Source organism: Serratia sp. CY29653, assembly GCF_052169255.1.
In the GTDB taxonomy this organism is placed as follows: domain Bacteria; phylum Pseudomonadota; class Gammaproteobacteria; order Enterobacterales; family Enterobacteriaceae; genus Serratia; species Serratia sarumanii.
Genome location: NZ_JBJNLC010000001.1, coordinates 2,304,582 through 2,358,851, shown reverse-complemented (window position 1 = coordinate 2,358,851; position 54,270 = coordinate 2,304,582). Strand labels below are relative to the sequence as shown.

At 61.8% G+C, this 54,270-nt stretch carries 58 protein-coding genes (2 of these 58 running past the window's edge); 27 read left to right on the top strand and 31 right to left on the bottom strand.

The window, feature by feature from the left end; genetic code table 11:
* The 8 genes from ACJ8HN_RS11375 to ACJ8HN_RS11340 all read right to left on the bottom strand — a co-directional run.
* A protein-coding gene (locus ACJ8HN_RS11375; protein ID WP_033637517.1) for a hypothetical protein crosses the window boundary here: on the bottom strand, positions 1–112 show its beginning. 155 nt of this gene lie to the left of the window's left edge; the window shows 112 of its 267 coding nt (coding positions 1–112); it begins with the start codon at positions 110–112; its stop codon lies beyond the left edge, outside the window.
* Between the two features lie 246 nt (positions 113–358).
* Complete coding sequence (fbpC, locus tag ACJ8HN_RS11370; protein ID WP_033653496.1) at positions 359–1,405, bottom strand: ferric ABC transporter ATP-binding protein; 1,047 nt, start codon at positions 1,403–1,405, stop codon at positions 359–361.
* 11 nt (positions 1,406–1,416) lie between these two features.
* Positions 1,417–3,495 carry an ABC transporter permease gene (locus tag ACJ8HN_RS11365; protein WP_442523433.1) on the bottom strand — a complete coding sequence of 693 codons (2,079 nt, stop codon included), beginning with the start codon at positions 3,493–3,495 and terminating at the stop codon, positions 1,417–1,419.
* A 67-nt stretch (positions 3,496–3,562) separates the two neighbouring features.
* Positions 3,563–4,594, bottom strand: coding sequence for an ABC transporter substrate-binding protein (locus ACJ8HN_RS11360; protein WP_033647097.1), 1,032 nt, complete (start codon positions 4,592–4,594; stop codon positions 3,563–3,565).
* On the bottom strand, positions 4,591–5,919 hold the full coding sequence (gene uhpC / locus ACJ8HN_RS11355) for an MFS transporter family glucose-6-phosphate receptor UhpC (RefSeq protein WP_228657724.1): 1,329 nt from the start codon (positions 5,917–5,919) through the stop codon (positions 4,591–4,593). Before uhpC ends, ACJ8HN_RS11360 begins: the two co-directional genes overlap by 4 nt.
* 60 nt (positions 5,920–5,979) lie before the next feature.
* Positions 5,980–7,521 (bottom strand): MASE1 domain-containing sensor histidine kinase, encoded by a 1,542-nt coding sequence (locus ACJ8HN_RS11350; RefSeq protein WP_432503322.1) that lies wholly within the window; start codon positions 7,519–7,521, stop codon positions 5,980–5,982.
* Positions 7,521–8,150: a response regulator transcription factor gene (locus ACJ8HN_RS11345; RefSeq protein ID WP_033647090.1), complete on the bottom strand. Its 630-nt coding sequence runs from the start codon at positions 8,148–8,150 to the stop codon at positions 7,521–7,523. The genes ACJ8HN_RS11350 and ACJ8HN_RS11345 overlap by 1 nt, the downstream gene beginning before the upstream one ends.
* Before the next feature lie 123 nt (positions 8,151–8,273).
* The gene (locus tag ACJ8HN_RS11340; protein ID WP_432503326.1) at positions 8,274–9,038 is read right to left on the bottom strand and encodes an arylamine N-acetyltransferase family protein; all 765 of its coding nucleotides are present in this window, start codon (positions 9,036–9,038) and stop codon (positions 8,274–8,276) included.
* Between the two features lie 151 nt (positions 9,039–9,189).
* Here ACJ8HN_RS11340 and ACJ8HN_RS11335 point away from each other — a divergent pair, with 151 nt between their 5' ends.
* Positions 9,190–9,942: an SDR family NAD(P)-dependent oxidoreductase gene (locus ACJ8HN_RS11335; protein WP_308414975.1), complete on the top strand. Its 753-nt coding sequence runs from the start codon at positions 9,190–9,192 to the stop codon at positions 9,940–9,942.
* On the opposite strand, the gene ACJ8HN_RS11330 is transcribed toward ACJ8HN_RS11335, so the two are convergent.
* Positions 9,927–10,823, bottom strand: a complete 897-nt coding sequence (locus tag ACJ8HN_RS11330; RefSeq protein ID WP_308414974.1) for a LysR substrate-binding domain-containing protein — start codon at positions 10,821–10,823, stop codon at positions 9,927–9,929. The two genes, ACJ8HN_RS11335 and ACJ8HN_RS11330, sit on opposite strands and share 16 nt — an antisense overlap.
* Positions 10,824–10,939: 116 nt before the next feature.
* Here ACJ8HN_RS11330 and ACJ8HN_RS11325 point away from each other — a divergent pair, with 116 nt between their 5' ends.
* Entirely contained in the window at positions 10,940–11,719 is a 780-nt protein-coding gene (locus ACJ8HN_RS11325) for a HalD/BesD family halogenase (RefSeq protein WP_060420961.1), read from the top strand.
* Between the two features lie 37 nt (positions 11,720–11,756).
* On the opposite strand, the gene ansP is transcribed toward ACJ8HN_RS11325, so the two are convergent.
* Entirely contained in the window at positions 11,757–13,223 is a 1,467-nt protein-coding gene (gene ansP, locus ACJ8HN_RS11320; protein WP_033637529.1) for an L-asparagine permease, read from the bottom strand.
* 436 nt (positions 13,224–13,659) lie between these two features.
* Positions 13,660–14,097, bottom strand: coding sequence for a PACE efflux transporter (locus ACJ8HN_RS11315; protein ID WP_060425504.1), 438 nt, complete (start codon positions 14,095–14,097; stop codon positions 13,660–13,662).
* A 112-nt stretch (positions 14,098–14,209) separates the two neighbouring features.
* Here ACJ8HN_RS11315 and ACJ8HN_RS11310 point away from each other — a divergent pair, with 112 nt between their 5' ends.
* Positions 14,210–15,103 carry a LysR family transcriptional regulator gene (locus ACJ8HN_RS11310; RefSeq protein ID WP_033647076.1) on the top strand — a complete coding sequence of 298 codons (894 nt, stop codon included), beginning with the start codon at positions 14,210–14,212 and terminating at the stop codon, positions 15,101–15,103.
* A gap of 16 nt (positions 15,104–15,119) precedes the next feature.
* Here the strand turns inward: ACJ8HN_RS11310 and ACJ8HN_RS11305 are convergent, their stop codons facing one another.
* A complete protein-coding gene (locus tag ACJ8HN_RS11305; protein ID WP_033647075.1) occupies positions 15,120–15,683 on the bottom strand; it encodes a DedA family protein in 564 nt (187 codons plus the stop codon).
* Positions 15,684–15,733: 50 nt separating this feature from the next.
* On the bottom strand, positions 15,734–16,411 hold the full coding sequence (locus ACJ8HN_RS11300) for a DJ-1/PfpI family protein (protein WP_047568783.1): 678 nt from the start codon (positions 16,409–16,411) through the stop codon (positions 15,734–15,736).
* A 91-nt stretch (positions 16,412–16,502) separates the two neighbouring features.
* Between ACJ8HN_RS11300 and ACJ8HN_RS11295 the strand changes: the two genes are divergently transcribed.
* The 3 genes from ACJ8HN_RS11295 (at position 16,503) to pbpG (ending at position 19,677) form a co-directional block, all read left to right on the top strand.
* Positions 16,503–17,447, top strand: coding sequence for a GlxA family transcriptional regulator (locus ACJ8HN_RS11295; RefSeq protein ID WP_033653487.1), 945 nt, complete (start codon positions 16,503–16,505; stop codon positions 17,445–17,447).
* A gap of 45 nt (positions 17,448–17,492) precedes the next feature.
* A complete protein-coding gene (locus ACJ8HN_RS11290; RefSeq protein ID WP_060425506.1) occupies positions 17,493–18,596 on the top strand; it encodes an adenosylhomocysteinase in 1,104 nt (367 codons plus the stop codon).
* A 151-nt stretch (positions 18,597–18,747) separates the two neighbouring features.
* Entirely contained in the window at positions 18,748–19,677 is a 930-nt protein-coding gene (gene pbpG, locus ACJ8HN_RS11285) for a D-alanyl-D-alanine endopeptidase (protein ID WP_041033978.1), read from the top strand.
* Positions 19,678–19,711: 34 nt separating this feature from the next.
* On the opposite strand, the gene ACJ8HN_RS11280 is transcribed toward pbpG, so the two are convergent.
* A complete protein-coding gene (locus tag ACJ8HN_RS11280; RefSeq protein WP_442523432.1) occupies positions 19,712–20,119 on the bottom strand; it encodes a GNAT family N-acetyltransferase in 408 nt (135 codons plus the stop codon).
* Positions 20,120–20,243: 124 nt separating this feature from the next.
* On the opposite strand from ACJ8HN_RS11280, the gene ACJ8HN_RS11275 reads away from it, so the two are divergent.
* The 3 genes from ACJ8HN_RS11275 to ACJ8HN_RS11265 all read left to right on the top strand — a co-directional run bounded on the left by ACJ8HN_RS11275 (position 20,244) and on the right by ACJ8HN_RS11265 (position 22,716).
* Positions 20,244–20,648, top strand: coding sequence for a VOC family protein (locus ACJ8HN_RS11275; protein ID WP_342133897.1), 405 nt, complete (start codon positions 20,244–20,246; stop codon positions 20,646–20,648).
* Positions 20,649–20,727: 79 nt separating this feature from the next.
* Positions 20,728–21,693 (top strand): alpha/beta fold hydrolase, encoded by a 966-nt coding sequence (locus tag ACJ8HN_RS11270; RefSeq protein WP_442523431.1) that lies wholly within the window; start codon positions 20,728–20,730, stop codon positions 21,691–21,693.
* A gap of 102 nt (positions 21,694–21,795) precedes the next feature.
* The gene (locus tag ACJ8HN_RS11265; protein WP_033653484.1) at positions 21,796–22,716 is read left to right on the top strand and encodes a DUF808 domain-containing protein; all 921 of its coding nucleotides are present in this window, start codon (positions 21,796–21,798) and stop codon (positions 22,714–22,716) included.
* Between the two features lie 42 nt (positions 22,717–22,758).
* On the opposite strand, the gene ACJ8HN_RS11260 is transcribed toward ACJ8HN_RS11265, so the two are convergent.
* From ACJ8HN_RS11260 to ACJ8HN_RS11235, 6 genes are all read right to left on the bottom strand, one after another.
* Positions 22,759–22,842 carry a membrane protein gene (locus ACJ8HN_RS11260; RefSeq protein ID WP_016928643.1) on the bottom strand — a complete coding sequence of 28 codons (84 nt, stop codon included), beginning with the start codon at positions 22,840–22,842 and terminating at the stop codon, positions 22,759–22,761.
* A 103-nt stretch (positions 22,843–22,945) separates the two neighbouring features.
* The gene (locus ACJ8HN_RS11255) at positions 22,946–23,485 is read right to left on the bottom strand and encodes a GNAT family N-acetyltransferase (RefSeq protein ID WP_033637541.1); all 540 of its coding nucleotides are present in this window, start codon (positions 23,483–23,485) and stop codon (positions 22,946–22,948) included.
* A gap of 159 nt (positions 23,486–23,644) precedes the next feature.
* Complete coding sequence (locus tag ACJ8HN_RS11250; RefSeq protein ID WP_033653481.1) at positions 23,645–24,457, bottom strand: MetQ/NlpA family lipoprotein; 813 nt, start codon at positions 24,455–24,457, stop codon at positions 23,645–23,647.
* A gap of 130 nt (positions 24,458–24,587) precedes the next feature.
* A complete protein-coding gene (locus ACJ8HN_RS11245; protein WP_442523430.1) occupies positions 24,588–25,439 on the bottom strand; it encodes a DUF1460 domain-containing protein in 852 nt (283 codons plus the stop codon).
* Positions 25,440–25,543: 104 nt separating this feature from the next.
* On the bottom strand, positions 25,544–26,086 hold the full coding sequence (locus tag ACJ8HN_RS11240; protein WP_442523429.1) for a GNAT family N-acetyltransferase: 543 nt from the start codon (positions 26,084–26,086) through the stop codon (positions 25,544–25,546).
* Positions 26,086–26,553 carry an acyltransferase gene (locus ACJ8HN_RS11235; RefSeq protein ID WP_033637546.1) on the bottom strand — a complete coding sequence of 156 codons (468 nt, stop codon included), beginning with the start codon at positions 26,551–26,553 and terminating at the stop codon, positions 26,086–26,088. The genes ACJ8HN_RS11240 and ACJ8HN_RS11235 overlap by 1 nt, the downstream gene beginning before the upstream one ends.
* A 205-nt stretch (positions 26,554–26,758) precedes the next feature.
* Here ACJ8HN_RS11235 and ACJ8HN_RS11230 point away from each other — a divergent pair, with 205 nt between their 5' ends.
* Positions 26,759–27,349, top strand: a complete 591-nt coding sequence (locus tag ACJ8HN_RS11230; protein ID WP_033637547.1) for a Yip1 family protein — start codon at positions 26,759–26,761, stop codon at positions 27,347–27,349.
* Between the two features lie 57 nt (positions 27,350–27,406).
* Here ACJ8HN_RS11230 and ACJ8HN_RS11225 read toward each other — a convergent pair whose 3' ends face one another.
* A complete protein-coding gene (locus ACJ8HN_RS11225; RefSeq protein ID WP_430969376.1) occupies positions 27,407–28,258 on the bottom strand; it encodes a DMT family transporter in 852 nt (283 codons plus the stop codon).
* A gap of 598 nt (positions 28,259–28,856) precedes the next feature.
* On the opposite strand from ACJ8HN_RS11225, the gene ACJ8HN_RS11220 reads away from it, so the two are divergent.
* From ACJ8HN_RS11220 to ACJ8HN_RS11210, 3 genes are read left to right on the top strand one after another with little or no spacing between them, the layout of a single operon-like run.
* Positions 28,857–29,573, top strand: coding sequence for an ABC transporter ATP-binding protein (locus tag ACJ8HN_RS11220; RefSeq protein ID WP_033653477.1), 717 nt, complete (start codon positions 28,857–28,859; stop codon positions 29,571–29,573).
* Between the two features lie 16 nt (positions 29,574–29,589).
* Entirely contained in the window at positions 29,590–30,546 is a 957-nt protein-coding gene (locus ACJ8HN_RS11215) for an ABC transporter substrate-binding protein (protein WP_442523428.1), read from the top strand.
* Positions 30,543–31,550 carry a FecCD family ABC transporter permease gene (locus tag ACJ8HN_RS11210; RefSeq protein ID WP_060420046.1) on the top strand — a complete coding sequence of 336 codons (1,008 nt, stop codon included), beginning with the start codon at positions 30,543–30,545 and terminating at the stop codon, positions 31,548–31,550. Before ACJ8HN_RS11215 ends, ACJ8HN_RS11210 begins: the two co-directional genes overlap by 4 nt.
* Positions 31,551–31,563: 13 nt before the next feature.
* Here ACJ8HN_RS11210 and ACJ8HN_RS11205 read toward each other — a convergent pair whose 3' ends face one another.
* The 5 genes from ACJ8HN_RS11205 to ACJ8HN_RS11185 all read right to left on the bottom strand — a co-directional run bounded on the left by ACJ8HN_RS11205 (position 31,564) and on the right by ACJ8HN_RS11185 (position 36,567).
* Positions 31,564–33,087, bottom strand: coding sequence for a flavodoxin domain-containing protein (locus ACJ8HN_RS11205; RefSeq protein WP_442523427.1), 1,524 nt, complete (start codon positions 33,085–33,087; stop codon positions 31,564–31,566).
* A 5-nt stretch (positions 33,088–33,092) separates the two neighbouring features.
* Positions 33,093–33,518: a PAS domain-containing protein gene (locus ACJ8HN_RS11200; RefSeq protein ID WP_033647052.1), complete on the bottom strand. Its 426-nt coding sequence runs from the start codon at positions 33,516–33,518 to the stop codon at positions 33,093–33,095.
* Between the two features lie 222 nt (positions 33,519–33,740).
* Complete coding sequence (dld, locus tag ACJ8HN_RS11195; protein ID WP_442523426.1) at positions 33,741–35,447, bottom strand: D-lactate dehydrogenase; 1,707 nt, start codon at positions 35,445–35,447, stop codon at positions 33,741–33,743.
* A 125-nt stretch (positions 35,448–35,572) separates the two neighbouring features.
* On the bottom strand, positions 35,573–36,367 hold the full coding sequence (gene map, locus ACJ8HN_RS11190; protein WP_033653472.1) for a type I methionyl aminopeptidase: 795 nt from the start codon (positions 36,365–36,367) through the stop codon (positions 35,573–35,575).
* A complete protein-coding gene (locus tag ACJ8HN_RS11185) occupies positions 36,364–36,567 on the bottom strand; it encodes a ParD-like family protein (protein ID WP_006324220.1) in 204 nt (67 codons plus the stop codon). The genes map and ACJ8HN_RS11185 overlap by 4 nt, the downstream gene beginning before the upstream one ends.
* A gap of 168 nt (positions 36,568–36,735) precedes the next feature.
* Between ACJ8HN_RS11185 and ddlA the strand changes: the two genes are divergently transcribed.
* On the top strand, positions 36,736–37,839 hold the full coding sequence (gene ddlA / locus ACJ8HN_RS11180; protein ID WP_049195873.1) for a D-alanine--D-alanine ligase: 1,104 nt from the start codon (positions 36,736–36,738) through the stop codon (positions 37,837–37,839).
* 34 nt (positions 37,840–37,873) lie between these two features.
* On the opposite strand, the gene ACJ8HN_RS11175 is transcribed toward ddlA, so the two are convergent.
* Together ACJ8HN_RS11175 and ACJ8HN_RS11170 are read right to left on the bottom strand one after the other, a co-directional pair.
* On the bottom strand, positions 37,874–38,653 hold the full coding sequence (locus ACJ8HN_RS11175; RefSeq protein ID WP_033647048.1) for an ABC transporter substrate-binding protein: 780 nt from the start codon (positions 38,651–38,653) through the stop codon (positions 37,874–37,876).
* 34 nt (positions 38,654–38,687) lie between these two features.
* Entirely contained in the window at positions 38,688–39,842 is a 1,155-nt protein-coding gene (locus tag ACJ8HN_RS11170; RefSeq protein WP_047568751.1) for a pyridoxal phosphate-dependent aminotransferase, read from the bottom strand.
* Positions 39,843–39,960: 118 nt separating this feature from the next.
* Between ACJ8HN_RS11170 and ACJ8HN_RS11165 the strand changes: the two genes are divergently transcribed.
* From ACJ8HN_RS11165 to ACJ8HN_RS11155, 3 genes are all read left to right on the top strand, one after another.
* Complete coding sequence (locus ACJ8HN_RS11165; RefSeq protein WP_049233799.1) at positions 39,961–40,881, top strand: LysR substrate-binding domain-containing protein; 921 nt, start codon at positions 39,961–39,963, stop codon at positions 40,879–40,881.
* Between the two features lie 112 nt (positions 40,882–40,993).
* On the top strand, positions 40,994–43,291 hold the full coding sequence (gene bglX / locus ACJ8HN_RS11160; protein WP_049233802.1) for a beta-glucosidase BglX: 2,298 nt from the start codon (positions 40,994–40,996) through the stop codon (positions 43,289–43,291).
* 75 nt (positions 43,292–43,366) lie between these two features.
* Positions 43,367–44,290, top strand: coding sequence for a DUF7916 family protein (locus tag ACJ8HN_RS11155; RefSeq protein ID WP_041033990.1), 924 nt, complete (start codon positions 43,367–43,369; stop codon positions 44,288–44,290).
* On the opposite strand, the gene ACJ8HN_RS11150 is transcribed toward ACJ8HN_RS11155, so the two are convergent.
* The gene (locus ACJ8HN_RS11150) at positions 44,287–44,424 is read right to left on the bottom strand and encodes a hypothetical protein (protein WP_223182132.1); all 138 of its coding nucleotides are present in this window, start codon (positions 44,422–44,424) and stop codon (positions 44,287–44,289) included. The genes ACJ8HN_RS11155 and ACJ8HN_RS11150 overlap by 4 nt on opposite strands.
* Positions 44,425–44,464: 40 nt before the next feature.
* Positions 44,465–44,599, bottom strand: coding sequence for a hypothetical protein (locus ACJ8HN_RS11145; protein ID WP_262926962.1), 135 nt, complete (start codon positions 44,597–44,599; stop codon positions 44,465–44,467).
* A 546-nt stretch (positions 44,600–45,145) separates the two neighbouring features.
* Here ACJ8HN_RS11145 and ACJ8HN_RS11140 point away from each other — a divergent pair.
* The 5 genes from ACJ8HN_RS11140 to ACJ8HN_RS11120 all read left to right on the top strand — a co-directional run bounded on the left by ACJ8HN_RS11140 (position 45,146) and on the right by ACJ8HN_RS11120 (position 49,262).
* Positions 45,146–45,538, top strand: a complete 393-nt coding sequence (locus ACJ8HN_RS11140) for a hypothetical protein (RefSeq protein WP_038879962.1) — start codon at positions 45,146–45,148, stop codon at positions 45,536–45,538.
* A gap of 186 nt (positions 45,539–45,724) precedes the next feature.
* Positions 45,725–46,774 carry an ABC transporter substrate-binding protein gene (locus ACJ8HN_RS11135; RefSeq protein WP_442523425.1) on the top strand — a complete coding sequence of 350 codons (1,050 nt, stop codon included), beginning with the start codon at positions 45,725–45,727 and terminating at the stop codon, positions 46,772–46,774.
* Positions 46,771–47,772, top strand: a complete 1,002-nt coding sequence (locus tag ACJ8HN_RS11130; RefSeq protein ID WP_047568744.1) for a FecCD family ABC transporter permease — start codon at positions 46,771–46,773, stop codon at positions 47,770–47,772. The genes ACJ8HN_RS11135 and ACJ8HN_RS11130 overlap by 4 nt, the downstream gene beginning before the upstream one ends.
* A complete protein-coding gene (locus tag ACJ8HN_RS11125) occupies positions 47,765–48,544 on the top strand; it encodes an ABC transporter ATP-binding protein (RefSeq protein ID WP_174158682.1) in 780 nt (259 codons plus the stop codon). Before ACJ8HN_RS11130 ends, ACJ8HN_RS11125 begins: the two co-directional genes overlap by 8 nt.
* A complete protein-coding gene (locus ACJ8HN_RS11120) occupies positions 48,537–49,262 on the top strand; it encodes a substrate-binding domain-containing protein (protein ID WP_442523564.1) in 726 nt (241 codons plus the stop codon). The genes ACJ8HN_RS11125 and ACJ8HN_RS11120 overlap by 8 nt, the downstream gene beginning before the upstream one ends.
* Before the next feature lie 28 nt (positions 49,263–49,290).
* Here the strand turns inward: ACJ8HN_RS11120 and ACJ8HN_RS11115 are convergent, their stop codons facing one another.
* The gene (locus ACJ8HN_RS11115) at positions 49,291–50,091 is read right to left on the bottom strand and encodes an alpha/beta fold hydrolase (RefSeq protein WP_080335407.1); all 801 of its coding nucleotides are present in this window, start codon (positions 50,089–50,091) and stop codon (positions 49,291–49,293) included.
* Positions 50,092–50,328: 237 nt separating this feature from the next.
* Here ACJ8HN_RS11115 and ACJ8HN_RS11110 point away from each other — a divergent pair, with 237 nt between their 5' ends.
* The 5 genes from ACJ8HN_RS11110 to ACJ8HN_RS11090 all read left to right on the top strand — a co-directional run.
* Positions 50,329–51,084 carry a CDP-diacylglycerol diphosphatase gene (locus tag ACJ8HN_RS11110; RefSeq protein ID WP_442523424.1) on the top strand — a complete coding sequence of 252 codons (756 nt, stop codon included), beginning with the start codon at positions 50,329–50,331 and terminating at the stop codon, positions 51,082–51,084.
* Positions 51,085–51,254: 170 nt separating this feature from the next.
* Positions 51,255–51,779: a MarR family winged helix-turn-helix transcriptional regulator gene (locus ACJ8HN_RS11105; RefSeq protein WP_049212833.1), complete on the top strand. Its 525-nt coding sequence runs from the start codon at positions 51,255–51,257 to the stop codon at positions 51,777–51,779.
* A complete protein-coding gene (locus tag ACJ8HN_RS11100; RefSeq protein ID WP_060429719.1) occupies positions 51,776–53,107 on the top strand; it encodes a c-type cytochrome in 1,332 nt (443 codons plus the stop codon). The genes ACJ8HN_RS11105 and ACJ8HN_RS11100 overlap by 4 nt, the downstream gene beginning before the upstream one ends.
* Positions 53,108–53,123: 16 nt before the next feature.
* On the top strand, positions 53,124–53,576 hold the full coding sequence (locus ACJ8HN_RS11095; protein WP_033653460.1) for a (2Fe-2S)-binding protein: 453 nt from the start codon (positions 53,124–53,126) through the stop codon (positions 53,574–53,576).
* Between the two features lie 2 nt (positions 53,577–53,578).
* On the top strand, positions 53,579–54,270 hold the 5' end (the start) of the coding sequence (locus tag ACJ8HN_RS11090) for a molybdopterin cofactor-binding domain-containing protein (protein WP_442523423.1). It continues 1,552 nt past the right edge of the window; the window shows 692 of its 2,244 coding nt (coding positions 1–692); it begins with the start codon at positions 53,579–53,581; the stop codon falls past the right edge of the window.

Genomic DNA, 54,270 nt, shown 5'->3' with positions numbered 1-54,270 from the left:
GTGCGGAGAGCGTCTCGGTATTCGACTGCGCATAGTGGCGCATTTCCTTCAGCTGGGAAGCGACGTTGCGTAAATTATCCAGCTGCGCCTGTGCGTTTGCATTGTTGCTCATGAATTTCTCCTTGAGTTGGCCGTTAAATAATTTCGACTGCGGGATAAAGCTTACCCTATCTAAATAAAAATATCACCCTTATCGGCCCTGGCGGTTATTTTTTAATGAATGCGGATATATTTATTTTTCGATTGAACAAGGACTTGGGTGGAATTGTAAAAATAGATAAATACGGTTTTTGAGACGGTTATTTCCGGCCATTCCATGCGGAATGGCCGTTATTCTAACGCTTAAGAGTGATGCTTATTATGCCGCGTCCGCCAGCATAAACATGCCGTAGGGGTGAATTTCCAGATAATAATGTTCGCCGACGTTCGGCTGCAGGCGAGTGGCGTTAACCTGCAGCAAAATTTGCTGCCCATGCCACGCCACCGTCACTTCATACTGCGGCCCCATGTAGGCGACATGCTGGATCACGCAGCGCTGGCTTTCCTCGCCGTGCTCGCTCAGCGTGATCGCTTCCGGCCGCACGCCCACCGTGCCGGCGCCTTCGGTGGCAAAGTGCGCGGGGCGCGGCAGGCGATAGCCGCTGATATCGACATAGTCCGCGCTGAAGCCGGCCGGGAACAGGTTGGCGTCCCCCATGAAACTCGCCATAAAGCGCGACGCCGGCTGCCGATAGAGATCCTGCGGCGAGCCTATCTGCATGATATGCCCCTTGTTCATCACCAGCACGGTGTCTGAGACCGCGAAAGCCTCGCTCTGATCGTGGGTGACGTACAGCGACGTGATATCAAACTGCTTTTGCAGCTCGCGGATCTTTTCGCGCATGCTGCGGCGCAGGTTGGCGTCGAGGTTGCTCAACGGCTCGTCGAACAGCAGCACTTTCGGCTTGAGGATCAGCGCGCGCGCCAGCGCCACGCGCTGCTGTTGGCCGCCGGAGATCTGATCGACATAGCGATCGTCGAACCCCGCCAGATCCACCATCGCCAGCGCTTCCTGCACGCGCGCTTTCACTTCGGCGCGCGGAATGCCGAGCATCTTCAGGCCATAGCCGACGTTTTCCCCCAGCGACATGTGCGGGAACAGGGCATAAGACTGGAACACCATGCAGATGTCACGCTGCTGGATGGAACGATGGGTGACGTCTTCGCCATCAATGAATATCTGCCCGTCGCTCGGTTTCTCCAGCCCGGCGACCAGGCGCAAAATGGTGGTCTTGCCGCAGCCGGAAGGGCCGAGCAGCGTCACCATCTGCCCCCGAGGGATGGTGAGCGCGATGTTATCGATCACCGTGTTGCTGCCGAACCGTTTGGAGACGTTGCGCAGTTCAACGAAATTTTTCTGGCTCATCATGGGCTCCATTACGCCTGGTTTTTGGCTTTTGAACGGGAGATGCGAGCCTCGCCGATCAGCCAGTCAAAGAGGAAAATAATCGCCAGCATCACCACGATCAGAATTGAACCGTAGGCGATCGCCACCCCGTATTCGCCGTCTTCCACGCGGTTGAGGATGTAGGCGGTGGCCACCCGGGTATCGGGGGTGACCAGGAAGACGATGGCGCTGACGGTGGTGATGGCGCGCACGAAGCTGTAGATCAGCGCCGACAGGATCGCCGGGCGCAGCAGCGGCAGCAGGATGTGCGTGATGGTGCGCAGCGAGCCGGCGCGCAGGCTGAGCGAGGCTTCGTCCAGCGATTTGTCTATCTGGCCCAGCCCGGCGATCCCGGCGCGAATGCCCACCGGCACGTTGCGCATCACCATCGAGATAATCACGATGGCGGCCGTCCCGGTGAGGTACACCGGCGCGCTGTTGAAGGCTAGAATGTAAGAGACGCCGGCCACGGTGCCCGGCACCGCAAAGCACAGCATGGTGGTGAACTCGATGGTCTTTTTGCCCCTGAACTGCTGGCGCACCACGATCCAGGCGATCAGCAGGCCGAACGCGGCGGTGATCGGCGCGGCGATCCCGGCGTACAGCAGCGTGTCGAGCAGCGAAGGCCACGCGCCGTCGCTCATGCCCTGGCCGAACAGCTTGATGAAGTTATCCAGCGTCAGCGTGTAATCCACCCCCCAGTTGACGGTGAAGCTGCCGTAGAAAATGCTGCCGTAGAGCAGGGCGTTAAAGGCTATCCACACCGCCAGCAGCGCGATCACGCCCCACACCAGCGTGACCGGCAGCGGCTGTACGTCACCGCGGTAGGATTTGCCGGACACGGTGACGTAGGAACGCTTGCCGATCCACAGGTACTGAATGCAGAACACCAGCAGCGAGAACAGCAGCAGGAAGGCGCCGAGGGTGCTGGCGGCCTGATAGTCGAGCTGTGAGCCGGTGATGTAGAAATAGATTTGCGTCGCCAGCACGTCGAAGTTGCCGCCGAGCACCAGCGGGTTGCTGAAGTCGGCCAGCGATTGCACCACCACGATCAGAAACGCGTTGGCCAGCGCCGGTTTCAGCAGCGGCACGAACACGCCGTTAAAGGTTTGCCAGCGGCTGGCGCGCAGGGTGTAGGAGGCTTCTTCCAGCGAAGGATGAATGGTCTTGATCGCGCCGTCGAGGATCATGAACGCCATCGGCGTGAACGCCAGCACCTGCGCCAGCCAGATGCCGGTAAAGCCGTACAGCCAGTTGGTGTTGGTCAGGCCGAACCAGGCCACCATCCACTCGGTGACGTAGCCGGAGCGCCCCATCATCAGCGTGACGCCCAGGCCGACGACGAACGGCGGCGTGACGATGGGCAGGATGGAGAAGATGCGGCCGATAATGGCGCTGCGCCTGGCGATGCGGGTGGTGTAAATCGCCAGCACCAGGCCGAAGAAGGTGCAGCCGGCGCCCACCGCGATCGACAGGGCGATGGAGTTGAGGATCACCTGAACGATATGCGCCTGCGACAGCACGTTCATAAACGTCAGCGGCGCGAACGCACCCGTCTGGTCGGTGAACATCGGAATGAAAATTGCGATGCTCGGCCAGACGATGAAGACGCCGATCAGCGCCACGATGGTGACCAGCGCACCGATAACGAAACGGTCGCCGCCCAGCCATTCGAGGCGGGTCAGCGCCAGCGTCATGATGGCGCCCAGCGCGGTCAATTGCACCAGGGTGGCGTAGCCTAAACCGCGCCCCGCCACCGTGGCGCTGACGACGATAAAGGCCATGCACAGCAGCGCCCAACCGGCATCGAACGCGTGGCGCCGCCGCCGTTCACCGCCCGCCGGGGCGTAGGGGCGAAGCAGCAGCAGGCTCGGCAACAGGCACCATAGCCAGCTGACATTGCGGTGTGACCAGCCGTAGGCCGCGAGGATTTCATCGCCGGTGGACTCCAGCAGGCCGTAATCCAGGCTCCAGCTCGGCAGCAGGGCGAACGCCAGCCAGCCAAGCAAGACCCAAAGGAATATCGCATCTCGTTTTTTCACGAGATGGAGAGCATGTGTATGTGACATAAGTTTCCCGGATGTTCAGGCCGGGTAAGGCGTGAGGCTTACCCGGCAACAGGCGCAGAATGCGGGCTTATTTACCCATCTTGACTTCGCTGACCCATTTATTGATCAGCGCCTTGCGGACCTCGGTCGAGCCGTATTTGTCCATGTCGTAGTTGATCAGTTTCAGATCGTCGAGCTTCAGCGAGTTCGGCGAGGTAGCGGCGGTGGTATTGGTCAGGATCTGATAGGACTTGCCTTTCTGCCATGCCAGTTCCTGCGCCTCTTTCGACAGCACCCAATCCACGAACAGCTTGGCGTTGTCGAGGTTGCGCGCGCCTTTGAGGATGCTGACGCCGCCGATTTCGTAGCCGGTGCCTTCACAAGGCGAGATCAGCTCAAGCGGCGCGCCCTGTTCCTTTTCGAGCGAGTAGTCATGCAGGAAACCGATGCCGATCGCCGTTTCACCGCGGGCGGCGTTGCGCGCCGGGGCAATGCCGGATTTGGTGTACTGTGAGACGTTGGCGTTCAGCTGCTTGAGATAATCGAACGCCTGATCGTCTCCCCACAGCTGGGCAAAGGTCGCCAGCGCGGTGTAGGCGGTGCCGGAGCTCTGCGGATCGGCGATTTGAATCTCGCCTTTGTATTCCGGCTTGGTCAGGTCTTTCCAGCACTTGGGCACCGGCAGGTTTTTCTCTTTCAGGCGCTGGGTATTGACGCCAAAGCCGAGAATGCCGACGTAGACCGCCGAGGAGTAGTTGCCTTTCAGCTTCGCCGGATCGCGGAATTGTGGCATCACCTGTTCGAGGTTCGGCGATTTGTACGGCTGCAGCAGCCCCATTTCACCGGCCTGGGATTGCGGATCGAGCGTGCCGCCGTACCAGACGTCCGCCTGCGGGTTTTTCTTCTCGGCGTCCACTTTCGCCAGTGTGCTGCCGGAGCCGTTGCGGATGAACGAGGTTTTCACGTCATATTTCTCGCCGAAGGCTTTGGTTTCCGCTTCGCACATTTCATTGGTGGCGCTGCAGTAGACCACCAGGCGGCCCTTGGCGTGCGCGGCGCCGCTCAGCGTGGCCAGCGCGATGCCGGAAGCTATCAGGGTAGTGACTAAGGTTTTTTTCATTGTTTTATCCTTCTCTCGGTAGAGGTGGTAACGCTCGCCATCAGCAGCGGCATCAGCAATAAACCCATAAGAACGGCGGCGATCGACAGCAAACTGAACATGCCTGACCAGCCGTAGCCTTCGATGATCTGCGACAGCGGCCAGCCCGCCAGCGCGGCCCCCAGGTAAGCGAACAGGCCGAGAAAACCGGTGATGGAGCCCGCTGCGCCTTTGTGCCCGCATTCCACGGCGGCGAGGCCAATCAGCATCTGTGGGCCGAAGACAAAAAAGCCCACCGCAAAGAAACAGCCCGCCAGCAGCGCGTAGTGATGCACCGGCGCCAGCCACAGCGCGGCGACGGAAACCATCAGCCCGAGCGTGAACAGCAAAATCATCGGCGCGCGCTGCCCGCCGAACAGCAAATCCGAGCCCCAGCCGGCGAACAGCGCGCCGAGCAGGCCGCCTACCTCGAACAGCATCACCGTGGCGTTGGCGCTGAGCAGGTTGACGCCGTGGCTTTCCGTCAGCCAGAGATTGCCCCAGTCGTTCAACGCGATGCGGATCAGATAGACCAGTACGTAAGAGACGCCGAGCAGCCAGATCATCGGGTTCTTCAGCATCGTGGTGCGCAACATCTGCCACAGCCCCATCGGCGGGCTTTGCTGTTCCTGGCGCAGCTCCAGCGGATCGTGGCGCCACCGGCCGACCGACGGCAGGCCTTCTTCCTGCGGCGTGCCCGTCAGCCGCCGCGTGAGCCAGATGCCCAACACCATGCTGACGGCGCCCGGGATCAGCATCGCCGCCTGCCAGCCCCAGCGCTGGGCGGCGAAGGCGCTGATCAGCGGCACGATCGCGCCGCCGAGGTTGATCGACATATTCCAGCAGCCCCACCAGAAGCCGCGCTCGTTGCGCGAATACCAGTGGGTCAGCAGCCGCGCGCAGGGCGGCCAGCCCCAGCCCTGAAAGAAGCCGTTCAGCGCCCAGACCGCCAGCAGCAGCGTCAGCGATTCGCCGAAGGCGAACGCCACGTTCAGCAAGCCGGTGGCGAACAGGCCGATCCCCATAAACCTGCGCTGCCCGTGGCCGTCGTGCCACAGTCCGGCGGCGAATTTCGACAGGCCGTAGCTCAGGTAAAACAGCGAGCCGAGCAGGCCGATGTCCCCTTTATCCAGCCCCAAATCCGTTTGCAGCGCCGGCAGCACGTAGTTCACGCTTTTGCGCGTCAGGTAAAAGGCGGCGTACCCGATGACCATGTACAGCAGCAGTCGCGGGCGCAGCGCGCGGTAACGATGATCGATTTCAGATGCCGAGCGTGCCTGCATAGCCGCCTCCCTGGTGCTGACTATAAGAAGGTGAAAGGGAAAGGGGATGAGAGAAAGTCCGGAGTGGCTAAGACTTTTTCCTAGTTAGTCGATGATTTGTTGCAAATTTGTGGGCAGGTTAACAATTACCCGCGTGCCGCAATGCGTTTCCAGCGTCAGCTCGCCGCCCAGCGCGCTGACCCGCTCGCGCATCCCCTGAATGCCGAGGCCGGGCGCCTTGTCCGCGCGGATGCCGACGCCGTTGTCCCGCACCTCGAGGTGCAAAAGCGTGCCCTGTTGATACAAGACGATGGCGACCTCGCTGGCTTCGGCGTGTTTGCACACGTTGTTGAGCAGCTCTTGCAGCAGCCGGTAGAGGGTGAAGCGCACCGTTTCGCCGGCGGGCGTGTCTATGAGTCGGTAGTCGAAACGGCAGCGGATGCCCCGTTCGGCAAAGGCGAATTCGCTCAGCAGGTGGTGAAGCGCCTCTTTGAACGCCAGCTCGTCCAGCGCGGGCGGGCGAAGCTGGCGCAGCAGCTGGCGCGTGGAGTGATGAATGCGCCGGGCGAGCTCGCTTATCTGGTGCGCGGCGGCCTGGGTTTGCGCCGGATCGCGCGCCCGTTTGACCAGCTGCGACTGGATTTGAATCGCGGTGATGTTCTGGCCGATTTCATCGTGCAGCTCGCGCGCCAGATTTTTCCGCGTGTCTTCTTCGGTGTGGATCAGTTTTTCGGTCAGCGCTCGCCGCGCCGCCAGCTCTTCTTCCAGGCGACGCTGATAGTGGTGCAGGTTTTGCGCCAGGTGCTGCTGGCGGCTGATGGCGATGCCCAAGCCGATGCCGAGCAGCGCCTGCGTCGCCAGAAAGATTTCCAGCTCGACCAGATTGCCGAACCCCACGCCGACCTGCCGGGCGAGGGTGATCATCATGCTGCCGAGCAGGCCGGACAGCACGCCGCCCTGCCAGCCGAACTTCCACGCCATCACCACGTTCGGCAGAAACACCACGATCAGCAGCAGGCGTTCGATTTCCGGCGACAGCACCATCTGCGTGCCGATGCCGATAACGAAAAACAGGCTGCACCAGATGATTAAGGACGCGCGCAGCGGCGGGTTGGGGGTGTCCAGCCCCAGCAGGTGGTAACGGTGCTGCTGGCGCAGAAATTCAAAGATCAGGTAGACGAACGGGGCCAGCAAGACGCCGCCGGTAAACGACGCCAGGCCAAGCAGCATCGCCGGGCTTGGCACAAACGGCGAAAGCAGGGTGGTATTGAGCAGCGAGGCGGCGGTCACCGCAGCCAGCAGCAGCGTCAGCCGCTGCCAGTAGAGCGGAAAACGGTGCCAGAGTCGTTGCGCGACCGCGGCCGGAAGCAGGGTGATAAACGGCGCGGCCAGCAGGCCGTAGCCGCTCAGCAGGCGTTCGCCGTGCAGCCAGAACAGCAACAGCACCGGCGGAATTATCAGGGCGGGCCAATAGCGGCGCGCCAGCAGGATCAGCAGTGCGAGATAGACGCCGTGCGGCAGAAACAGCGCCGCCTGGTTGCCGTTGTGGGTCAGATAGAAGCCGAGCGTCCACAGCATCAGCCAGCCGCTGCCCCAGGCCAACAGGATAAATAGCGAGATAACCCAGGGCCGGAGTTTGGGCGACATCAATGCCCCGCCAGCAACTGATGGTCGAGGGCGAAATGCACCAGCTCGATGGTGCTGTTGCACTGCAACTTGCCCAGGACGTTGGCGCGATGCACGTGCACCGTTTTATGGCTGAGCGCGAGCTTGAAAGCGATCTCCTTTACGCTGTCGCCTTTGACCAGCAGATCGAAGATTTCACGCTCGCGTGGGGTCAGCGCTTCCAGCGCCGTGGCCGGCTGCTCGCCGCCGCGCAGCGCCCGCAGCGCGTCGGCGCACAGGTAATGGCCGCCCATATCGACGGAACGCACCGCCTGCACCAGCTCTTCCGGCCCGCAGCGTTTGGTCAGATAGCCGCTGGCGCCGGCGTCCAGCGCGCTTTGCACGAAGGTGGGGGAGTCATAGATGCTGAGGATGATCGCGCGGAACTGCGGCTTCTGCGCCCGCAGGCGCTTCAACAGGCTGAGGCCGTTTTCATCCGGCATGGCGATGTCCATCAACGCGACGCTGACGTCGTCGCGCAGCAATGCCGGCCAGGCCGCCGCCGCGCTGCTGTATTGCCCCACCACGTCGAGATCGTCCTCGAGGCTGAGCAATTGCGCAAAGCCGGAGCGCACCACCACATGGTCATCCACCAGTATCACACGGATCATTTTTCGCACTCTGTTGCCGAATCATGGCCCTATGATGCCTGCCGCCGCGGTGCTGGCAATCAGCCAAGCGCGGTTATGCAATCGGTGTAACAGAATCGTAATAAAAGGGCGCCGCCTGCGCCGTCAACGATCCAAATCGATGGCGAAATGCTGCCACAGCGCGGCGCGCCGCTCCTCTTCCGAATGCAGCGTCGTTTCGTGGCGCTGATGATCTTCGGTCACGATCAGCTTCATGTCGCTGAGGGTCACCCGGCCGTGGTCCGTCGGCCGTGAACACACCAGGCGCTGGGTGAAGTGCGACTGCGGCGAGGTGCTGTGGAAGCGGCACATCTCGTCGAACTTATGCAGTTCGCGTGGTTGAACGGTAAAGCGATACAGGGTTTTGGCATGCGAACGTTGGTCGCCGTTGCGGCGCTCCAGCAGGTAATACTCGCCTTCCCGCTCCAGGTGGAAGGTGCCGCTGGCCTGCGGTTGCGGCTCGGCGGCGACGATCTTCAGCGGGGTCAGGAAGGAATCGCCGAAACCGACGTCCACCAGCCAGGCCTGGCCCGCCAGATCCACCCGCAGCGCCAGATGGTCGTAGGGCGGGCCGAAATGGCCGTCGCGCGCGCGGATCTCGCCGGAGATGAAGCTCACCTTGAAACCGATCTCCCGCAGCAGCAGGGCGAACAGCGCGTTCAGCTCATAACAGAAACCGCCGCGGTTGCGCTCGACCACCTTGCTGAACAGCGCCTCCGGCGCCAGCTGAATACCCTGATGATAAATAATGCTCAGGTTCTCGAACGGGACGCTCAGCATGTGGCGATGGTGCAGCTGTTGCAACGTGGGGAGGTCTGGGCGGGCGGCGCCGGTAAAGCCGATATGCTGCAGGTAGCGTTGGGTATCCACAGGGAGTCTCGCATGAGAAAAAGTAGGCATAAAATAGCGGGCTTTGCGGCTTTTGTGAGCGCATTACGTGCTGCGCTGTCGCTGCTGCCGCAAACTGTCACTGGCCGGCGCTAGCCTGTTCCCCTGAGTTCAATCTGGCAGGAGAACGGCTATGCAAGATTTCAAACATCGGGTGGCGCTGGTGACCGGCGCTTCCACCGGCATCGGCGAAGCGATCGCCGCCGAACTGTTTCGGCGCGGCGCCACGGTGGTGATGACCGGCCGCCACGAAGCGCCTCTCGCAGCCGCCGCAGCGCGGCTCGATCCCGACGGTCGACGGGTGATGACGTTGCGGATGGACGTGCGCGATGCGCCGTCGGTGCAGCAGGGCATTGAAGAGACGGTGCGGCGCTGCGGCGCGCTGCATCTGCTGGTCAACAATGCCGGGATCACCGGCCCGCACGAGGTAGACATCGATCGGTACGCGGTCGAAGACTGGCATGAGGTGATCGCCACCTGCCTGAGCGGCACGTTTTTCGGCATGAAGTACGGCCTGCCGGCGATCGTCGCCGGCGGCGGTGGGGCGGTGGTGAACCTCTCTTCTGCCAACGGCGTGGTGGGGATTGCCGGGATTGCGCCTTATACCGCCGCCAAGCATGGCGTGCTGGGGCTGACGCGCTCGGCGGCGCTGGAATTCGCCACGCGCGGCGTGCGCATCAACGCCGTCGGGCCGGGCTATGTGGAGACGCCGGCGATGGGGACGCTGCCGGCGCCGGTGCGGGCGCAGATGGCCGCTTCGCACCCGATGGGGAGAATGGCGACGCGGGAAGAAGTGGCGAAAACGGTGGCTTTCCTGCTCTCGGACGGCAGCAGTTTCACCACCGGCGCGTTTTACAGCATCGACGGTGGTTATACCGCGCGCTGAGCCAGCGCCTGCAGCCAACGTAGAAACGCCGCTGCGCCAGGTTTTTCCAGCGTGCGCGGCGGGTAAACCACGTAGTAGGGCTTGCTGAGCGGCAGCGCCGGTTCGGCCAGGGTGACCAGCTGGCCTGCCGCCAGTTCACGGCCGATCAGCCTCCGCTGGCCGAGCAGCACCCCGCGCCCTTGCACGGCGGCGTCGATGGCCAGTGAAGTCAGGTTATAGGTCAACCCGCGCCGCGCCGGCGGCATTCGATCGGCGGCGGTAAACCACTCGTGCCAGCCCGGCAGAAACTGGCTCTCTTTGCCCCAGTCGACGTGGATCAGCGGGAGCTGCGCCCAGTCGCCGCGATCGCGCAGCGCCGGGCTGCACACCGGCTGCACCCGATCCTGAAACAGCCGCACCTTTTCCAGCAGCGGATAGTCCTGATCGCCAAAGCACAGGGCGAAGTCCGCCGCCGAATGGGCGAAATCGACCGCCGCATGGGTGGCGTGCAGCCGCAGATCGCCGTCGGGGCACTGCGCCAACCAGTCGCCCAGCGCCGGGTTCAGCCACTTGGAGGCCAACGCCGGCAGGGCGAACACCGTCAGTGTCTGTTTGCCGCGCTGGCGCTCGACGTGCTGCTGCGCCACGCGCAGCGTTTCGAACGCCTCCTGCACGTAGGCCAGGTAGTCCGCGCCCTGTTCGGTCAGCGTGACGCCGCTTTTGGCGCGAATGAACAGCGTGATGCCCAGATGCTGTTCGAGCTGGCGGATCTGCTGGCTGACGGCGGCGGCGGTCAGCGCCAGCGCATCCGCCGCACGGGCCAGGCTGCCGGTACGGGCGGCGGTTTCGAACGCCAGAATGGCGCTCAGCTTGGGCAAGCGCGCGCGGGACGGTGAGTGCATGGGCAGGGCTATCGCTAAGAATTGGTTAGCTTATCCATAACGTATTTTTGTTATGGCGGCAATGCGCCATTCGCTACAGTGAGAGGCATCCGGCTATCGCACACGAGGGGAACGCCATGCCGCAACTTGCCGATATTATCGATCTGTCCGCCCATCCCATCGACGACGCCGAGTTCCGCGCCCGTTGCCGGCAAACGCTGGAGCGCAGCGGTGCGTTAGTACTGCCGGGATTTCTGCGCGCCGCCGCGCTGGCGACGGTGCGGCTGGAAGGCGCCGAACAGCACCACGCGGCGTTTTACGCCACCAGCAAACACAACGTGTATCTGCGGCCGCAGGACGACGCGCTGCCGGCCGATCACGCGCGCAACCGGCTGGTGGTGTCGTCCAAGGGCTGCATTACCGACGAAGATATTCCGCCGCAGTCGCCGCTGCGTGCGCTGTACGACGCTCCGGCGTTTCGCGCGTTTCTCTGCGCGGTGCTGGATGAGGCGCAGCTGTATCCCTACGCCGATCGGCTGTCGTCGATCAACCTGCATTACGCCCACACCGGCCAGGAGCTGGGCTGGCACTTCGACAACTCGTCGTTCGCCATCACGCTGCTGATCCAGAAACCGGCGGCAGGCGGGCGTTTCGAGTACGTGGAGAACCTGCGCGACGCCGATCGCGGCGAGATGAACTATGCCGGGGTCACGCAGGTGCTGGACGGCGAGCGGGCGGCCAAACGGCTGGCGATGGAGGAGGGGGATTTGGTGCTGTTTCGCGGGCGCAACGCCATGCACCGGGTGACGCCGACCGAAGGCGACATCACGCGCATGCTGGTGGTGCTGGCCTACAATGCGCAGCCGGACGTGATGCTGTCGGAAAGCGCCAGAATGACATTCTACGGCCGCTTATAGCGGATAAAAAAACCGCCCCGGAGGGCGGTTTGTCGATTCAGTGCGGGTTCTGCTCTTCGTGAGCCTGCTGCTCCCGCTTCACTTCCTGCGCGCGCTTGCGCAGGCCGAACCAGCCCAGCGTCAGCAGCACCGCCAGCACCGGAATGGTGGCGATGGTCCAGGTGCCGTTCGGGTAGTCGAACGCCATCATCACCACCACGATCAGCAGGAACGCCAGCGTCAGCCAGGAGGTGAACGGCGCGCCCGGCATTTTGAACGATACCGGCTGCGCGCGGCCTTCGCGCACGGCTTTGCGCAGGCGCATCTGGCAGACGATGATAAACGCCCAGGAGGCGATGATGCCCAGCGAGGCGATGTTCAGCACGATCTCGAATACCTGCGAAGGCACCAGGTAGTTGAGCACCACGCCGATCACGTAGATGCCGCAGGTGACCAGGATGCCGGCATAAGGCACCTGCTGGCTGCTCATTTTGGCCATCAGCTTCGGCGCCGAGCCGCCCATCGCCAGCGAACGCAGGATGCGGCCGGTGGAGTAGAGGCCGGAGTTGAGGCTGGACAGCGCGGCGGTCAACACCACGATGTTCATGATGGTGCCGATGTAAGGCACGCCCAGCTTGCTGAAGAAGGTGACGAACGGGCTTTGGCCGGCCTGGTAGGCGTTCCACGGCAGCAGCAGCACCAACAGCACCACGGAGCCGACGTAGAACAGGCCGATACGCCAGATCACGCTGTTGATCGCTTTGGGCATCATTTTGGCCGGATCTTTACACTCGCCGGCGGCGGTGCCGATCAGCTCGATGCCGGCGAAGGCGAAGATCACCCCTTGCACCAGTACCAGCGCCGGCAGCAGGCCGTGCGGGAACATGCCGCCGTTTTCGGTGATCAGGTGCATGCCGGTGGTGTGGCCGGCGACCGGGGTGCCGGTGCCGAGGAACACCACGCCGACAATCAGGAACAGCGCGATGGCGACCACCTTGATCAGCGCGAACCAGAACTCCATCTCGGCGAACCACTTCACGCCGATCATGTTCATGGTGGCGACGATGCCGAGCGCGCCGAGGGCGAACAGCCACTGCGGCACGTCGGCGAAGGTGCCCCAGTAGTGCATGTACAGCGCCACCGCGGTGATGTCGACGATGCCGGTCATCGCCCAGTTGAGGAAATACATCCAGCCGGCGACGTAAGAGGCTTTCTCACCGAGAAATTCGCGGGCGTAAGAAACGAAGCTGCCGCTGGAAGGGCGATGCAGCACCAGCTCGCCCAGCGCGCGCAGGATGAAGAAAGAGAAGATCCCGCACACCAGATAGACCAGCGCCAGCGCCGGCCCGGCCAGTTCGAGACGGCCGCCGGTACCGAGGAACAAGCCGGTGCCGATCGAACCGCCGATGGCGATCATTTGGATCTGCCGGTTGCCCATGCTTTTGTGATAACCGGATTCATGAGAGTCTAGCCAGCGTCTTCTGGCGGCGTGTTTATCGTCCGCCGACTTTTTTTGTGAGTGCATTATCCGTCCTGTTTACCTGTCTATGATGAACGCCGCCCTGAGCTGCAGGGCAAACGATTGCCATCAGCAATCGTAATGAGAATGAGGTCGTGGCATCATTCCGCTGTTTATTGTGTATACAGCCGCCGTTAAATAACGGCGTGGCATGCTACCGTTTCCCGATAAAGCTGGCAAAAAAACCTGCGTACAAAGCGTGAACAATTGTGTGTATTTTTTAAACTGAAAACAAAAGCGCATATTATTCAGTAAGATGAGTCTCATTATCAACACGGAAATATCGAACGATAAAAGTGATTGAAATCACAGAATAATAATTACCGCGCAAATTAAAGGGATTTGGACGTTATTTTGCGTGAGGGGGAAGGCGGGCGGAAAATAAAGCGATGGCGCCTGCGCAGTAATTAGCGTGCGCAGGCGAATCGGACGCGGGGGCTTTTTAGGCGGATTCACCGGCCGGCAGAGCCGAAGCCGGCAGGCCGAACAGCTTGTCGAACGCCCAGTTAAACAGGAAGGTGTAGCAAGGAATGATGACGATCAGCGCCATATCCAGCAGCAGCGCCTGCCACAGCGTGATGCCCATCCACCAGGCGATCAGCGGGATCAGATACACCACCAGCGTCAGCTGAAAGCCGACGGCGTGCAAAATGCGGCGCTTGAGCGTGCGGGTGCGCGACGCCTGGCGGCTTTCCCACCACTCGAATAAAGAGTTGTAAATGAAGTTCCAGCTGACCGCGATGGTGGTGATCACCACCGCCAGCGGCCCGGTGCTGCTCGGCGCATGGCCCGACAGCAGCGCCAGCCCCAGCGCCGAGATCGCCATGCCGATGATTTCATAAGCGGTGACATACACCAGTTTGCGTTTGACGCCTTGCATTGTTTTCTCCCGATCTGTTTTTAGTTGCCTCTGCGGCGACGGCGGCTAAGATAACGTCAATCACATTGATAGAAAAAGTCAGGAGCTGTCAGTTTAACTGACAGGTTAAACGATGAACTTTTCCAGCGACAATATCGAACTGTTTCTGGCGGTGCTCGATCGTGGTTCGTTTTCCGCCGCCGCCCGCGCGCTGCGGCGCGTACCGTCCGCCGTCAGCATGGGCATCGCCAACATGGAGGCGGAACTCGGTTTCGCGCTGTTCGATCGCTCGCACCGTGAACCGACGCCGACCGCGCTGGCGTTGGCCCTGGCGCCGCACGCCCGCCTGATCGCCGGGCAGCTCAAGCAGCTGCAGGTGCACGCTATCGAACTGTCTCAGGGGCTGGAGAGCCGGCTTTCGATCGGCGTGGCGTCGGACATTAACGGCGCCAGCCTGCTGGCGGCGGTGAAGACGCTGTCGCAGCGTTATCCGTTGCTCAACATCGAAGTGCTCAGCGCGCCGCAGGACGACGTGCTGCACATGCTGCACCAGGAGCGCATTGGCGTTTGCCTGGCGTTCGGCGGGCTAAACATCAACAGCGCGGAGCAGTTCCACTCCGTCGGCGCGGAATCGCTGGTGGCGATGGTCTCGCCGCAGCACCCGGCGCTGGACGGCGCGGCGGGCGAGCTGTTTCTCGAGGATCTGGTCAACGTGCGGCAGATCATGGTGGCCAGCCGCGATCTGCCGATCGGCGATCTGCGCCCGCAGGTGGCGGAGGCCTACTGGCGCACCGACAGCCTGCCGATGGCGCTGAACATGGTGGAAGCGGGCCTGGGGTGGGGCAATTTCCCGCTGTCGCTGGCCGAGCCGCTGCTGGCGCAGGGGCGGCTGGTACGGCTGAAATTCAAAAACACCAAGAACGAGCTGCGCTTGCCGATGCATTTGATCTGGCTGAAGAGCCGCCCGCTGGATAAGGCGGCGCGCGAGCTGGTCGAGCTGATGCGCGCGGCACTGCAGGAAAGCTGACGCCAGGTGCGCTGGCTTATTCCGCGTGGCGTTTGCGCCACCAGAAGCGCACCAGCAGGATGGCGGCGATCGCCAGGGCGACAAACAGCAGGCTGGAGAGTTTTTTGTCGAAGCCGGTAACGAAGCGTTCGATCGCCTGGCCGCCAAAATAGCCGAGCATGACGAAGATCGTCGCCCACAGAATGGCGCCGAGGATATTGAGCGGCACGAAGCGCGACGGCGGCAGGCGGCTGGCGCCGATCAGCACCGGGCCGATGATGCGGAAACCGTACATAAAGCGCACCCCGATAACGAACAGCATTGGGTGGCGGGCGATCAGCTTTCTGGCGCGCGCGATGCGCTTTTCCTGCCCCTTGAGCCGCGAGATGACCCGGCCTTCGAACCGGCGGCCGGCGAAGTACAGCAGCTGATCCCCCAGCGTACCGCCCAGCGCCACCACCGCGATCACCCACGGCCAGTGCAGCAAGCCTTCATGGGCGGCGATGCCGCCCAGCAGCGTGATGGTTTCTCCCTCAGCCAGGCAGCCGATAAACAACGCCCAGTAGCCGTAGTCCGTAATGTAGTGGGCCAAATCGGTCATTCCTTACTCCTTATGTGACTGACGCATAAGGGCAAGTATACGCCCGATCGCTAGCCTTGGGCGATCTGGGCCACCAACGCTCTGCGCCGCGCCAGGCTTTCCGCCATCTGCGCCTGTACCCTGGCGTAAATGTGCGGCGGGGCCAGTTCCGGCGTGCCGCCCGTGAACGGCGGGGCCGGGGCGTATTCCAGATAGAGTTGGATCGTTTGGGCAGTGTCTTCGCCGTGCAGTTCGGCGATCAGCGCCAGCGCGAAATCGATGCCGGCGGTGACGCCGCCGCCGCTGATCACGTTGCCGTCGCGCTCTACGCGTGCAGCGCTGGGGATGGCGCCGAACAGCTTCAGGCTGTCGCGCATCGACCAGTGGCAGGCGGCGCGTTTGCCCGCCAGCAGGCCGGCCGCGGCCAGGATCAGCGAACCGGTGCACACCGAGGTCAGGTAGCGGGCATCGGCGCCCAGCCGCCGGATTTGCTGCATGAACGCTTTATCCTGCAGCGCCTGGGTGCAGCCGCTGCCGCCCGGCACGCACAGCACGTCGCAGCGCGCGATCTCCGGCAGCGGGCGCAGCTGGGTGAAGTGCAAGCCTTCCGATTCGACATCCGCGCCGTCTACCGAAGCGACGATGATTTCCGCGCCCGGCATGTGGCGCAGAAACTGCAGCGGGCCGGTGAAGTCGAGCTGGGTGACGCCTTGATAGATGGGAAATACAATCACGAGTGGTTCAGACATGACATTCGCCTCATTTTTATCGTTGGACCTGGGCCATAATAGCCGCCCTGTTTTTGGCTGGTATGACAGATAACCCTCAAAAAGCGCCATCATGAAAACGATCGGTTTTGTGGTTTTTCCCGGTTTCAACCTGCTGGACTTTGCCGGCCCGCTGGCGGCGTTCGATAACGTCAGCCAGTTTACCGATCCGCCGGCCTACCGTTGCGTGGCGATCTCGCCGCAGGGCGGGATGGTCGCCAGCTCGGCCGGGGTGGAGATCGCCACGCAGCCGTGCGGCGACGAGCGTTTCGATACGCTGGTGGTGGCCGGCGGCAGCGGCAACGTGATGGCGGCGCAGTCGCCGGCGCTGGTGGCGTTTCTGACCACCCACAGCCGGCGGGCGCGGCGCATCGCCAGCGTGTGCACCGGCGCGTTTATTCTGGCGGCCTGCGGTTTGCTGGACGGCAAGCGCGCCACCACCCACTGGTATCACGCGGCGCGGCTGCAGCAGAGTTATCCGCGCATCCGCGTCGACAGCAACCGCATTTTCATTCGCGACGGCGATATCTGGACTTCGGCCGGCATCAGCGCCGGTATCGATCTGGCGCTGGCGTTGATAGAAGACGACCTTGGCGCCACCCTGGCGGCGGCCGTGGCGCGGCAGCTGGTGGTCTATCATCGGCGCCCCGGCGGGCAGTCGCAGTATTCGCTGCTGCTGGCGTTGAACCCGTCGTCGGATCGCATGCGCGCCGCGCTGTCGTTCGCGCGCGAGCACTTGCACCTGCCGCTGTCGGTGGCGGATCTGGCCGACGCCGCCTGCCTGAGCGAGCGCCAGTTCGGCCGGCTGTTCCGCGCCGAAACCGGGCAGACACCGGCCAAGGTGATCGAACAGCTGCGGGTGGAGGCGGCCAGGGTGCGCATCGAAGAGAGCGCCGAGCCGCTGGAGGCGATCGCCCGTTCGGTGGGGTTCAGCGATCCGGAGCGCATGAGGCGGGCGTTTATCCGCGTATTTGGCCTGTCGCCGCAGGCGATCCGCCGGCTCGGCCGCGCGGGATAACTTTTTTGCCACGCCTGGCGGCGGGGCACACCAGAGGAGCAACGGATGTATCAGGATTTCGAGAGCGAATTGAACTGGGCGATGCGCCATATGCCGCGCACCCGGGCGGCGGTGGCGGCGTTGCCGGACCTGCACGGGGTGCGGCTGGCGTGCAATATGCACCTGGATCTGAAAATGGCGCCGCTGGTGGCCGGCCTGCTGGATAAGGGCGCGGCGATCTTCCTGACCACCTGCAATCCCACCACGGTGCAGAACGACGTGGTGGCCTGGCTGGAACGGCGGGGCGCGCAGGCCTATGCCTGGCGCGACATGAACGCCGGCGAATGGTCGGAGTCCTTCGACCGCGCGCTGGCCTGGCAGCCGACCCACCTGTGCGAAATGGGGGCAGATCTGACCACCCGTTTACACCAATCGCCGAGCGGCCCGCGGATCGTCGCCGGGCTGGAAGCCACCGGCTCGGGCATCAGCCGGTTAAACGGCGTGGCGCCGCGCTACCCGATCTTCAACTGGGACGATCTGCCGGTGAAAGAGGGGCTGCACAATCGGCATATGGTTGGGCTGACCGCCTGGCACACCTTCTTCCAGACCACCCACTTGACGCTGCACGAAAAGCGCGTGCTGGTGATCGGCTACGGCCTGGTCGGGCAGGGGACAGCGGCGGCGGCCAGGGCTTACGGCGGCCAGGTGATGGTGGCGGAAATCGATCCGGCGCGCGCGCTGCAGGCGCGTTATGACGGCTGGCAGGTGGTGGATCTGGCGAGCGCCGTCGCGCAGGCGGACGTGATCGCTACCGCAACCGGCGCGAAAAACGTGCTCTCGGCGCAGCATTTGCAACAGGCGCAGGACGGCGTGTTTATCCTCAACGTCGGCCACGTGGCGGAAGAGATCGACGTCGGCTTCCTGCAAGGCCTGCCGCACCACGAGCCGATGCCTTATGTGAACGCTTACCAACTTAATGAGAAGACGGTGTATTTGCTGGCCAACGGCTCGATGTTCAACCTGACCGCCGGCTATGGCGACAGCCTTAACGCCTTCGATGTGACGCTGGCGGTGATGGCGGCCGGCATCGGCCATATCGTCGGCGCCGGGGCGCGGCAAACGCCGGGGCTGTACCTGTTGCCGCAGTCGGCCTGGCAGCCGGCGCTGTAACTTTTTCCACGCGGGCGTTCATCCCAGAGCGCCCGCGGGCTGCGTCGTTTTTCAGCGGACAGAATTTGTCACAAATCCGCCATACAATCCCAGTGCCAAGCGCTGAACCCTCACATATAATTCGCTGAATTCAAGCCCCCATTTCAGAGTAATGCCTGTGAAAATACGTGTTTTGGTTCTGACCCTGCTCGCTTTGCAGGCGGGCGCAGGCTTTGCGCCGCGCGCGTTGGCCAGCGACAACGCCGCCGCCCTGCACGCCACCCAACCGGAGCTGGCCTCCGGCAGCGCGATGGTCGTCGATATGCAAACCCATAAGGTGATGTATGCGCGCAACCCGGATGAAGTGGTGCCGATCGCCTCGATCACCAAGCTGATGACCGCCATGGTCACGCTCGACGCGCACCTGCCGCTCGACGAGATGCTGGCGGTGGACATCCGCCAGACGCCGGAGATGAAAGGGGTGTATTCACGGGTGCGGCTGAACAGCGAAATCAGCCGTAAGGATATGCTGCTGCTGGCGCTGATGTCGTCGGAAAACCGCGCCGCCGCCAGCCTGGCGCACCACTATCCGGGGGGCTACAACGCCTTCATCAAAGCGATGAACGCCAAGGCCAGGGCGCTGGGCATGACCAATACCCATTATGTGGAACCGACCGGGCTGTCTATTCATAACGTGTCGACGGCGCGCGATCTGACCAAGCTGCTGATCGCCACCAAGCAATACCCGTTGATCGGCCAGCTCAGCACCACCACCGAACGCATGGCCAGCTTCAAGGATCCGAACTACACGCTGCCGTTCCGCAACACCAACCATCTGGTGTATAACCCGAAATGGAACATCCAGTTGACCAAAACCGGCTTCACCAACCAGGCGGGTCACTGCCTGGCGATGCGTACGGTAATCGGTAACCGCTCGGTGTCGCTGGTGGTGCTGGACGCCTTCGGCAAATACACCCACTTCGCCGACGCCAACCGTCTGCGCAGCTGGATTGAAACCGGCAAGGTGACGCCGATCCCGGCCGCCGCCCGTGACTATCGCCGCCAAAAAGACGCCCGTCTGGCGAAGAACGACAGCGAATAACCCGCCTGGTGGCCTGCCCGTTTGCGGCAGGCCGCTATCGGCCCTCGGGCCGTCTGATGACAAATCCCCGCTCGCGATCGCCGTCGAAACCCGCCTTGAGATAAAGCTGGTGCGCGCCGGTGCGTTGCTGCCCCGACAGCAGCATCACCTTGTAACAGCCCTTGCGCCAGGCCAGCTGCAGCGCGTATTCGATCATCGCGAGCGCCACGCCGTGGCCGCGATAGGGCTCCGCCGTCACCACGTGTTCGATGACGCCGAACGGCTGCGCCTGATGCGCCAGCCCCGGGATCAGCGCCAGCATGCAGGTGGCGATCGGCTGTTCCTCTTGCGCCGCTACCACCAGACGGATCGCCGGATCGTCCAGCAGGCGTTGCAGGGCACGGCGCGCGTCGTCGCTGCGCAGCGGCGCATCCTGTGGGCGCAGCTCGCGATACAGAGCCAACAGGCCGTTGAGATCGTCCTGGCTGCGCCAGGCGATGAATGATGCTCATGGTTGCTCCTTTCGCCGCTTCAAGGGTAATCCGCTATCCTCCATTAATACCACAACGATTACCGAAGGGGATGTTATGAGTCAGGTTTCGACCTTTGTCATGTTCCAGGGGGAGGCGCAGCAGGCGATTGAGCTCTACAGCCAGGTATTTGCGCGTTTTCGGCTCATGCAGGTGCAGCATTACGACCCGACGCCGGACGGCCGGCGGTTAATCAAGCATGCCACCATCGATTTCGATCGGCAGAACCTGGTGTTTATCGACAGCCCGATCAGCCATGATTTCAGCTTTACCCCGGCGGTGTCGCTGTTCATCAACCTGCCTAACGAAGAAGCGTTGGAGAGGGCGTTCCACCGCCTGGCGGAGGGCGGTAAGGTGCTGATGCCGCTCGACGACTACGGCTTCAGCGCGCGTTTCGGCTGGCTCAACGATCGCTTTGGGCTTTCCTGGCAGCTCAATGTGCCGGCGGGGGATCTGTCCTGAGGCTAAGGGGGAGTGTGCAAAAGGCATGGTAGTTCCTGCTGTTGTTTCATATGCTTATCGCCGGGGCAGGAACTCTGCCGTGGGGAATACCGACAACATCATGGAAAGGTGCGATTTGATTGATTTTGACCGCTATGTTGAGCAAGCGAAGTCTTACGGTGAGTGGCCGGGGGCACAGGTGGGCACGTTGTCCGGTTGCGTTGAGGGATTGAGCTACCGCCTGTATCGGCAAACTGCCGAGAGCGAAGACGTGATCGTGGTTTATCACGGCGGCGGGGTTAACAGCGCCGCCGGGTATGACATTCTTGCGCGCCAGCTGGCCGCCGAGCCAACGCTCGCGGTGTACCTGGTCGATATTCGCGGGCATGGCGATTCCACGGGAGAGCGGGGGACGGTTGAGCGGCCTGAGCGTATTTGGCGCGATGTCGATGTCATCCTGGCGGAAATGCGCCTGCGTTTTCCGTTAGCGCGCAGGCACCTGCTTGGCCATTCCAGCGGCGCCGGGATGTTGCTCAACTACCTGACCCGCTATCCTTGTGAACAGCAGGCGGACAGCCTGATCCTGCTGGCACCCGAGCTGGGGCCATTTTCCGGGATGGCCCGCGATCTGGCGGCGGCGGCCCGTTTTGCCCAGGTGCGCCAATGGCCTTTTGTGGCCAATGCGCTCAGCGGTGGGCGATGGTTTGGGCAATCTCGGGCGGTCAGCCTGAATTTTCCCCCGGCCGTGCTGGCCGCCTCCCCCGATTTTGTCTGCCAATACAGCGTTAATATGGCTAACGCGTTGACGCCACGCACCCCGGCAAAGCAACTGGCGGCGCTGCGATTGCCGACTTTGCTGCTGGCGGCAGCGCAGGATGAGTTGTTCAGCGCGCAATCCTTGCAGCGTTTCGTCGAACAGCATGGCAGCGTGCATGTTGCCTTTGGTTTGCTTGAGGGCAGTACGCATTTATCGTGCGTCTTTGAGGCCCACGGCCCGGTCCTTCAACATATCTCACGCGCGTTCGCTCTCGGAGCTGATGAGGGACTGTCAGGCGAGAGGTTTTAACTTCCACCCGGCGTTTTCCGCGATCCTCCCATATCCTTTCATGACGCTTTACCGCTATGCTAAATATAGAATGGCCCGTGAACATGAAAAGGATAAATCATTTTGGCAGGAAGTAGCTTACTTACCCTTATCGACGACATCGCCTCGTTGCTGGACGATGTCTCTTTGATGACCAAGATGGCGGCAAAAAAAACCGCTGGGGTGCTGGGGGACGATCTGGCGCTCAACGCGCAGCAGGTCACCGGCGTTAAAGCCGACCGCGAACTGCCGGTGGTGTGGAGCGTCGCCAAAGGTTCGCTGATCAACAAGGCGATCCTGGTGCCGCTGGCGCTGCTGATCAGCGCTTTCGCGCCCTGGGCGATCACGCCGCTGCTGATGGTGGGCGGCGCCTACCTGTGCTACGAAGGGTTCGAAAAGGTGTATCACAGCCTGAGCCAAGACAAGCAGGCGCATGAGGATAAACAAGACGGACCGGGCGCCAATGAGGATGTGGCGGCCTATGAAAAGCGCAAGATAAAAGGGGCTGTGCGTACCGATTTCGTGTTATCCGCCGAGATTATCGCCATTACGTTGGGCACCGTCGCCGGCGCCACTTTCAGTCAGCAGGTGATCGTGCTGTGCGGCATCGCGCTGGTGATGACGCTGGGGGTTTACGGCATCGTCGCCGGTATCGTCAAGCTGGATGATTTGGGGCTGTACCTGAGCCGCAAGGGCAGCGCGTTGGCGCGCGCCGTCGGCGGCGGCATCGTGCGCGCCGCGCCTTATTTGATGAAAACGCTGTCGATCGTCGGCACAGTCGCCATGTTTATGGTCGGCGGCGGCATCCTGACCCACGGTCTGCCGCCGGTGCACCATCTGTTTGAGGACTGGGCTTCCTACGCTACGGTGGTGCCGACGTTGGGGCATATTTTGCAGGGTGTCATTCCAGCTCTGCTGAACGTGGTGTTCGGCGCGATTGCCGGCGGCGTGGTGCTGGCGGTGGTGTCGGCGCTGGGCGCGGTGCGCGCGCGTTTCAAGGCATGATGAAAAGTCTCGCCCCGCAAGGGGCGGGACGGAGCTGACGCTTTAAAAAATCAGTTTGAGAACGCCGGTAATCGTCAACAAACCCACGATGAAGATGATGGCGACAATCCACAGAATAATTTTCATTTACTTCTCCCTTACCGGTTAAATGTGGCGCACGATTGGCGCTAACTTAATGAAATCACTCTTCACTATAGACGCTAACTTCCTATCGTGCGTCGCCATGTATTCAAGGATGCTGACTGTCGCCCGCGCCCAGCGCGCGCTGCATGAGGTGGGTGTCGCGCCATTCCCCCAGTTTGAACCCCACGGCCTTTAACGTCCCGACGCTGGTAAAGCCGAGCGACTGGTGCAGCGCCAGCGAACCGCGGTTGGCGGCGGAATCGCCGACGATCGCCAGCATCTGGCGCCAGGGGCCTTGCTCGCAGCGGGCGATAAGCTTGCTCAGCAGCGCCTTGCCGACGCCTTTACCCTGTTGCCCCTCGGCGATATACACCGAGTCTTCCACGGTAAAACGATAGGCCGGCCGGGGCCGATACGGCGTGGCGTAGCAGTAGCCCACAATATGGCCTTCGCTTTTCGCCACCAGCCAGGGCAGCCCGGCTTCTTGCACCTTGCTCAGCCGCAGCTGCATTTCCGCCAGGGGCGGCGGCTGTTCTTCAAACGAGGCGGCACCGTACAGCACGTGGTGGGTGTAAATGCGCAGCACGGCGGCCATATCGTCCGGCGTGGCATCGAGGAGGCTGAGTACGGGAGCGGAGAGCGTCATGGTAATGCCTGTTTACCTTGGAAATCAGCGGATAAACGCCATTATGCGCGCCGCTCGCCGCCGGGGTAAATCGGGTTTTCTTATGGTGAGATAAGAAAACCCGATGATTAGCTGACAAGGGGTTCTTTGGGGAGAGCCCCTGCGGCGCTGTGCCAGGTATTACCAGCCTTTCACCGCGCCGCCGTTGAAGATTTTCTCGGCGGCCTTGGCCACTTCGTCCGACTCATAGGCCTTGATGAAGTTCTGCACGTTCGGCGCGTCCTTGTTGTCTTCGCGGGTAACGATGATGTTGGTGTACGGCGAGTCTTTATCCTCGATGAAGATGCCGTCTTTGGTCGGCGACAGGCCGGTCTGGTTGATGTAGGTGGTGCTGATGACGGCGACGGTGACCTTTGGATCGTCCAGCACGTGCGGCAGCTGCGCGCCTTCCAGCTCCATGATTTGGTAACGGTGCGGGTTGGCGCTGATGTCCAGGGCGGTGGGCAACAACCCCTTGCCTTGTTTCAGCGTAATCAATCCGGTTTTTTCCAGCAGCAGCAGGGCGCGCCCCAGGTTGGTCGGATCGAGCGGGATGGCGATCACCGCGCCGTCCGGCAGCTCTTTGAGCGATTTTATCTTTTTGGAGTAGCCGGCCATCGGGAAGACAAAGGTATTCCCGACCGCCACCAGCTTATAGCCGTGATCTTTGTTTTGCTGTTCGAGGAACGGGCGGTGCTGGAACACGTTGGCGTCCAGTTCGCCCTTGTCGGTGGCGTCGTTCGGCAGCAGCGAACCGCTGAAGCCGACCAGCTCGACGTCCAGCCCGTATTTCTCTTTCGCCACTTGCCTGGCGACTTCCGCCACGTCCTGTTCCGCGCCGTTGATGACGCCGACCTTGATATGGTTCCGATCGGTTTTTTGATCGCAGCCCTGAAGCGCCAAAACGGCGGCGAAGGCCGCCGCCAGAGGGGTGATACGCCAGCGTAAGGTCATCGAAGTCTCCCTGAAAAGAACAATAAAATCAGTTGGTTTTTGTTCTTACAGCTAAGCTTGAACCGCCGATGAAGTCAAACGCTCGCTCAGCATAAACGGCTATAGCTTATAGCCGTTATGCGGCGGGAGATTATCGGCTGAGCGAACGCAGCACCACGATGCCCGGCGTGGCCATCACGTAATCCATAAAGGGCGAATCGACCACCCGCATGTTGGCCTTGCGCGATGAGGCGTTGCGCAGCACCGGGCCGTTGTCGGTCATCACGAAGATGCCGGTGTGGGTCACGTCCAGCCCGTCCAGGTTGGTGTAAATGCCGATGTAATCGCCGGTGCGCAGCTGGGCCAGCACCTTGTCGTCGATGCGGTCGCTGGGGATATAGGTCACGCTGCGTTGTACGTCGGGCAAGCCGGGCAGGTAGCTGCCGCCATCCGCTTTGCGGTTGAGGGTTTTCACGAGGGTGACGGCGTGCGGGCTGAGCCGCGCGGTGATGTCTTCAGCCACTTTTTTCGGCCGCTGCGCCCAATCGGTGAAGAAGTGTTTGCGCTGCGGGAAGGCGATGTTGCCGTTGACGTAGCGAATGTCTACCGGGCGCTGTACGAACTCGCCCTCGCTGCGGGCGGTGCTGAGCGCTTCCACATAATCGATGTAGGTGAAGCAATCCAGCCCGCGGAAGTCGATCACCAGCTGCTCGGGCGTGCTCTGCGAACCGATCAGGCGGTTGGCGAGATAGGGCGTGCCGAGAAACTCGCGCGAAATCAAATCGACGGTGCGGCCATGCGGCTGCGTGGCGGGCCAACCGGCGCGCAGCGCGAGGATCTCATGCAGCTTGCTGCGGGTGCTGGCGTCCATCTGCGGTTGCACAGCCGGCGGCGAAACGGTGACGTCGGTCGGCGGCGTTGCGGGGGAGACGGCGGTGGGGCGCTCGGCGCATCCGCTCATGGCGATAGCTAACATCAGTAAAACAACCTTGTTCTGGTTCATACGGCCCTCCCTGGGTGTCGCTGGCTTATCAGAGTCAGTGATAACAGTTCTCATCCGATGGTAGGGGTTAAAAAGTAAACATAGCCTCAATGGCGGCCGATAAATCAGTAACCGATTTCGCTATTGAACGGCAAATACCAGAACAGCGCGATTTCGTGATCGGCGATCTCCGGCTCGGCGCGGTACAGCAAACGATCGATGCCGCCGAGAATAAACCCGTAATGCTGGTAGCAGCGACAGGCGGCCAGATTGTTGTTCTGCGTTTCGAGCATCATACCTGAGGTTTCCTGCTGCCGCGCCCACTGTTTGGCGCAGTCCAGCAGCGCCCCGGCGATGCCCTGACGGCGCGCGTGAGCGCTGACCGCGATCTCGTCGATCAGGGTGTAACCGTTCCAGTTTTTGCTCAGCGTGATGTGGCCAACGGCTTGGTCCTGGCGATATGCCAGGAAAGTCGCGCTGTCTTCGTTGGCGAACGGCGCCAGGGGATACTGTTTGCGAAACGGCGCCACCGGGCGGGTTGGCCAGCTGTCGACCGGGGTGTCGAACTGCGGCAGGGCGTAACAGCGGATGGTAAAGCCTAAATCGCCGCGCGTCAGGTAATCATCGGGCAGCGCCTCAATGGCCGCAATGCGGATGACCGGGGTCATTACGGCAGCTCCCGCAGCAGGCGCGCCGGGTTGCCGGCATAAATCCCCTTGCGGGTGATGTCGCGGGTCACGACCGCCCCGGCGCCGATCACCGCGTCGCTGCAGATCTCCACCGCCAGGATGGTGGCGCCGGAGCCGATGGACACCCGATCGCCGACGCGCGTGCGCCCCCAGCTGGCCGGATCGGCATTGGGCGCGCCGTCTTTGAACAGATCGTTGGCGAAGGTGACGCCGTGGCCGACAAAACACGCTTCGCCGAGGGTAACGTATTCGCAGATAAAGCTGTGCGACTGAATTTTACTGCGCGCGCCGATGCTGACGTGGCGCTGGATCTCCACGAACGGGCCGACGAAGACATCGTCGCCGAGCCGGCAGCCGTACAGATTGCAGGGCTCGACAACGGTGACGTTGCGCCCGGCGTCGACGTCGACGATCCCCGCCTGGCGGGTGGTGATAACGGATGACATGACCTTCCTCGCAGCCTGGTTTTTATGGTGGGAGTATAAGACAAAGCGCCGCAGCGTTGCGCTTTCCGCACGTTTTTTCGCCGAAAGACTATAATGAGTACAGGGGAGAGAGCCCCGTGGCCGCAATCCTCGCACGGGTAGCAGTCCGTCGGAGGTGTGAAATTCGTTCGCCGATCGCGGCCTACGGCGAGATAGGAGGTGTCTCATGGTCAGTCATGTTTGGGGACTTCTGGCGCATCCCAGCGCCGAGTTCGAACAGATCAAAAACGAGAATGAAAGCGTCTCGCACCTATACACCCATCACGTGTTGCTCTTGGCAGCAATCCCGGTGGTCTGCGCTTTTATCGGCACCACCCAGTTGGGCTGGCTCTCCGGCGAGGGACATGCCATCAGGCTCGACATGTTTACCGCGCTTTATACCGCCGTGGCGTTTTACCTGCTGATGCTGGCGGGCGTAGCGGCCATGGGGAAAGTCATTCACTGGATGGCGCGGCGCTATGAATCGCGCCCCAGCCTGCACCGCTGCATGGTGTTCGCCGGCTACGTGGCGACCCCGATGTTCCTCAGCGGGATTGTGGCGCTCTATCCGGTCGTCTGGCTGTGTCTGTTTGTCGGCATTATCGGCCTGTGCTATTCCGGCTATCTGCTGAATCTGGGGATCCCGCACTTCCTGAATATCGACAGTAAGGAAGGGTTCATCTTCTCCAGCTCGACCTTCGCCATCGGCATTCTGTTGCTCGAGCTGCTGCTTGGGGTGACGGTGCTGCTGTGGGGGTACGGTTCCTGGTTATTCTGAGTTAACGGCTGTTGTTGTCGCCCCCGCGCCGGTGGAACGGCGCGGGGGCTTTTGCTTTTATACGCGGCGGAAAACCAGCATCACGCCGAGCACGATGCCCGCCATGCCCAGCAGGCTCAGCGCCGCCAGCGCGTGGCCGAGCAGCAGGTAGTCCAGCAGGGCGGTGACCGCCGGGATCAGATAGAACAGGCTGGTGACCTGCACCAGGTTGCCGCGCTGGATCAGGCGATACAGCAAGAAGGTCGCCAGCACCGAGATCACCACCGCCATCCACAGCAGCGGCAGCACGAACGCCGGCCGCCATTCGACCCGCAGCGGCTCAAACGGCAGCGCCAGCGTACACATCAGCAACCCGACGGCATACTGCAGCGGCAAGACCGCCAGCGGCGGCTGCGTCATGCCCTTTTGCAGCAGGGTGCCGGCGGTCATGCAGCCCAGCGCGATAAAGGCGAACAGCATGCCGCTCAGCGAGAAGTGAGCCACCATCAGGCTTTGATACACCACCAGCGTCAGCCCGGCCATCGCCAGCGCCAGGCCGAGCGCCCGCAGCCCGGTGCAGCGCCGTTCGGTGATGAACTGGGTGAGGATCGGCTGTACGCCAAGCAACGTGGCCAGCACGCCGGGCGTAATACCCTGTTCCAACGCCAGCAGATAGCAGATTTGATAGCTGCCGATCATCAGCACGCCAATCAGCGCGACGCGCCGGCGGGTGCCGGGGGCGGGCAGGCACTGGCGCTGCCACAGGCCGATGGCCAACAGCACCGCCAGCGCGATGGCGCAACGGAAGAACAGAAAAGCGAAGGCGGAGGCGTGCTCCAGCCCCCAACGGGAGAAAATCGCGCCGCTGCTCCAAAGCAGGACGAACAGCGTAGCCAGGCCGGCATTGGCCCAGAGAGAAGGTAATCGCATGTCAATTTCACCTGTCGTGAAAATTACAGGCTCCGGCGCGCGCGGCGGTCTACGCCTGAACGCAACAGATCAATAAGCCGGAGGTAAAAAGTCGGTTTGGCTTAGCGCACGACCACAATGCGTGGCGGGTAAGCGGCAACCGCTGAAACGACAGAGGAAACGGCGGGTGGAGCGGAAGAAGCACACAGCAAAACGGCGGCCGGAACGGTCGCGTTTGTCGGATCTGTGCTGTGCGCCAGGTAGGCCATGTGAGTTCCTGAAAACCGGGAATGAAACTAATCGCTCAAACATAACTAAGTTCAGCGGGGCGTGCAATCGGAAATCGCAGTGATTTAAATGATAATGAAAATCATTATCATTTATTGAGAGGTATGCTATGTTGCTTTGGCCGCGCAGTTTTGACGCAGAGGGCGCGGCTTGCTCTTGCCTCGGTTCACGCAATGCGTGCGACGAAAGACGCTGCGATTCGCTTTTGCAGAAGGCGCGTAATCGTGGTAAAAATATTGATATGTTATAATATAACAATTTGCGCATAATGAATTCAGTTCACGACATCCTCCACGTTGATGGGATTAGCCTGACCGGCCACGGCGGGGCATTGATACTCGACAACATCCATTTCGCGCTGCGCGCCGGTGAGAAGCTGGCGGTGATCGGCCCTAACGGCAGCGGCAAGTCCAGCCTGTTGCGTGCCCTGATCGGTGAAACGCGGCCGGACAGCGGCGGCATTTACTGGCGAGGGCGCGCCTTGTCCGCGTGGCCGGCGGCGGAGCGCGCCAGAAGCATCGCCTTTCTGGCGCAAAACGATTCGCCGGATTTGCGGCTGTTGGTTGAGGACTACGTGGCGTTGGGCCGTTTGCCGCATGGCGCATGTTCTGCGACGGGAAAGCGCATCGTTGACGAAGCCATCGGGGAAACCGGGTTGGTGCCGCTCAGGCGCCATCCGTTGGGGCGGCTCTCGGGCGGCCAGCGCCAGCGTGCCGCGCTGGCTCGGGCGTTGGCGCAGTCTCCCGATCTGCTGTTGCTGGATGAACCGACCAATCACCTCGATCCGCCCGGGCGCTCGGCGCTGCTGTCGTTAGTGAAAAATAAAGACATCGCCGTGATTGCGGTCTTGCACGATCTGCCCGTGGCAGAGGCGTTTGCCGATCGGATCCTGGTGCTGAACGAAAGCCGTCAGGTGGCCTGTGGTACGCCCGAGGCGGTGTTGCAGACCCCGGTGATTCTGCCGGTGTTCGGCATGAACAGTTTCAAGGTGGCACATCCCGTCAGCGGGAAAACGCTGCGCATTTTTGACGTTCCCCATTGCGCTTGATAAACCAGAGAGAAACATGAACGCACGCGTATTCATTCTGCTTCTGCTGCTGGCCGCCAGGTCGGCGGCGGCCGAACATTTTCCCGTCACCGTAGAAAGCTGCGGTGTGCCGGTCACCTTCAACCAGGCGCCGCAGCGCGCCGTCATCAACGACATCAACATGGCCGAGATGGCCTTTGCACTGCATCTGCAGGATCGCATTGTCGGGCTGACCGGCATCACCGGCTGGTACAAACTGACGCCCGACTTCAAGGCCGCGATGGGCACCATTCCCGAGCTGGCGCCGAAATATCCCGCTTTGGAAACGCTGCTGGCGGCACAGCCGGATTTCTTTTTCGCCGGCTGGAATTACGGCATGAAGATCGGCGGCGACGTCACGCCGGAGAAGCTCGCCCCGTTCGGCATCAAAACGCTGGTGCTGGGCGAGAGCTGCGTACAGGCCGGCGGGCGGCCGCAGAAGGCCGATATGAACCTGCTGTATGACGATGAGCTGAAGCTCGGCAAGATTTTCGGCAAGCAGCAAGAGGCCACCGCGCTGGTTGAGGGCTGGCAGCGCCGGTTGGCTGCGCTTCCCGCCAGGCCGGCGGGCCAGCCGCCGCTCAAGGTGTTCGTCTATGACTCGGGGGAGGAGAAGCCTTTCACCAGCGGCAAATACGCTATGCCGACGGCGATCATCGAAGCGGTGGGCGGCCGCAACGTGATGGACGGTTTGCCGGCGAGCTGGACGACGGCGTCCTGGGAGGCGGTAGCGGCGGCCGAGCCTGATTTCATTATTCTGCTGGATTACCAGACCGGTTCGGGCGCCGATGCGCTGCGGCGCTTCCTCGAGTCTCACCCGTTGATGAAATTGACGCCTGCCGTACGGCACCACCGCTATCTGAAACTGCAGTATGCGGAGCTGACGCCGGGGCCGGCTAACATCGGCGCAGTGGAAAAGCTGGCGCGGGCGCTGTACGCGCCGGAGGCTGAATGAACTCGCCGACTCGGCGCTTTATGCTGCTCGCACCGCTGGCGCTGTCGGTATTGTGCGGGCTAATGATCTGGAGCCTGCAGCTGGGCAGCGTCGCGCTGTCATGGCGGCAGGCGTTTGCGGCGTTAGGGCTCGGTTCGGCGCCGCTTTCCGGCATGCTGGACACCATCGTCGTGCAGCTGCGGGTGCCCAGGGCTTTGTTGGCGGCGTTAACCGGCGCCGGACTGGCGATGACCGGCGCGCTGCTGCAGACCACCACCCGCAATGAGCTGGCCGATCCTTTTTTGTTTGGGCTTTCTTCCGGTGCCTCCGCCGGCGCGGTGCTGGTCATCACGCGCTTCGGTGATGCGCTGGGCGCACTGACGTTGCCGCTGTCCGCTTTCGTCGGCGGCATTCTGTCCGCGATGGCGGTGATGATCCTGTTTCGCGTCAGCCGGGTCAGGCGCGCCGAGCAGCTGATCGTCTGTGGCCTGGCGGTCTCATTTTTGTTTAGCGCGCTCACCAGCTACCTGGTGTTTTCCGGCGATCAGCGGGCGGCCGGTTCGGTGTTGTTCTGGTCGCTCGGCGGGCTGGGGCTGGCGCGTTGGGATAATCTGTTCATTCCGCTGGCGAGTTTCGTGCTGCTGGCCGGGTTTACGGCGCTGCGTTGGCGGGCGCTGGACGCGCTGCTGGCGGGCGAGCAAACCGCTCATTCGATGGGGGTCAACGTGGCGCGGTTGCGCACCGAGACCTTTCTGTGCTGCGCACTGTCCACGGCGTTTCTCGTTTCGCTGACGGGCGTGATCGGCTTTGTCGGGCTAATGGTGCCTTATCTGGCCCGGCGCCTGGTGGGCGTGCGCCACCGATTGTCCGTGCCGATGTGCGGCATGCTGGGGGCGATGCTGCTGACCGGCGGTGACATGCTCAGCCGCAGCCTGATCCCCAATCAGGAGCTGCCCATCGGCATCATTACGGCGGGGCTGGGGGGCGCGTTCATCGTGTCCTTGCTGCTGCGCGCGGAGCGGTGAACGCCGCCCTGTTTCAATAGAGTTCCAGATGCAGGCGCTGCTGCTCAATCAGCGTCTGCCACAGGTTTTCCGCCCCGTGGGCTTGCTCCAGCGCCGTCGCCACGGCATGTTCCAGATACTGACGATTGCCGCACAGGTAGACATGCGCCCCCCGCCGCAGCAGGCCGCTGACGACATCGGCGTGATCGTCGATGGCGTGTTGCACGTAATACTTGTCGGCGGTGTCGCGCGAAAATGCCGTGATGAGCCGCGTGAGTACGCCCGCCGCGTTCAGCGTGACCAACTCCTCGCTATACAGGAAGTCTTCATCGCGCCTTTTCTCACCGAAGATCAGCACGGTTTCACGCCGTTCGCCCTGGGCGGCCATTTCGCGCAGTAAGCCAATCAACGGTGCGATGCCGGTACCGGTACCGATAAGCAGCACCGGTACGGTGGTATCGCGCGGCAGGTAAAAGCCGGGGTTGGCGCGGCAGAAGAGGCGGAAAGGGCCGGGTTGGCTGAGCAGCCAGCCGGTCGCCGTGCCGCGCCGGGTGCGGCCGCCGCGTTCATAATGCACGTCGCGCACGCACAGATCGAGGCTCTCTTCCCGCGTTGCCGAAGCGATGGAGTAGGCGCGCGGCAGGCAAACGGGCAGCAGCGTCAGCAGGTTCTCTAGCGTGACCGCGTGCGGCGGGCAAAAATCGTGCAGCACGTCCAGCAGATCGGCGCCGTACAGATAACTCTCCAGGGCTTTGCGCTGGCGGATCTTGAGCAAGCCTTTGAGTTCTTCGCTGTCGGCCAACTGCGCCAGTTCGCGCAGCGTCGTTTTGCTGAGCTGGCGCAGCTCCCGACGCCGCAGCGTGTCGACGGCCTCCGGCCTGCCGAGCCAGTCAGCCAGCCGGGTCAATAATCCTTCGTCGTTCTCCGGCAACAGATAGACGGTATCTCCCGCCCGGTAAACGATGCCGCTGCCGGCGATATTCAGCCGCAGGTGCCAGGCCTGCGGCGTGCGTGCGCTGAGCGGCCGCCGTTCGAGGAGGGCGGCGCTGAACGCATGGTCTTCACCGTAGGCGGTTACGCGCAGATGTAAATCGCGGCCGGCCTGGGCATCGCCGGCCAGCACCTTATCCAGCGTCGTCAGCCAGGTTGCGAAGAACGGTTCGAAGTTAACGTCTGCGTCGACGCGATTGACGATGGCGTGGGCGCCGTATTGCGTCAGGCGTGCATCCAGCGCCTGCGTGAAGCCGCAGAAATGCGGGTACGCGGTGTCGCCGAGGCCGAAGATGGCGTAGCGCAACCGATGGCGGTTAGGCCATTGCGCCAGCGCGTCGGAAAAACGTTCGGCGTTGGCGGGCGGTTCGCCGTCGCCAAATGAGCTCGAGACGATCAGTAGGGCGTCATGCTCGCCCACATCGGCGGGCTGGATGGCGTTGAGTTCTTTCACGACGGGGCGGTAGGGTTGCAGGCTGCTTTGCTCGCCCAGGCGCATCGCCAGCGCCCGGGCGTTGCCCGACTCCGAACCGTAACCAATCAGGATGCGTTCGATAAGGTCGGCCATGGCGGTTACTTGTCGTAGTGGTTGTCGAACTGTTCTTTGGCGAATTCCACCGATTCGAAGTCGGTCATCAGATCGTTGATCACGCGGCGGATGCTGATATAGGCCGCGATATTGCCCTGGGCGTCATACAGCGGTTGCACTGTGGTGTCGACCACGTACAGCACGCCGCCTTTGCCGACGTTCGGAATGATGCCGGTCCAGATGCCGCCCGCCTTGATGGTGTCCCACATCGCTTTGTAAACCGCTTTCGGCACGGAAGGGTGGCGCACGATGCTATGGGGCTGGCCCACCAGCTCTTCCCGGGAAAAGCCGGTCAGTTGGCAAAACAGATCGTTGACGTAGGTGATGGTGCCTTGCAGATCGGTGGTGGAGATCACCATCACTTTATCGAGCGCGGCTAACAGCTGGGCGGAATCGAGGGTCTGACTCATGGTAGGTTCCTTCTCATTAACAACTTCGCGGTGATTGCCACGGCGGATGCCATGTATCCGTCATGACAGTTTTGTAATTGATTCTCATTTGCGATGAATGGTAATCGGGAAATTTATAAGTTGCAATATAAATACATCTTTAAGGGCGCAGAAAGATCACGATGAGGCAGGCAGGGGAGAGTAGGCCCGCGCCGGGTGCGGCGGCGGGCCAATCGGGCGGTCTTAGCGGGGGACTTCGGCCCAGCCTTTGCGTTTACTGGTTTTGCCGATGCCGGGGTTGAAGCTGTTGGTCGGATCGGCGGCGCGGTAGAACGCCTGCAGATCCGGTTTGGCGTGATACAGGTGGCCGACGTTATGCTCCGCCGGGTACTCGGCGCCGCGCCGGTTGAGGATCTCGAGCATCTTTTCTTTCAGTGCGTGGCTGTCGACGCCTTTTTTCACCACGTAGTCCTGATGGAAGACGTGGCACATAAAGTGGCCGTAATACAGCTTATGCACCAGCTGGCTGTCGATTTCCGGCGGCAGCGTTTCAAACCAGTCGGTGTCGTTGCGGCGCAGGGCGATATCCAGCGCCAGAATATCCTCCACCTTGTCGGCGTGCACCGCATGGTAGCGCACGGCGGCGCCGGCGGCGGCGAAGCGGTGCAGGAAGGCCTTTTTGCCTTCGTCAGGCGTGCAGGCGAAGAAAGCGCCTTCGGCCTGGGCGAAGTACTCGGTCAGGTAGCGCTGCGCTTCGTCTACGCCGGGGCCGGCCATCTTCAGCAGCAGGTGATGTTCGAAACGTTCGCGGTAGTCCTTCATGCGCTTCGGCAGGTGGCTCGGCGCCAGATGGCTCAGGCCCTGCATCAGCCGGTCGGTCAGGTTGTGCGGCAGCAGCGGCAGCTTGTTGAGGCTGGCGTCCATGCGGCCTTTCAGGGTGAAGAAGCGTGGCATCTGATCGGTGCCGAGCTTGTCGATCATCATGAAGGTGTCTTTGCCGTACACCTCGGCGATGTCGAAGATATCGCGGTGCATGTACTCACCGGCCACCGGCAGGTTTTCGAACTGGCTCAGCATGTGGCGGCGCAGCTCGGTCAGCACCGCGGTGTCGTTGGTGCCGATATAGAATACCTGCTCTTTGCCTTCTTTCTCGAAGGTGTCGAGCCGCACCGCGAACACCGCCAGCTTGCCGGCGCAGCCGGAGGCCTCGAACAGGCGGCGTTTGTCGGCGTTAAAGCGGGAAGGGGTATCGGCATCGACGTCGCGCACCCGGCTGGCGTACTCGTTATCCGAGGCGCGCAGCTCGCCGTATTCGACGTCGGTCGGGCGATAGTCGCCTTTTTCCAGCCGGGTGAGGATCTCTTCCGGCGTGTCGCCGAGGCGGATGCCCAGATGGTTCACCAGGCGCAGCTGGCCGTCTTCCCCTAGCTGGGCGTACAGCGCCATTTCGGTATAGGCCGGGCCGCGTTTCACCAGCGAGCCGCCGGAGTTGTTGCACACGCCGCCGATCACCGAGGCGCCGATACAGGAGGAACCGATCACCGAATGCGGTTCGCGGCCGTAGGGTTTGAGCAATTTCTCGAGGTGGTGCAGGGTGCTGCCGGGGAAGCCGACCACCTGCTTGCCGTTGTCCAGCACCTGAATATGGTCGAGGCGCAGGGTGCTGACGATGACGATGTCGCGATCATAGTCGTTGCCGCTGGGGGTCGATCCTTCGGTCAGGCCGGTATTGGCGGCCTGCATGATGACGATTTTGTCGGCGGCCACGCAGGCCTGCAAAATGCGCCACAGCTGCAGCAGGTTGGTTGGGAATACCACCGCCAGCGCCTGGCCTTCGCCGGAGCGGAACCCCTTGCGATACCGCTCGGTGTTGCGATCGCCGGTCAACAGCTGCGGGCCGCCGACGATGTCCTTGAGCTGATTGATAAACGCCTGATTGCCTGACTGCATGCTGTCTGTCTCCCTGTCATCCCCGTCGCTTTAACCGCGGCGCCGGAGTGCCGCATATAAGCTAAGAGGTTATCAATTAAATAACTTATTAAGCTATCGGCTTGCCAGGCCAATGGCTTACGGGTTTAGTAACGCTCGGCGTAGCCGGCTCGGCGCTCTTCGTCGCGCAGCGTCAGGATCTCCACACCGTCGGCGGTGACCGCCACGGTGTGCTCCCACTGCGCCGACAGTTTTTTGTCGCGCGTCACCACCGTCCAGCCGTCTTTCTTCTGCTTGATGCGGCGGTCGCCCTGGTTGATCATCGGCTCGATGGTGAACACCATGCCTTCCTGCAGCACCAGACCGCTGCCGGGTTGGCCGTAGTGCAGCACCGCCGGTTCTTCATGCATATCGCGGCCGATGCCGTGGCCGCAATACTCCCGCACGATGCTGTAGCCGGCCTGCTCGGCGTGCCGCTGGACGGCATGGCCGATATCGCCGAGGGTGGCGCCCGGTTTCACCGCGCGAATGCCCTGCCACATCGATTCATAGACGTTGTTCACCAGCCGTTTGGCCAGCGGCGTCACCTGGCCGACGCAGTACATCTTGCTGGAGTCGGCGATATAGCCGCCGTTTTCCAGCGTGATGTCCACGTTGACGATCATGCCGGAACGCAGGATTTTGCTGGCCGACGGCACCCCGTGGCACACCACGTCGTCGATTGAGGTGTTGAGCACATAGGGGAAATCATACTGCCCCTTGCTGGCCGGGCGCGACTTCAGCTCTTCGACGATAAACGCCTCGGCGCGGTCGTTGATCTCCATGGTGGAGATGCCTTCGACGATGACCTCATCGAGCATAGCAAACACTTTCGCCAGCAGGGCGCCGGAATGGCGCATTTTGGCAATCTCTTCCGGCGTTTTAATCACAATCTGTTTCACCCGACAATCTCCTTCAGCGTCAGCGCGTTATCTTTCATCATTTTTTTTACCAACTGCGGGTAGGTCAGTTCCGGATGGAACTCCGCCAGCATGCCGATCTTGATCCAGTACTCGGCCTGCGCGTTGATCGAACGCGTCATGGTCAGGCTGGCGAGGCGCAGATCGTCATGCAGCGCGTCTGAAATTTTTACGATGCCCATCGGCGTCTCCCTAAGTGAACGATATACGAAGTGTATACGTTTAGGATGGTGGCGATGTGGCATTCTGTGGCGTAAGAAGATTCTGGCAACAACGATTGCCGCCGCCAGGCAATGCGTTTATTGTGATAAACGACTTTTTTGCCATGATTTTTCAGAAGGATTTAAGGCGTGACTAAACTACGTGTTGGGGTGATTTTTGGCGGTAAATCGGCGGAGCATGAGGTGTCGCTGCAGTCGGCCAAAAACATTGTGGATGCAATCGACAAAGAGAAGTTTGACGTCACGCTGCTGGGGATCGACAAACAGGGGCAGTGGCACATCAACGACGCCTCCAACTACCTGCTCAACGCCGAGAACCCGGCGCTGATCGCGCTGAACCGCTCGAACAAGAACGTGGCGCTGATCCCGGGCCAGGAAAAACAGCAGCTGATCGAAGCGGGCAGCGCCGGCGCGTTGGGCCAACTCGACGTCATCTTCCCGATCGTGCACGGCACGCTGGGGGAGGACGGCTCGCTGCAGGGGCTGCTGCGCATGGCCAATATGCCGTTCGTCGGCGCCGGCGTGCTCGGCTCGGCGGTCAGCATGGATAAAGACGTGACCAAGCGCCTGCTGCGCGATGCCGGGCTGGCGGTGGCGCCGTTCGTCACCCTAACCCGCGCCAACCGCGCCGGATTCACGTTTGAACAACTGAGCGAACGCCTCGGCCTGCCGCTGTTCGTCAAGCCGGCCAACCAGGGCTCGTCGGTCGGGGTGAGCAAGGTGGAAAACCGCGCCGAGTTCGACGCGGCGGTATCGCTGGCCTTCAGCTTCGATCATAAGGTGCTGGTGGAGTCGGCGATCGTCGGCCGCGAGATCGAGTGCGCGGTGCTGGGCAACGACGATCCGCAGGCCAGCGTGTGCGGCGAGATCGTGCTGAGCGACGCCTTCTATGCTTACGACACCAAATACATCAATGAGCAGGGCGCTCAGGTGGTGGTGCCGGCGGCGATCGCGCCGGAAGTGAGCGACCACATCCGCGAGGTGGCGCTGAAGGCGTTCCGCGCGCTGGAGTGCTTCGGGCTGGCGCGGGTGGATGTGTTCCTGACGCCGGACAACCAGGTGGTGATCAACGAAATCAACACGCTGCCGGGCTTCACCAACATCAGCATGTATCCCAAGCTGTGGGCCGCCAGCGGCGTCAGCTATCAGGCGCTGATCACGCGCCTGATCGAATTGGCGCTGGAGCGCCACCAGCAGGATCGCGCGCTGAACAGCTCGGTGTTCGATCGCTAATCGCGGCAGGGGGCGGCGGTGCCGCCCCCGTCTCTCACTTCACCGTCACGTCGATGTCGCCGAAATACTTCTTCGACAGCGCCGTCACCGTGCCTTGCTGTTTCACTTTGGCGATGGCGGCATCCAGTTTTTTCTTCAGCGCCTCATCCCCTTTACGCAGGCCGAAGGCGATACCTTCACCGAGGATCTTGTCGTCGCGCACCGCCTCGCCGACGAAGGCGAAGCCTTTGCCGTCTGGCTGCGACAGGAAGCCGCTTTGCCCCGACGGCGCCATCACCAGCGTGGCGTCGAGCCGACCGGCCGCCAGATCGAGGTAAACCTGATTCTGATCCTGATAAGACACCACGTCCACGCCCGCCGGCGCCCAATGGGTTTTGGCGTAAATCTCCTGAATCGATCCTTGCAGCACGCCCACGTGTTTGCCCGCCAGCGATTTGGCGTCCGGCAGCAGGCCGCTGCCGGCTTTGGCGATCAGGCGGTTCGGCACCTGATAGATGGCGTCGGTGAAGGCGATCGCCTGACGCCGCTGTTCGGTCACGTTCATCGCCGAGTTGATGGCGTCGAACTTGCGCGCCTGCAGCGCCGGGATCAGGCTGTCGAACGAGGTTTCCACCCAGCTGCATTGCAACTGCGCGGCGGCGCATACCGCGTCGCCCAGTTCGATGTCGAACCCTTCCAGTTTGCCGCTGGCGGATTTGGATTCGAACGGCGGATACAGCGCTTCCAGGCCGAAGCGCAGGCTGTTTTCCGCCGCCAGCGAAGCGCCGGCGGCCAGCAGGCATCCGGCGGCGAACAGCGTTTTCAATGCTTTCATAGGCAGTGCCCCTTTCCCATGGTTGGACAAAAAATCACACCTGGCTCAGGCGGCGCGCGCCTTCCAGCAGGGTCTCGTTATCTTTGGAAAAACTCAGCCGGATAATGCCGGTATCGGTGCCGTCACTGTAGAACGCCGACAGCGGGATCGTCGCCACCTTCGCTTCGCGGATCAAGCGCACGGCGAAATCATTGTCGCTTTCGTGACTGAAGCCGCTAAAGCGGGCCAGCATGAAGAAGCTGCCGCGGCTGGGCAGCAGCTCAAAGCGCGAATCCTGCAGGGCGCTGGCCAGCAGATCGCGCTTTTGTTGATAAAACGCCGCCAGCCCCAGGTAGCTCTGCGGGTTGGCGAGCGCGGCGGCGAAGGCGTGCTGCATCGGCGTATCGGCGGAGAACACCATAAACTGGTGCACCTTGCGGATCTCGTCCATCAGCGCCGCTGGCGCCAGGCAGTAGCCGACGCGCCAGCCGGTGACGTGGTAGGTTTTACCGAACGACGACACGATCACGCTGCGTTCCGCCAGCTGCGGGTAGCGCGCCATGCTGTGGTGAATATCGCCGTCGAACACCACGTGCTCGTAGACCTCGTCGGACAGGATCACGATGTCGGTGTCGCGGGTCAGGGCGGTCAGACGTTCGATGTCGTGCGCGTCAAACACCGCGCCGGTCGGGTTGTGCGGCGTGTTGACGATGATCATGCGCGTTTTGCCGTTGATGGCGGCGGCCACTTCGTCCCAGTCGACGCGAAAATCCTGCAACGACAGCTTGATCGCCACCGGCGTGGCGCCCTGCAGGCGCACGATCGGCGCATAGCTGTCGAACGCCGGTTCGAAATAGATCACCTCGTCGCCGGGATGCACCAGCGCGCTGATCGCCGAGTACAGCCCTTCGCTGGCGCTGGCGATCACCGTGATTTCTTCGTCGGCGTCATAGCGTGCGCCATACAATCGTTCAGCTTTTTCCGCCAGAGCAGCACGTAACGCCGCCACGCCGCTCATCGGCGCGTATTGGTTATGACCTGCGCGCATGGCTTGCGCCGTTGCCTCGATCAGCTGCGGGTCACCGGCGAAGTTGGGCGCGCCCTGCGACAGATTGAGGGCCTGATGTTCGGCGCTGAGTTGGCCAATGACGGTGAAAATGGTGGTGCCGACGTCCGGCAGCTTCGAGCGGGATGAACAGGCGCTCTGCATGATGGGCTCCAGGCAAACAGGGAAGTGTTGAGCGATTAAGCATCAGCCGGCGTAGGCGGACAAGGGAAAGTTTGTCATACTTGCCATGCACTACGATCATACCTAATCGAGGCCCGCTATGCCGATATCCCTGCCGTCGCTCGACGTGTTGAAAACCTTCGTGGTGGTGGCGCAACGCCTCAACTTTACCCATGCCGCCCGGCAGCTGCACCTGACGCAGGGGGCGGTCAGCCGGCAAATCCTCGGGCTGGAACAGCGCCTGGGCTATCCGCTGTTCAGCCGCCAGGCGCGCGGTTTGGCGCTGACGCCGCAGGGCGCGCAGCTGCTGGCGCCGGTGCAGCTGGCGTTGGGGCAGCTGGACGAGGCGCTGACGCGGGCCGCCGCCCCGCCGGGGGCGCTGCGCATCAAATGCCCGACCTGCGCGATGCGCTGGGTGCTGCCGCGCATCATTCGCCTGCAGAATGAACGGCCGGACATGCATATTGAGCTGACCGCTTCGGTGTCGCACGGTCTGGATTTCAGCACCGAGCAATTTGACGCCGCGGTGGTATTCGGCCGGCCGCCGGGCAAAAAGCTGAGCGCGCACCTGCTGTTCGACGAAATCCTCACGCCGGTCTGCACGCCGACGTTCCTGCCGCCAACGCCCCGGCTGGCGGACTTGACGGACAAAACCCTGCTGCACCCGACGCGCGATCGGCGCGACTGGCTGCGCTGGCTGAAGGCGGCGGGGGCCGATGCGCTGCCGTCCGGCAAGGCTCAGCATTTCGATACCCTCGATCTGGCGATGAGCGCCGCGCTGCAGGGATTCGGCATCGCCATCGGCGATCTGTGCCTGCTGGAGGAGGATATTCAGGCGCGGCGTATCGTCACGCCGTTCCCGCTCTGCGTCAGCAGCGGCGCGGCCTATTATTTGGTCTATCCTGAACGCGGGGCGCCATCGCCGGCGCTGGCGCAGTTTATCGATTTCCTGACGGCGGAGGCCGCCGACAGCCGCGCCCGGCTGCAGAATTACCTGCCGATAACCTGTAATGCTTTGTAAACATTAACGATGCGAATTCCCTTGGCGATGAAACAGAGTGTGGCAAACTGTTTCTTCACTCCGATTAAACTCCGCGGCGTTGGCGGCGGAAACACGCCTGAGATAAAACAAGATGAAATGGCTTTGTGTGGTGAGTATGTTGTCCGGTCTGGCCCTCAGCCCGGCTTTTGCGCAGGAAACGCCGATAACGCAGGGCATGCACGCCCAGCAGCGCGACGCCTTCGTGTCCAATTTGATGAAGCAGATGACGCTGGAAGAGAAGATCGGCCAGCTACGGCTGATCAGCGTCGGGCCGGATAACCCGAAAGAAGCGATCCGCGAGGGCATCCGCAAAGGGCAGATCGGCGCCATCTTCAATACCGTTACCCGGCCGGATATCCGGGTGATGCAGGATCAGGCGATGCAGCTCAGCCGCCTCAAAATCCCGTTGTTCTTCGCCTATGACGTGGTGCATGGCCAGCGCACCGTGTTCCCGATCAGCCTGGGGCTGGCGGCCAGCTTCGATCTGGAAGCCATCGCGCTCAGCGCTCGGGTGGCGGCGCAGGAGGCCAGCGACGACGGCCTGAACATGACCTTTGCGCCGATGGTCGATATCACCCGCGATCCGCGCTGGGGCCGGGTCTCCGAAGGCTTCGGCGAAGACACCTGGCTGGTGTCGAAAATCGCCAGGGTGATGGTCGACGGTTTCCAGAACGGCGACCCGGCCAAACCCGGTTCGGTGATGGCCAGCGTCAAGCACTTTGCGCTGTACGGCGCCGTCGAAGGCGGCCGCGATTACAACACCGTCGACATGAGCCCGCTGCGCATGCATCAGGACTATCTGCCGCCTTATAAAGCGGCGGTGGATGCCGGCAGCGGCGGGGTGATGGTGTCGCTCAACGCGATCAACGGCGTGCCGGCCACCGCCAACCCGTGGCTGCTGAAAGATCTGCTGCGCGACCAGTGGGGCTTTAAAGGCATCACCATCAGCGACCACGGCGCAATTAAAGAACTGATTAAACACGGTGTGGCCGCCGACGCGCGCGACGCGGTGCGCCTGGCAATCACCTCCGGCGTCGACATGAGCATGAGCGACGAGTTCTACGACAAATACCTGCCGGGCCTGGTGAAAGACGGGCTGGTGGCTGAAAGCGATATCGACCGCGCCTGCCGCGACGTGCTGAACACCAAGTACGACATGGGGTTGTTCACCGATCCGTATGTGCATCTGGGCCCGGCGGGTGCCGATCCGCAGGACACCAACGCCGAAAGCCGCCTGCACCGCGCCGAGGCGCGGGTGGTGGCGCGCAAAACGATGGTGCTGCTGAAGAACGATAAGCAGACGCTGCCGCTGAGCAAACAGGCGACCATCGCGCTGGTCGGGCCGATGGCCGACAGCCAGCGCGACGTGATGGGCAGCTGGTCCGCCGCCGGGGTGGTCAAGCAGTCGGTGACCCTGCGCGAAGGGCTGGAGCGGGCGGTGGGCGACAAGGCGCGCATTCTTTACGCCAAGGGCGCCAACGTCACGCAGGATAAAGGCATCATCGACTACCTGAACGAGTATGAGCCGGCGGTGGCGTTCGACACCCGTTCGCCGCAGCAGATGATCGACGAAGCGGTACAGGCGGCGAACAAGGCCGACGTGGTGGTGGCGGTGGTGGGGGAATCGCAGGGCATGGCGCATGAGGCCTCCAGCCGCGCCGACATCACGATCCCGCAGAGCCAGCGCGATCTGATCGCCGCGCTGAAAGCCACCGGCAAGCCGCTGGTGCTGGTGCTGATGAACGGCCGGCCGCTGGCGCTGAGCTGGGAGAGCGAGCAGGCGGACGCGATGCTGGAAACCTGGTACAGCGGCACCGAGGGCGGCAACGCGGTGGCGGACGTGCTGTTCGGCGACTACAACCCGTCGGGCAAGCTGCCGATGACCTTCCCGCGCTCGGTCGGCCAGATCCCGATGTACTACAACCACCTGAACACCGGCCGCCCGTTCGGCAAGGAGAATCCGGGTAAGTACACCTCGCGCTACTTCGATTCGCCGAACGGCCCGCTGTATCCGTTCGGTTACGGCCTGAGCTACACCACTTTCAGCCTGTCGGACCTGAAATTGTCCAGCCCGACGATGGCGCGCAACGGCAAGCTAACCGCCAGCGTCACGCTGAAAAATACCGGCAAGTACGACGGCGCCACGGTGGTGCAGCTGTATCTGCAGGACGTGACCGCCTCGGTCAGCCGGCCGGTAAAAGAGCTGCGCAACTTCAAGAAAGTGACGCTGAAGGCCGGCCAGTCGCAGCAGGTTGAGCTGCCGATTAGCGAAGACGATCTGAAGTTCTACAACGCCAGCCTGAAATGGGGGGCGGAGCCGGGCAAATTCAACGTGTTCGTCGGCCTGGACTCCGACAACGTGCAGGCGCAAAGCTTTACGCTGAAGTAACCCTGTCCCCCTCGTTCGCCGCGCTGAGCGAGGGGGCATCTATTCATTCCCGCTAACGTCATCGGAGCTTGCCTCATGAAACGCTATCTGGACTGCAGCGCCAGCGATCTGGCCGATATCGGCAAAGCCGACCTGCTCTACGCCATCCGCGCCAGCGAAGGGCGCATCTTGGTCAGCGAAACCATTGCGGTCACTCAGCCGCTGCTCAATAACGTCACCAACGCCGAGCTGGCGGCCAGCCAGGGCGCCGACCTGCTGCTGCTGAACCTGTTCGACGTTGACCAGCCGCATATTGCGGGCCTGCCCGCCGACGTGCCGCCGCAGGAGGCGCTGCGCACGCTGCAGCGGCTGACCGGACGGGTGATCGGGGTGAACCTGGAGGCCGTCGATCCGGCCTTCGCCACCGAACATAACGATTTCTGGCAGATGACGGCGGGGCGTGCCGCCACCGCCGAGAATGCGCGCAAGCTGTATCAACTCGGCGCGCGCATGCTGGTGCTGACCGGCAACCCGAACAACGGCGTCAGCAATCAGGCGATCGCCGCCGCGCTGAAAGCGATCCGTGATGAGGTGGGCGACGAGATGGTGCTGGTGACCGGCAAGATGCACGGGGCCGGTATCGTGCGCGAAAGCGGCAGCCAGCTGATCGGCGAGCAGGACATCGCGCTGTTCGTGGAGAACGGCGCGGACATCGTGCTGTTGCCGGCGCCCGGCACCATTCCCGGCATGTCGCAGGAGAAAGTGGCGGCGCTGATCGCTTATGCGCAGCGGCAGGGCGCGCTGGCAATGACGGCGATCGGCACCTCGCAAGAGGGGGCCGACGTGCAGACCGTGCGGCAGATTGCGCTGATGAGCAAAATGGCCGGGGCGGACCTGCACCATATCGGCGATACCGGCTATCTGGGGCTGGCGCTGCCGGAAAACATCTTCGCTTACAGCGTGGCGATTCGCGGCGTGCGCCACACCTACAGCCGCATGGCGCGCTCGGTGAACCGCTAAGCCCGGGGTTTTTGCGCCGTCACGATGCTGAAATAGCCGAGCGACGGCAGCACTTGAGCAGGCCCGACGTCGCGCAGCTGGTCGCCGATTTCCCTGCCGGAGTATTGGCGGCCCTGCGTCCATCCCATCATCATCAGGCCGTATCCCGCGGCGGCAGACCGAACACGATGCCCGTCAGCGCGCCGGCCAAACGCTGCTGATCAAATCCCAGAAATAACGCGGTGTTTTTAACAAAAAGGGTTCCGCTTCCGGCGTAAGATGAAATGTTTCGCCGTCTCTGGCGATCAATTTCAATGCTAATAGCGCCATGATCAACGTTTCCGCCGGGCGTCTTTCCACATTGGCCTGAGCGCATATATCGGTCAGGTTGCGGGGGGCAGAGCAATAAACTCAAAGATGCCCAGGCGATGCGCGATAAGCACCGCTGGATAGAGATATAAATTCATCGTGATATCGAGAAGGGTTTTTCGTCGCATTGTGGCGGCCGGACGGCATGGTTCATGTGAATCCCCTCCCACTAAGGCATGACGCGTCTTAACAGGCTATGCCACGCCGGTGGTTTTGGCAAAGGGGGCGCGCAATTGACCGCAGGCCAACGCTTATTTTGTAAATAATTCCTGGTCGAGATTATTTTTACTATGAATTGAGCGCGGCCAATGCCGAACGTGAAAAAATGACAGCGGGCGGAGATTATTACCCCAGTATGCGTTTTTATTTTATTGAGGCTTAACTTAATCACCGCTATTAATACATTAGGGTTGTGTTAATCTAGGCCGCCGTTATACCGTAACGATATTCACACTGTATTTGTGAATGATTAAAAATTAAATAATTCATTATTAAAACGAGTTAACAATGAAAAAAAGCATTCTGACCGGCATGATTGCCGCGACTCTGGGCTTGTTCAACACCGCTAACGCTGAAGGGATGGATCCTGCCGCATTGAAAAACGTCTATGACATCACGCGCAATACCGCCGGGCTGATGTCTTACTGCGTCGATAAAGGCTTCCTGAAAGCCGACAGCATCGACAACGCCAAGAAAATGGTGGCCTACGTGGCGGCTATTCCCGGCGGCGTCGACACCCGCGACGGCGACAAGCGCGAAGCGATGGGCCGCGAAGGCAATGTGCTGAACGACGACGGCAAAGTGGTCGCGTTGGAAAAAGAAGCGCCGCAGGGGCTGCAGGCATGGTGCCAGCAGGCTGACGAAGGGATTCGCCAGGGGCTGACGTCTATCGGTCAATAAGTCTTCTTCACGCGCCCTTTCAGGGCCGATGGGATCCGTCGCCACACCGGCGGATCCGCTTCCAGGATCGCATTCACGCCTCGTTTTACCGCCCGAGTACCCGCATCCGGTTTGATCCCGCTGATTGTTTCGCCATGCACATCGCTATATTATTTGCTATACAACGATAACCAATCGGTCACTGCCATGTTTAACTTTCTCCCGCGCCTGCTGTTGGCGCTTGTTTTGTTTTCCACCACCGCCCAGGCGGATCGCCAGGTCACCGATCAGCTCAATCGCCAGGTCACGCTGCCCGATCGCATCACCCGCGCGGTGGTGCTGCAACACCAGACGTTGAACCTGTTGGTGCAGCTTGATGCGATGCCTCAGGTGGTCGGTGTGCTCAGCAGTTGGAAAAAGCAGCTGGGGCCAAACTACCTGCGGCTGGCGCCGACGTTGGCAACCCTGCCGATGCCGGGCGATCTGACTTCGGTGAATATCGAGAGCCTGCTCGGCCTGCATCCGCAGGTGGTGTTCGTGGCCAACTATGCGCCGCCGGAGATGATTGCGCAGATCGAACGGGCGGGCATTCCGGTGGTGGCTATCTCGCTGCGCCGCGAGGCGGCCGATCAGGCGGGTAAAATGAATCCGCAGCTGAGCGATGAGGATCGGGCCTATACGCTGGGGCTGCAGGACGGCATTCGCCTGATCGGCGAGGTGATGTCGCGTCAGCCTCAGGCCGAAGCGTTGATTAAGGACGTCATTCAGCAGCGCGCGTTGGTCGCCGAACGGCTGCGCGATCTGCCGGAAAATCAGCGGGTGCGGGTGTATATGGCCAACCCCGATCTCACCACCTACGGCGCCGGCAAGTATACCGGGTTGATGATGCGGCACGCCGGTGCGCTCAACGTGGCGGCGAAGGACATTCAGGGGTTTAAACAGGTTTCTATCGAGGATGTCCTGAAGTGGGATCCGGCAGTGATTTTCGTGCAGGAGCGCTACCCGGACGTGGTGAAACAGATCCTGACGTCACCGCAGTGGCAGCCGATCGACGCGGTGAAGAATAAGCGGGTCTACCTGATGCCGGAGTATGCCAAGGCCTGGGGGTATCCGATGCCGGAAGCGATGGCGTTGGGCGAGTTGTGGATGGCGAAAAAACTTTACCCGCAGCGTTTTGCCGATATTAATCTGCAGCAGCGGGTCGACGCTTACTATCAACGTTATTACCGCGCCACCTGCTGCCAGAGCGGGCAATGAGGCTGGGCTGGCTGGCGTTGTTGACGCTGTGCTGCGCGCTGTTTTCGCTCGGCGTTGGCCGCTTTCAGGTGCCGATGACGCACAGCCTGATGATTTTGCTGGAGCCGTTCACCGGGCAGCATTATGCCGGCATCGATGCTATCCAACGCCAGGTGATCCTGGGTGTGCGCGTGCCGCGAGTGCTGTTGGCGATGGGCGCCGGCGCGGCGCTGGCTCTGTGCGGCGCGGCTTTGCAAGGCGTCTTTCGTAACCCGCTGGTCGACCCGCATATCGTCGGCGTGTCGTCCGGCGCGGCCTTTGGCGGCACGCTGGCTATCCTGCTCAGCCTGCCGTTGGCGGCGCTGCTGCTGTCGGCTTTTGTTTTCGGCATGGCGGCGCTGCTGCTGATTTTCACTCTCACCAGCGCCATTGCGCGGCGCAATATTCTCTCTTTGGTACTGGCGGGGGTGATCCTCAGCGGCTTCTTCTCAGCCTGCGTCAGCCTGATGCAATATCTGGCGGATACCGAAGAGAAACTGCCGAGCATCGTGTTTTGGCTGCTCGGCAGCTTTGCCACCGCCGATCGGCAAAAGCTGCTGATGCTGTTTGTGCCTTTGCTGTTGGCCGGCGGCTTGCTGTTGGCGCTGCGCTGGCGCATCAATCTGCTGTCGTTGGGTGATGAGGATGCCGGTGCATTGGGCATCAACGTTGAGCGCACCCGCTGGCTGATTTTGACGCTGTGCGCCGCCATCGTGGCCGCCCAGGTGGCGGTCAGCGGCAGCATCGGTTGGGTCGGCTTGGTGATCCCGCACGTGGCGAGGCGGCTGGTGGGGCCGGATCACCGGCGCCTGTTGCCGGCTTCACTTTGCCTGGGGGCCCTGTACATGCTGGTGATCGACGATTTGGCGCGCACGCTGAGCAGCAGCGAAATCCCGCTGGGCATTCTGACCGCGCTGATTGGCGCGCCGCTGTTCGCGCTGCTGCTGCGCCGCGCGCAAGTGAGAGGCTGGCATGACTGACACCCTATTGGCCGCCAGGGGCGTGAGTTTCGCCTGGCCGAGCGGGGCACCGCTGTTCCAGCATCTGGACATTCAGCTGCGGCGCGGCGAAGTGCTGGCGGTATTGGGCCCGAATGGGCGTGGCAAGAGCACGCTGCTGCAGCTGCTGTTAGGCAGCCTGACGCCGCAATCCGGCGAGATTGAGCGCCGCGGGGAGATGGGCTTTGTCCCGCAACACTTTGCGCCGCCGTTCGCCTACCGGGTGCTGGATATCGTATTGATGGGGCGGGCGCGCCATGTCGGCCTGTTTCGTTCACCGTCAGCCGAGGATCATCGGCTGGCGAGAGAAGCGTTGCAGTCGTTGGATTTGCAGCACCTGGCAGAGCGCGAGTTTGGCAGCCTATCCGGCGGTCAACGTCAATTAGTGATGATCGCCCGCGCGTTGGCGATGCGCTGCGAGGTGTTGATCCTGGATGAACCGACTTCGGCGCTGGATCTGCATTATCAGGATCGGGTGTTGAGCCTGATGGCGAGCCTGGCGCGGGAGCAGCAGTTGGCGGTGGTGTTCTCTACGCATCAACCCAATCATGCTCACGCGGTGGCCGATCGGGCTTTGCTGTTGGGCAAGGAAGGGCGCAGCCGGCTCGGTGCCTGCCGCGAGGTGTTAACGGCGCAATCCCTGTCACCCCTGTTCGAGCTGGCGATCGAACGGGTGCCGCTGACGGTGGCGGGCCGCCGCTACGCGACGCTGGTGCCGCTGTATCGCAGCCAACTGGAGCGACATGATGAGTGATATCCTGCTGTTTGCCGCCGGCAGCCTGCGGCTGGCGTTTGCGCCTCTGCTGTCGGCATTTCAGCGGCGCGCCGGGCAAAAAGTCACGGTGGAATTCGGCCCGGCGGGGTTGTTGCGCCAGCGGATAGAGAATGGCGAGCGGCCACAGCTGTTCGCCTCGGCCAACGTGGCGCACCCGCAAAGGTTGGCGGATCTTGGGATAGCGGGGGCGGTGCAGATTTTTGCGCGCAATCGGCTCTGTGTGACGGTACGCAACGTGCCGGCATTAACCGAACGTCCGCTGCCGCAGGTGCTGTTCGATCCCCACTGGCGCCTTGCTACCTCGACACCGGAGGCAGATCCTTCCGGCGATTATGCGCTGCAGCTTTTCGAACGCTGTGAGCAATACTGGCCGGGGCAAGGGGAAGCGTTGCGCCGCCGGGCGCTGCCGTTGGTTGGCGGCAGGGATTCTGCCCCGGTGCCGGCGGGCCGATTGGCAGCGGAATATCTGATCGCCGGCGGGCAGGCGGATATTTTTCTCGGCTACGCCAGCTATGCTCCGGCCTTAGCCGCCTACCCGACGTTGGCGGGGCGACCGTTGGCGCCGCCGCTGGACATCGAGGCGGATTACGGTTTATGCCTGTTGGATGACGGCGCGCAGCGGTTAGCCGCATTTATCTTGAGCGAACAGGGGCAGGAAATCCTGAGCCGACACGGGTTTATGCGGCGCGCGGAATGACTCGCCGGGCCTGGCGGCCCGGAGAATGTTACCAGAACAGCGGGGTGGTGTTTTCAGCCAGAAACGCCAGCAGGGTTTCGTTGACCGCCGTCGGGTTTTCCTTGTTGCTGATATGCCCGGCGTTGGGGATCAGCACATGTTGACAGCCGAGAAGATCCGCCATGCGCTGGCCTTCCGCCGGCGGGCGCGGCTTATCCTGGGCGCCGGTGATGACGATGCTGGCGGCGGTGATGTTTTCCAGCAGCGCCAGCTTGTCGGGGCGACCGAAGATCATCCGGCCCAGCGGTACGATGCTCTCGCGCAGGCGATCGGCGGGCAGGCTCTGGAGCTGACACAACAGCGATTGCAATAAGGCGTCGGGGACGTCATCGGAATAAAACAGCGACGCGACATGTTCCAGCAGCGGCGAAGTGATGGCGCCGGCTTGCTCCACGGCGGCCAGCATGCCCATATAACGCTGCCGCGCCTCCGGCGTTTCGTCGCCCAGATAGCTGTCCATCAGCGCCAGCACCTTGACCCGTTCCGGCGCCAGCGCCGCCAGTTCGGCGCCCCACATGCCGCCGACGGACAGGCCGACGATGCCGAACTCTTCAATATCCAAGCGATCCATCAGCGCCAAATGATCGGCGGCGATATCCGACAGGCTGTTTCGCCCGGTCGGCAGCGCCGGTGAGTCGCCGTGGCCCCAGAGATCCGGCACGATCAGGCGGTAGCGTTTCGCCAGCGCTTCAAACTGCGGCGCCCACATGTTCAGATCGAACAGATAGCTGTGGCCCAGCAGCAACGGAAAGCCTGAGCCCACGTCGAGATAATGCAGGGATTTGCCCATCGTTGGCATCTTATCGGTTCCTTAATATAAAGAGAGTCCGGCTGCTTATATCACACTCATATTCTAACTGCGGTATTAATTTACCTTAAATTACTTAGGTAAACCCTTATTTTTAATTTTCCTTGATAACAAGATGTCAATGAAAGATGACGCTAAGGATAATATTCTGGTGACGATAAGCGCCTTGGTTTATGCTGGCGCTCCTTTCAAGATGGAATAGCTAAACAGGGAGTCACGATGAAAAGACTTTTCAGACTATTAATTATTTTGCTTGTCATTTTGCTACTGGCGGCGGTGCTGTGGTGGTTCTTTGGGCGCGGCAATCCGAATGCGCTGTGGCAAATCGTCAGCCAACAGTGCGTGCCCAATCAGCAGCAGAACGACGATCCGGCGCCCTGCTTAAAGGTTGATTTAACACAGGGTTATGTGCTGTTTAAGGACAGCAAAGGCCCCTATCACGATCTGGTGATGCCAACCGAAAAGGTCAGCGGCATCGAGAGCCCGGCATTGCAGACGGAGCACGCGCCGCCTTATTTCGCCCAGGCCTGGAATAACCGCGAACATATATCCGGCGAGTTGGGTAAGCCGTTAAAAGATGCGTGGCTTTCGCTGGCGGTCAATTCGAAATATGGCCGTTCTCAGGATCAGCTGCATATTCACGTTGCCTGCCTGCGTCAGGATGTCTATAACGCGCTGGGGCAACAGGCGGAGCAATTAGATCAGCAGTGGCGCCCGCTGGCGGTGAAATTGGTCGGCCACCAATATCTGGCCAGAAAATTGGCGGGCACCGATTTAACCCAGGAAGATCCTTTCCGTTTGCTGCACAACTATGTGGTCGAGCAGGGCGACAGCATCGGCAATTATGGCCTGGCGCTGGTGGTCAGCCCGCAGGGTGAGATGCTGCTGTTGGCCAACCGTTTGAAGTTGACCGACCTGAACCTGGGCTCGGCCGGCGAAATTCAGGACTACCACTGCGCGGTGGCGGGGAACTGAGTTTTTCTTATCGCTCCCCGCGTTGTCGGGGAGCAAATCTGTAAAAATGCGATATATCGCTCTGTATTAACTGGATTTTATTTTATTCCGCGACATCTGCTTGATCCTGTCATAACGTCCGATCTATTATTTGTTTGCACAAGCAAATAAATAATCGAGAGCAATCCGGTATGTCACAACCACGCAAACTTCCTGCTGCGCTGGGCATCCATCTGGATGTGACCAATCGCCTGTGGCGCACGGCGATGGACCAGTCGGTAAAAATGACCAATCTGACGCGCCCGCACTGGCTGGCGCTGAGCGCGATTGCCGATTTGGGTGATGGCTGCACCCTGAAAGACGTTTCCCAGCATTTGAACGCCGAAGTCTCGACGATGTCGCGTGCGTTGCTGTTTTTGGAAAAAAATCGGCTGATCGCTCGCGATGCCCTGTCTGAGGATAAGCGCGCTAAAGGCGTGAGAATGACCGCGGCCGGGCAGGAGATGCTGGCGCAGTTGGATCACTCCAGCCAACAGGCACGGCAAAAGCTGCTCAACGGCATTTCGGCCGGCGATCTGGAGGCTTTTTACCGCGTATTGTTTGGCATCAAACATAACGCGATAGCGATGCTCGAACAGGAAAATCTATTGCCGGACGAGTTTGCGCTGTTAGCGGAGGAGCGAGCAGGTGCGATGAAGCCGGAAGGTGAAGCGTGAACGGCCGCTGGCGGAGAGCACAACAGCTGTGCGTTATCGCGTTGGGGATCTTCTCCTGCCCGGTCTTCGCCAGCCAGAATGACCAACAGGTCATCGCACGCGGAAAATACCTGGCGATCGCCGCAGATTGCGCGGCTTGTCACCGCGGCAGCGCCCAACAGGACGCCCCCTACGTCGGCGGTTATGCCATCGCTTCGCCGATGGGCGATATCATCGCCAGCAATATCACGCCCGCCAAAGGAACCGGCATTGGCGACTACAGTGAGCCAGAGTTTCGCCGCGCGTTAACGCAGGGCATCCGGCGAGACGGCCAACCCTTGTATCCCGCCATGCCCTATACCGCTTATCGGGGGTTGAGCGATGACGATCTGCACGCGCTGTATCGTTATTTTATGGCCGGCGTCGCCCCGGTCGATCGCGCGGTGCCTGAGACCCAACTGGCGTTCCCTTTTTCCTGGCGTTATGCGATCCACGGCTGGAACTGGCTGTTTCTGAAAAAAACGCCCGTCGATGAAGACGTGAAAAAAGCGCGTGGTCGCTATCTGGTGGATGTTTTGGGGCATTGCTCGGCGTGTCACAGCCCGCGCAACGCGATGATGGCCGAACGCGACGATCGCTATCTGGCGGGCGGGGAGGCCGGCGGTTGGATCGCGCCGAATATCACCTCGGATCCTGTCAGCGGCATCGGCGGCTGGAGCAGGGAAGAGTTGGTGCAGTATTTGCGTACCGGGCGCAATGACAAAGCCCAGGCGGCCGGCGGCATGGCGGAGGCGGTGGAGCACAGCCTGCGTTTCCTGAGCGACGACGATCTTGACGCCATCGCCGACTGGCTTAAACAGACGCCGCCGATCGCCACCGCGCAAGGAACGAAAGCGGCCTATGCCTATCAGGGAGGCGGTGAAGGCCGTGCCGCCGGGCAGGCGCTGTATGCCGCTGCCTGCGCCAGTTGCCATCGCCTGGGCGGCGAAGGCGCCTACGACGGCCATTTCCCTTCTTTGACACACAATTCCACCGTAGGCAGCGAGCAGGCCAATAACCTGATCATGGTGATGCTGCATGGCGTGCAGCGCCAGGGAGAGACGCTGCAAACCTGGATGCCGGGATTCGCCGACAGCCTGGATGACCGGCAACTGGCCGAGCTGGGCAATTACGTATTGCAGCAATTCGGCAATCCGGCGGTCAGGATAACGCCGGAGCAAGTGGCTCAGCTGCGGGCTGGCGGTGAGAAACCGTGGTTGATCGCGTCACTGCCTTATGTGTTTTGGGGCGGGGTATTGCTGGCATTGATCGTCATCGGGGCGTGGGTGAAACGTCGGGTGAAGCGTTGAGCGAGGAGAGAGTGGCATGAAGTTCAATCTGAACGGCCAGGCGGTCGAATTTAACGGCGAGCCGGATACGCCGCTGCTGTGGGTGATCCGGGAACATTTTAAGTTAACCGGCACCAAGTTCGGCTGCGGTATCGGCGCCTGCGGCGCCTGTACGGTACATGTCGACGGTAAGGCAGTGCGTTCATGTTGCTATCCGCTGCAATTGGTACGCGATCGGCAGGTGACCACCATCGAAGGATTGTCCACCGATCGCAGTCATCCGGTGCAGCAGGCCTGGATAGCGGAGGATGTGCCGCAGTGCGGCTACTGCCAATCGGGCATGATCATGGCGGTCAGCGCGTTGCTGGCGGAGCACCCTAAGCCGGACGACCGGCAGATAGATACCGGCCTGACCAATCTGTGCCGCTGCGCCACTTATCACCGTATCCGCGCGGCGGTGCACCGCGCCGCCGACAAGGGAGAACCCTAAGCATGGCGATCACCCGCAGAACCTTGCTAAAAGGCAGCGCGTTGGCGGTGGCCGCCATGCTGCTGCCGATATCGACGCGCAGCCTGGCGGCCGTGGTTTCGCAGGATGCGGCGCCGCCCGACGGTCAGTATGAATTGAACGATTGGATCTGGATCGATAGCGGCGGCCGCATCGTTATCGGCGTGTCGCAATGTGAGGTCGGGCAGGGGATTTACACCGGCCTGGCCGAAGTGGTGGCGGCGGAAATGGATGCCGATTGGGCGCAGGTGACGGTGAAGTTCGTCACCGGCCGCGATGCCTACCGCCAGGTTGCCGGGGGCGAGGCTTTCGCGCAGTTTGTCGCCGCTTCAACCTCCATGACCAAATTTTATCAGCGCACCCGGCTGGCCGGCGCGCAGGCGAGAGACTTTTTTCTGCGGGCCGGTGCGCGACATCTCGCACTTTCACCGCGGCAGTGCCGTACGGAGAAAGGTTGGGTGATTGAGGAGGACGGGCAGCGCAAGGTCGCCTATGGCGATCTGGTGCGCTATGCCGCCGAGCTGCCGTTGGATCCGCAGCCTGCTTTAAAGAGCGAAGCGCAAGAGCAAGAGAGTTTCATCGGCAAGCCGCTGTTGCGGGTCGATACGCCGGAGAAAGTGGACGGCAGCGCGATTTACGGTATCGATATCGACCTGCCGGAGATGCTGATCGGCGT

What these genes read in the sequence shown, in the direction of transcription:
- fbpC (WP_033653496.1), bottom strand. Translation starts at nt 1,405, where the DNA reads ATGAGCCAGAAAAATTTCGTTGAACTGCGCAACGTCTCCAAACGGTTC.
- ACJ8HN_RS11365 (WP_442523433.1), bottom strand. Translation starts at nt 3,495, where the DNA reads ATGTCACATACACATGCTCTCCATCTCGTGAAAAAACGAGATGCGATA.
- ACJ8HN_RS11360 (WP_033647097.1), bottom strand. Translation starts at nt 4,594, where the DNA reads ATGAAAAAAACCTTAGTCACTACCCTGATAGCTTCCGGCATCGCGCTG.
- ACJ8HN_RS11350 (WP_432503322.1), bottom strand. Translation starts at nt 7,521, where the DNA reads ATGTCGCCCAAACTCCGGCCCTGGGTTATCTCGCTATTTATCCTGTTG.
- ACJ8HN_RS11345 (WP_033647090.1), bottom strand. Translation starts at nt 8,150, where the DNA reads ATGATCCGTGTGATACTGGTGGATGACCATGTGGTGGTGCGCTCCGGC.
- ACJ8HN_RS11335 (WP_308414975.1), top strand. Translation starts at nt 9,190, where the DNA reads ATGCAAGATTTCAAACATCGGGTGGCGCTGGTGACCGGCGCTTCCACC.
- ACJ8HN_RS11330 (WP_308414974.1), bottom strand. Translation starts at nt 10,823, where the DNA reads ATGCACTCACCGTCCCGCGCGCGCTTGCCCAAGCTGAGCGCCATTCTG.
- ACJ8HN_RS11325 (WP_060420961.1), top strand. Translation starts at nt 10,940, where the DNA reads ATGCCGCAACTTGCCGATATTATCGATCTGTCCGCCCATCCCATCGAC.
- ansP (WP_033637529.1), bottom strand. Translation starts at nt 13,223, where the DNA reads ATGCACTCACAAAAAAAGTCGGCGGACGATAAACACGCCGCCAGAAGA.
- ACJ8HN_RS11315 (WP_060425504.1), bottom strand. Translation starts at nt 14,097, where the DNA reads ATGCAAGGCGTCAAACGCAAACTGGTGTATGTCACCGCTTATGAAATC.
- ACJ8HN_RS11310 (WP_033647076.1), top strand. Translation starts at nt 14,210, where the DNA reads ATGAACTTTTCCAGCGACAATATCGAACTGTTTCTGGCGGTGCTCGAT.
- ACJ8HN_RS11305 (WP_033647075.1), bottom strand. Translation starts at nt 15,683, where the DNA reads ATGACCGATTTGGCCCACTACATTACGGACTACGGCTACTGGGCGTTG.
- ACJ8HN_RS11300 (WP_047568783.1), bottom strand. Translation starts at nt 16,411, where the DNA reads ATGTCTGAACCACTCGTGATTGTATTTCCCATCTATCAAGGCGTCACC.
- ACJ8HN_RS11295 (WP_033653487.1), top strand. Translation starts at nt 16,503, where the DNA reads ATGAAAACGATCGGTTTTGTGGTTTTTCCCGGTTTCAACCTGCTGGAC.
- ACJ8HN_RS11290 (WP_060425506.1), top strand. Translation starts at nt 17,493, where the DNA reads ATGTATCAGGATTTCGAGAGCGAATTGAACTGGGCGATGCGCCATATG.
- pbpG (WP_041033978.1), top strand. Translation starts at nt 18,748, where the DNA reads ATGCCTGTGAAAATACGTGTTTTGGTTCTGACCCTGCTCGCTTTGCAG.
- ACJ8HN_RS11275 (WP_342133897.1), top strand. Translation starts at nt 20,244, where the DNA reads ATGAGTCAGGTTTCGACCTTTGTCATGTTCCAGGGGGAGGCGCAGCAG.
- ACJ8HN_RS11260 (WP_016928643.1), bottom strand. Translation starts at nt 22,842, where the DNA reads ATGAAAATTATTCTGTGGATTGTCGCCATCATCTTCATCGTGGGTTTG.
- ACJ8HN_RS11255 (WP_033637541.1), bottom strand. Translation starts at nt 23,485, where the DNA reads ATGACGCTCTCCGCTCCCGTACTCAGCCTCCTCGATGCCACGCCGGAC.
- ACJ8HN_RS11250 (WP_033653481.1), bottom strand. Translation starts at nt 24,457, where the DNA reads ATGACCTTACGCTGGCGTATCACCCCTCTGGCGGCGGCCTTCGCCGCC.
- ACJ8HN_RS11245 (WP_442523430.1), bottom strand. Translation starts at nt 25,439, where the DNA reads ATGAACCAGAACAAGGTTGTTTTACTGATGTTAGCTATCGCCATGAGC.
- ACJ8HN_RS11240 (WP_442523429.1), bottom strand. Translation starts at nt 26,086, where the DNA reads ATGACCCCGGTCATCCGCATTGCGGCCATTGAGGCGCTGCCCGATGAT.
- ACJ8HN_RS11235 (WP_033637546.1), bottom strand. Translation starts at nt 26,553, where the DNA reads ATGTCATCCGTTATCACCACCCGCCAGGCGGGGATCGTCGACGTCGAC.
- ACJ8HN_RS11230 (WP_033637547.1), top strand. Translation starts at nt 26,759, where the DNA reads ATGGTCAGTCATGTTTGGGGACTTCTGGCGCATCCCAGCGCCGAGTTC.
- ACJ8HN_RS11225 (WP_430969376.1), bottom strand. Translation starts at nt 28,258, where the DNA reads ATGCGATTACCTTCTCTCTGGGCCAATGCCGGCCTGGCTACGCTGTTC.
- ACJ8HN_RS11215 (WP_442523428.1), top strand. Translation starts at nt 29,590, where the DNA reads ATGAACGCACGCGTATTCATTCTGCTTCTGCTGCTGGCCGCCAGGTCG.
- ACJ8HN_RS11210 (WP_060420046.1), top strand. Translation starts at nt 30,543, where the DNA reads ATGAACTCGCCGACTCGGCGCTTTATGCTGCTCGCACCGCTGGCGCTG.
- ACJ8HN_RS11205 (WP_442523427.1), bottom strand. Translation starts at nt 33,087, where the DNA reads ATGGCCGACCTTATCGAACGCATCCTGATTGGTTACGGTTCGGAGTCG.
- ACJ8HN_RS11200 (WP_033647052.1), bottom strand. Translation starts at nt 33,518, where the DNA reads ATGAGTCAGACCCTCGATTCCGCCCAGCTGTTAGCCGCGCTCGATAAA.
- dld (WP_442523426.1), bottom strand. Translation starts at nt 35,447, where the DNA reads ATGCAGTCAGGCAATCAGGCGTTTATCAATCAGCTCAAGGACATCGTC.
- ACJ8HN_RS11185 (WP_006324220.1), bottom strand. Translation starts at nt 36,567, where the DNA reads ATGGGCATCGTAAAAATTTCAGACGCGCTGCATGACGATCTGCGCCTC.
- ACJ8HN_RS11175 (WP_033647048.1), bottom strand. Translation starts at nt 38,653, where the DNA reads ATGAAAGCATTGAAAACGCTGTTCGCCGCCGGATGCCTGCTGGCCGCC.
- ACJ8HN_RS11170 (WP_047568751.1), bottom strand. Translation starts at nt 39,842, where the DNA reads ATGCAGAGCGCCTGTTCATCCCGCTCGAAGCTGCCGGACGTCGGCACC.
- ACJ8HN_RS11165 (WP_049233799.1), top strand. Translation starts at nt 39,961, where the DNA reads ATGCCGATATCCCTGCCGTCGCTCGACGTGTTGAAAACCTTCGTGGTG.
- bglX (WP_049233802.1), top strand. Translation starts at nt 40,994, where the DNA reads ATGAAATGGCTTTGTGTGGTGAGTATGTTGTCCGGTCTGGCCCTCAGC.
- ACJ8HN_RS11155 (WP_041033990.1), top strand. Translation starts at nt 43,367, where the DNA reads ATGAAACGCTATCTGGACTGCAGCGCCAGCGATCTGGCCGATATCGGC.
- ACJ8HN_RS11150 (WP_223182132.1), bottom strand. Translation starts at nt 44,424, where the DNA reads ATGATGATGGGATGGACGCAGGGCCGCCAATACTCCGGCAGGGAAATC.
- ACJ8HN_RS11145 (WP_262926962.1), bottom strand. Translation starts at nt 44,599, where the DNA reads ATGGCGCTATTAGCATTGAAATTGATCGCCAGAGACGGCGAAACATTT.
- ACJ8HN_RS11140 (WP_038879962.1), top strand. Translation starts at nt 45,146, where the DNA reads ATGAAAAAAAGCATTCTGACCGGCATGATTGCCGCGACTCTGGGCTTG.
- ACJ8HN_RS11135 (WP_442523425.1), top strand. Translation starts at nt 45,725, where the DNA reads ATGTTTAACTTTCTCCCGCGCCTGCTGTTGGCGCTTGTTTTGTTTTCC.
- ACJ8HN_RS11130 (WP_047568744.1), top strand. Translation starts at nt 46,771, where the DNA reads ATGAGGCTGGGCTGGCTGGCGTTGTTGACGCTGTGCTGCGCGCTGTTT.
- ACJ8HN_RS11125 (WP_174158682.1), top strand. Translation starts at nt 47,765, where the DNA reads ATGACTGACACCCTATTGGCCGCCAGGGGCGTGAGTTTCGCCTGGCCG.
- ACJ8HN_RS11120 (WP_442523564.1), top strand. Translation starts at nt 48,537, where the DNA reads ATGAGTGATATCCTGCTGTTTGCCGCCGGCAGCCTGCGGCTGGCGTTT.
- ACJ8HN_RS11115 (WP_080335407.1), bottom strand. Translation starts at nt 50,091, where the DNA reads ATGGGCAAATCCCTGCATTATCTCGACGTGGGCTCAGGCTTTCCGTTG.
- ACJ8HN_RS11110 (WP_442523424.1), top strand. Translation starts at nt 50,329, where the DNA reads ATGAAAAGACTTTTCAGACTATTAATTATTTTGCTTGTCATTTTGCTA.
- ACJ8HN_RS11105 (WP_049212833.1), top strand. Translation starts at nt 51,255, where the DNA reads ATGTCACAACCACGCAAACTTCCTGCTGCGCTGGGCATCCATCTGGAT.
- ACJ8HN_RS11095 (WP_033653460.1), top strand. Translation starts at nt 53,124, where the DNA reads ATGAAGTTCAATCTGAACGGCCAGGCGGTCGAATTTAACGGCGAGCCG.